Below are 55,050 nucleotides of genomic sequence, written 5' to 3'. Positions count from 1 at the left end.
GTGGCTGCCGGCATGCTCGAGCACAGCATTGGACGTCGCGACATCGAACGCATTGTCGTCAAACGGCAGCCGTGTATTCGGTTCGATCTGCACGTAACGGCAAAGCGGAAAAGCCGCCTTGAACCCGGCTCCTTCGCCGAGCCCGCAGGCCGTGATCTTGTGCTGATGTGGATAGCTTCTTTCCAGCACGTTTGCGCCGTCGTTGATCACGTCGGAAACACCGACGTCCAGGATCTCGTCCGACGCAGACGGCTGCATCTGGGCGATGAAATCTCGGAATATGCGGTCGCGCGCCGCGATCAGCAGCTTTTCCGCCGTGCTCCCGGACGCCACCTCCCGGTAATATTGCTGATCGACCGGCACTGCCCTACCTTCATGTGAGCTTCGAAGCGATGGCGCGTCGGGTTGGCGTCTTGCTCCAGTCAGGACCGACCGGCCCCGATACATCTTCGAACGCGCTCTCGACGAGCTCGACGACGAGGAGCCGGCTGTAATCGACCGGGCCCGGCATGGTGACGCGCCCCTTCGGCACCGGCTTGAAGCCGACGCGGCTGTAATAGGGCTCGTCGCCGACCAGCAGCACCAGGCGATGCCCCTGCGCCTTGGCGTCCTTCAGCGCGCGCTCGAGCAGCAGCCGGCCAACGCCGCGGCCGCGGAACGGAGGCTCGACCGTCAGGGGCCCGAGCAGCAGTGCAGGCGTGTCGCCGACGCAAACCGGCAATTGCCGTACGGATCCGACCAGCAACGTACCGACGCGCGCGGTGAAGGATAGATCGAGCACGTGATCCACATGCTCGCGAATGCGGTACGCGCTGAGCACAAAGCGGCCGGGTCCGAAGGTGCGTTCGTGCAGCCGCTCGATCGCCTGAGCATCGCCGGCGGCTTCCGACCGGATGGTGAGGGAGAGATCGTTCATCGCGTCACGGCATCTTCAGGCGGGAGTCATCGGTTCGCGTCGGAAAAACGCGTCAGGCGGCGTCGGCGGGATATCACCTTGGAGGGCAACGGTCCATGGGATTGCGCCCGCCCCCGGAGGTTTTCAGTTCCTCCCGAGCGGTGGTTGGGACAGGTAGGCGAGCATCTTCATTTCCCGCCGGCCGCGCGTCACGGTGTCGAGCACGAGCCCCGACGAAGCCGAAAGCAGCGCCATGATCATCAGGCCCATGGAGAGCACGGCGGTCGGCAGGCGCGGTACGAGACCGGTCTCGAGGAAGGTGATCACGACGGGCACTCCGAAAGCGATCGACAGCAGCGCGAGGACGATGCCGATCGCCGAAAAGAAGCGCAGCGGCCGCTCCGACCGGTTGAGCTTCAGCATTGTGTTGAAGATGCGCAACCCATCCTGCCAGGTATTGAGCTTGGAGAAGGAGCCTTCCGGGCGCGCATAATAGGGCGTCTCGACCTCGGCAACCGGCAGCGACAATTCCAGCGCATAGACCGCAAACTCGGTCTCGATCTCGAAACCGCCGGACAGGACGGGAAAGGATTTGACGAAGCGGCGCGAGAACACGCGGTATCCGGACAGGATGTCCGTGAAGGCGTGGCCGAAGGTCGAAGCCAGGAAACCGGTGAACAGCCGGTTGCCGATGCGATGACCGCGCCGGTAGGCCGCCTGCGATTGATCGACACGCAGACCCACAACCATATCCAGATGATCATCGAGGAGCTGGTCGATCATGCGCGACGCGCTCGGCGCGTCGTAGGTCGCATCGCCATCGACGAGCACGTAGATGTCGGCCTCAATGTCCGCGAACATGCGGCGCACGACATGGCCTTTGCCCTGGCGCCGTTCGCTGCGCACGATTGCTCCGGCCTCGCGCGCGATCGCCGCGGTGCGGTCGGTCGAGTTGTTGTCGTACACGTAGACCTCGGCCGCAGGCAGTGCCTTGCGGAAATCGGCGACGACCGTCGCGACGGCGGCTTCCTCATTGTAGCAGGGAACCAGCACGGCGACCCGGAATGGCCATGACCTCGTCGATTCAGACAATCTTCATCCCTCGTCCATGCGCCGAGACCGCAGGCGCGGTTTACTAGCACAGGCAGCCATCATCGCCACGTCGCAATCCGCGGCCTGTCGTGAAGGACTTCCGCGATCCGCAGCCGCGTGCCGGGCGTGGTCCCCTCGGGCAGCGCCGTGACAGCGAAGAACCCGCATTCGGCGATCTCGCGGTTGGGCTGCGGCAGGCGATCCTGCTTGAACTGCCTGACAACGTAGACCGCGACATGATCGCGGCGGGAGACGTGGCTGTTGAGGAAGATGCCGTGCAGCACGGCGGCGCCGGTGAGATCGATATCCCCCTCTTCCTTGAGCTCGCGCCGCATCGCCTGCTCCATGGTCTCGCCGAGATCGACGCCGCCGCCGGGCAGATACCAGCCCATGACGTAGCTGTGCCTGACCAGGAACACCCTGCTCTCGGCATCCAGCACCACGGCGCGAACGCCGAGCGTCATGCCGCGGACGAGCAGGAAATAGGCGTGGAAGATTCGCCGCAGCAGCGGCTCGAATGTCCGTCGGACGCTATTGAGACGATCTCCCATCAGGCTCCCGTGGCGCCCCGTTCAGGCTTCGCTTGCGCGTTGCCTGCGACCTTGCCATTACAGCGGACGAATAGCGAGGCAATCGCGCTCCATGGCCCCCTTCACGCTCGCCCATCTGTCCGACCCGCATCTGCCGCAGTTGCCGAAGCCGCGGTTGATCGAGCTCGCCGGCAAGCGCGCGCTCGGCTATATCAACTGGACGCGCAACCGTCACAAATACCAGCGCCGCGAGGTGCTCGACGCACTCGTCGCCGACGTGAAGGCGCAAGGTCCCGACCACATCGCGGTCACAGGCGATCTCGTCAATCTCGCGCTGGAAGCCGAATTCGCGCCGGCGCGCGCCTGGCTCGACGGCGTCGGCCCGCCCGACCGCGTCACCACGATTCCCGGCAATCACGACGCTTATGTCCGCGCCACCTCGCATCGTTTCGGCGAGACCTTCGCGCCCTATCTTGCGGGCGACGACGGCCGTATCGGCTTTCCTTCCGTGCGCCGGCGCGGGCCGCTCGCGCTGATCAGCCTGTCCACGGCGGTGCCGACTCTTCCGCTGATGGCGACGGGCACGCTCGGACGCGATCAGCTCGCGGCCCTCGAAGAGGGGCTCGAACGGCTTGCAGCCGAGGATGTCTTTCGCGTGCTGCTGGTGCATCATCCGTTGAAGTCCGGCGCGTACCACAAGCGGATGACTGACTCCGCCGGGCTGCTGACGCTTTTGAAACGCCACGGCGTCGAGCTGATCTTGCACGGACACGACCACGTTCATTCGACGATGTGGTTCGAGGGGCCCAACGGCAACATTCCCGCGATCGGCGCGCCGTCGGCCTCCGCGCTCGCGCACGGGCACACCCCGGCCGCGGCCTATAATCTGTTCACGATCGAGAAGGACAATGCCGGCTGGCGTTGCGAGCAGGCGGTGCGGAGCCTGGGGGCTGGGCTTCAGATCGTGCAGATCAAGCATGTCAGGTTGATTTGAGGCCACGCCGTCATTGCGACGGAGGAGAAATTCACAAGTTTCGCAGGGCCGCCAACACGGCAACCCCGAACAGCGCGGCGGCGCCGAGCACAAATCCGAACACGAACGGCCAGACGCGCGACCGGCGCGGCGGCGGCGCGACCTCGGGCTTCGGCTCAGGCGGGACCACCATCGCATGCTCGCGCTCGATCATGCGGCGGGCGACGTAATCAGTCACGGCCTCGACGATGGCAGTGGTGTCGTGGGCTTCGGCGAGCACGATGCGGCCGAAGCGGGTGTCCTGCACGAAGCGGTATATCCGCTTGTCGCGGCCCATCACGATGTGCGCGACGACGTCGATCCAGAGTCTCGGCGTATCGCCCTGGCTGATGCCGCGGTCGAACAGGTCGATCCGCTCGGGCACCTGCGCGAACAGGGGATCGAGCGCGTCGTTGAGGATCTCGAGCCGCGCCACTTCGGCATCGCGCAAATCGACGACGACGCCGGTCCGGTCGGCGGCCTCGATCCGCGCCCGCAACAGCGCATCGCGCAGCCGCACCGGGCGTGGCTGGCCGGGGTGGATCCCGCTGGTTTCGGGCTCTGACATTGTCGGCCTCGTCCTGACTTCCTTCCATTAACCTATCAGCAACCAATGTGTCCGCAAAGGCCCCACAATTCCAGTTACTTACAGCGCCCACAGGCCGTTCACCTGTGCCAAAAACAAACGATCCCACCCGGCTTGCGCCGGATGGGACCATCCGTCCTTGGACGTCTTCTTATCAGTTCAGATTGTCAGGCCGAGACCCGCGACGGCTCTTCCACGATCGAGAAGCGAACTCCGGCCTTGTGGCGGTTCTCTTCCGAGACCGAGCGCCAGGCGTCCTCGGCCTCCTTGCGGGTCTTGAACGGACCCTGCACCTGGGCCGAACCTTCCACCAGTTTGTGGAAGTTCATCGAACCGAACTCGCCGCCGATCACCCAGAAATTGCTGTTGGTCATTGTCAGTCTCCTGTCGAATAGCGTGATGCGTTAGCCGAACTGATTCATCGTGTTGTGGGCACCGCCCGCCTTCAGGGCAGCCTCGCCGGCGAAGTATTCCTTGTGGTCGTCGCCGATGTCGGAGCCGGCCATGTTCTGATGCTTGGCGCAGGCGATACCCTGACGGATCTCGGCGCGCTGGACGTTCTTGACATAGCCGAGCATGCCCTGGTCGCCGAAATACTCCTTCGCCAGATTGTCGGTCGAGAGCGCCGCCGTATGGTAGGTCGGCAACGTGATCAGATGGTGGAAGATGCCGGCGCGCTTGGCCGAATCCGCCTGGAAGGTGCGGATGCACTCGTCGGCTTCCTTCGCCAGCGGCGTATCGTCGTATTCCTGCTTCATCAGCTCGGCACGATTGTACTTGCTGACGTCCTTGCCGGTTTCCTTCATCGCGTCGTAAACCTGCCAACGGAAGTTGAGCGTCCAGTTGAACGACGGCGAGTTGTTGTAGGCCAGCTTGGCGTTCGGAACGACCTTGCGGATCCGATCGACCATCTTGGCGATCTGCTCGATATGCGGCTTCTCGGTCTCGATCCACAGCAGGTCCGCACCATTCTGCAGCGAGGTGATGCTGTCGAGCACGCAGCGGTCTTCGCCGGTGCCCGGGCGGAACTGATAGAAATTGGAGGGCAGCCGCTTCGGACGCATCATCTTGCCGTTGCGGTTGATGATGACGTCGCCGTTGCGGGCGTTCTCCGCCGTTACTTCTTCGCAATCCAGGAAGCTGTTGTACTGGTCGCCGAGGTCGCCGGGCTTGTGGCTGACGGCGATCTGCTGCGTCAGGCCGGCACCGAGCGAGTCGGTGCGGGTCACGACGATACCGTCTTCGACGCCGAGCTCGAGGAAGGCGTGGCGGCAGGCGCGGATCTTCGCCAGGAACACCTCGTGCGGCACGGTGACCTTGCCGTCCTGATGGCCGCACTGCTTCTCGTCCGAGACCTGGTTCTCGATCTGGAGCGCGCAGGCACCCGCCTCGATCATCTTCTTGGCGAGCAGATAGGTCGCCTCCGCATTGCCGAAGCCGGCGTCGATGTCGGCGATGACGGGCACGACATGGGTCTTGAAGTTGTCGATCTTCTCGATCAGCGCCTTTTCCTTCGCCTTGTCGCCTTCCTTGCGGGCGGCATCCAGGCTGCGGAAGATGTCGTTCAGTTCGCGCGAATCGGCCTGACGCAGGAAGGTGTAGAGCTCTTCGATCAGCGCCGGCACCGAGGTCTTCTCGTGCATCGACTGGTCGGGCAGCGGACCGAACTCGGAGCGCAGCGCCGCGATCATCCAGCCGGACAGGTACAAATAGGTGCGATCGGTCTTGCCAAAGTGCTTCTTGACCGAGATCAGCTTCTGCTGGGCGATGAAGCCGTGCCAGCAGCCCAGCGACTGGGTGTACTTGGTCGGGTCGCTGTCATAGGCGGCCATGTCGGCTCGCATCAGCGCCGCGGTGTAGCGGGCAACGTCGAGACCGGTCTTGAAGCGATTCTGCAGGCGCATGCGGGCGACGGCCTCGGCCGACACACCGTTCCAGGTCGGCTGGGTCTCGAGGAGCGACTGGGCCGCCTTGATCTCGCTCTGATACGAGGCCGGGCGCTGGAGGGTGTTGATGCCGCGGGGCTGGTAGTTCATCTGCCTGATCCTTTCGCTGACGACGGCGATGTCTGCCATCGACATTCTTGACATGCATTGCGAGATGCATGTTCAGAAGCTAAACGCGAGAAAGCTCAGGTCGTACAGAGACCTTGTATTTGAATGGTGATGTCATGTAACATCAGAACATGTCATAGATGTTATTTTGTAAGTTTTGTAAACGATATAGGTCAATCAAACTGTCCTTGATGCCTCTGGAGACCTGAAAATGCCCGCCGGTTCCAGCAAGAAGCTCTTCGTCGGCCCGCGCTTTCGGCGGATCCGGCAGCAATTGGGGCTGTCGCAGACCCAGATGGCCGAGGGGCTCGGGATCTCGCCGAGCTATGTCAACCTGATCGAGCGCAACCAGCGTCCAGTGACCGCGCAGATCCTGCTGCGGCTGGCCGAGACCTATGACCTCGACCTGCGCGACCTCGCCACCGCCGACGAGGATCGCTTTTTCGCCGAGCTCAACGAGATCTTCTCCGACCCGCTGTTCCGCCAGATCGACGTTCCCAAGCAGGAACTGCGCGATCTCGCCGAACTCTGCCCCGGCGTCACCCATGCGCTGCAGCGGCTCTACGCCGCCTATACCGAGGCGCGCCAGGGCGAGACCCTGGCCGCGGCGCAAATGGCCGACCGTGACGTCGGCACGCGCTATGAGGCCAATCCGGTCGAACGCGTCCGCGAGCTTATCGAGGCCAACCGCAACTATTTTCCGGAACTCGAGCAAGCCGCGGAAACTCTGCGCGACGAACTGAACGTGCCGGCCGAAGAGCTTTATGCGGCGCTCGCCGCGCGACTGCGCGAGAAGCATTCGATCCAGACCCGCATCATGCCGGTGGACGTGATGCGCGAGACGCTGCGGCGCTTCGACCGCCACCGCCGCCAGCTCCTGATCTCCGAGCTGGTCGACGCGCCCGGCCGCGCGTTCCAGCTCGCCTTCCAGCTCGGCTTGGGCGAATGCGCGCAGCAACTGGAGACCATCATCGGCCGCGCCGGCCCGCTCGACGACACACCGCGGCGCCTGTTCCGCATCACGCTCGGCAACTATTTTGCGGCCGCCGTGATGATGCCCTACCCCGCGTTCCTCGCCGCGGCGGAAGCGCTGAATTACGACATCCATCTGCTGGCGCAGCGCTTCAATTCCGGCTTCGAGCAGGTCTGCCACCGGCTCACCACCCTGCAGCGGCCGAACGCCCGCGGCATTCCCTTCTTCCTGCTGCGTGTCGACAATGCCGGCAACGTCTCGAAGCGCTTCTCGTCCGGCACATTCCCGTTCTCGAAATTCGGCGGCACCTGTCCGCTGTGGAACGTGCACTCGACCTTCGACACCCCGGATCGCCTGCTCAAGCAGGTGATCGAGCTGTCCGACGGTACGCGTTATTTCTCGATCGCGCAGATGGTGCGCCGCCCCGTCGCGCCGCACCCGCTGCCGCAGCCGCGCTTCGCCATCGGCCTCGGCTGCGAGATCCGTCACGCCGCGCGCCTCGTCTACGCCGCCGGCATCGATCTGGAGAAAACAGAGGGCACGCCGATCGGCGTCAACTGCCGCCTCTGCGAGCGCGAAAACTGCGCTCAGCGCGCGGAGCCGCCGATCACGCGCACGCTGATCCTGGACGAGACGACGCGGCGGGTGTCGAGTTTCGCGTTCTCGAATGCGAGGGAGCTGTGAAGCACACCGCTGTCATGCCCCGCGAAGGCGGGGCATCCAGTACGCCGCGGCCTATCGGTTCAATCGCTGCTGTCTCGGAGTACTGGATCGCCCGGTCAAGCCGGGCGATGACAGTTGAATGCGCGGCTGCACCCAAGTCCTACGCCAGCGTATGCACGATCACCGGCCCCGCGGCGGCGCGGGCGTCGCCTGCAAGCAGCGGGCCGAGATCCTTCTCGATCCAGGCGATCGCGCGCCGGTTCGCCTCCTCCGCCTGTTCGAACTTGTCGAAGATCGAGATCGCGGTCACCGTGTCGTCGCCGGCATAGACGACGTAATACGCACGGAAACCGTCGACGTCGCTGATGATCGGAACGGCGCCGTCCTTGATGCGGCGCGCCAGCTCTTCCGCGCTCCCGCTTTTCGCCTTGGCCTGACGGATGGCGGCATACATGGCATCCTCCTACCGGCTGTCTTGATCTACGGACCTGGTGCCCGCACCGCATGCTACGCCGAACCGTGCGGGCGATCCACGCTTGGTTAACCCGACACTAATCCACTTCCGCGATCTGCAACCAACGGTTAAGCACGCCTCAACATCGGTGCCTTAGTCTCGCCCCACTCACTTTTCGCAAACAACGATGGCCTAGTCTGCCGCGTCAAGTGACATCAGGGGGTTTATCATGCGCATTGCGCTGCTGCTGACCGCGACCATTGTCGGCGCGCTCATGGCCAATCCATCCAATGCCGGACCGCTCGATGCGTCCGCCGGCGCGGCGCAAGCGTTGCCGCCGGGATTCCAGAGCTACCGCGGCTACATGTTCGACATCTCGGAGAATTCCGACCGCAAGGATGTCGACAAGCTCACCGAGAATCTGAAGAGCCAGATCGACGTGGTCGAGGGTGCCGGCCTCTCGCCGCGCGTCCTGCGCTTCTTCCGCACCGTCCCGATCATTGCGAGCGAGCTCGCCTGCCTCGACGACGGCGCCGCGACTGCCTGTTACGGCCGGGTCGCCCCGAACGTCGAGCGCCGCGTGCCGCGAACGCTCACTGTTTGGGACCATGCCACGCAGCGCTGGACCAATCCCAATGCCGTCGACCTAGCGGTCGATTCGGGCCTCGGCGTAATCATGCTGCGGCCCGACATGATGCGTTACGAGAAGGAGGCCGTGCTGCTGCACGAACTCCTGCACGCCTATCACGCGCGGCTGTTGCCGGACGGCTACGCCAACAAGGGCGTGATCGGCTATTACGCCTACGCCAAGTCCAAGGACCTCCTGCCCAAGGAAGCCTATGCGATGAAGAATCACATGGAATTCTTTGCGGTGACCGCCAGCATCTTCCTGGCCGGGAAGAGCGAATTCCACGACCCGAAGTCGCGCGAGACGCTCAAGGAGAAGATGCCGGACTATTACAAATATCTGGTCGGCGTGTTCGGCTTCGACCCAGATCCGGCAGCGTCGAGCGGCCCGGTCGCCTCGCTGAAGTAACGCAGAAAGCGCCAAACCAAGCCAAAGAGCCGCGCGAAATGCGCGGCTTTTTTTGTTTTGTAAACCGGAAGCTGCGGATGACTCCCGGCGGGGAATTGCCAAGGCGGGGCCCGATCTGCATAGTCCCGCCCGCATCGATACTGTTTTCGAAGAGGATAGAACAACATGGCGGACGCCGACCTGGATGTCGTGATCCGGCAACTGGCCAGACAGCTGCATACGGGCCTGATGACCCGCGCCAAGGAGCGGCGGGATCGCTTCAATGGCCTTGCGGCCAAGGCCAAGAGCAAGGAGACCGGCGATCGCTTCAAGATAATGGCGAAGGCCACCATGGAGCAGGCCACCACCGCCGCCAAGCGCCTGCAGATGTCCGCCGACAATGTCGCCGACAGCTACGCACGGTCGATGCGGATTGCCGCCAGCACGCCGGTCGCAGTAAAGGTGGAGAAGAAAGCCGCCAAGGAAAAGCCTGTGAAGAAGGCGAAGAAGGCCAAAGCCAGGAAGTCGAAGTAAGCTACTCACCGTCTTGGCGCGGCCACTTCGGTTGGCTCGGCGCTCGCGAGTTCGGCGAGTTTTGCGCGCGCCGCATCGCGAGTGTGGGCATTATCCTTGCCGGCGGGCAGCGCCAGCGTGGCCTCGAAATCGGCGCGCGCCTCATCCGCCCGGCCGCGGGCGAGGAATGCGAGGCCGCGGGCGAGCCGGGCCTGCGCATCCGAGGGGTCGAGGCGGACCGCGGTGTTGTAGCTCAGGATCGCGCGATCGAGATCGCCGGTGGCGGCGAGCGCGAGACCGCGCTGGTGATAGGGCGCGGCGAGCCTCGGATCATGCGCGATCGCCTCGTCGTAATCCTCGATGGCAAGTTCGAAATCGCCGTTCTGCCGGCGCGCCAGAGCGCGGTCGCGATAGAGCGAGGCGCGGTTGGGATTGAGGTGGATGGCCTCGTCGAAATCCGCGATCGCCCGCCGCCAGTCGCCATGGCGCAGCGCGATCCGCCCGCGCCCCTCATAGGCAAAGGCGATCAGCGATCCCCGCAGCGGCGAGAAGCCGATCACCGCCGAGCAGATGTCGGGATCGTCCTCGTCCCCGCAATTGACGACCGTGTGCGTGGACAGGCCAATGAGCACGCCCAGGACGATCAGCAATGGTACTGCAGCTTTGGTCATCTTCGACCGTGGCAGGCAGTGGGCCGGCCACGCATCCCCTTTCGAAGGAACAGTTTCGCGAAGGTGTTAACACCGGCTGGGACCAGCCTGTGTGCGTCAGGTCACAAAGCATGCAAATTCCCAGCCGCGTCCGCATCAGCCCCAAGGGCCGCGTGAAGAGGAGCGACCCCACGGACCCCGCGGCGGATAGTTCTCGTTGGCGCCGATCGACGGCGACGCCTGAGCGCCAAGCTCGGCTGCGAGTTGCTGAAGCGCCGCGATACGATTCTGCGTCGACGGATGGGTGGCGAACAGATTGTCCACGCCGTGGCCCGACAGCGGATTGATGATGAACATATGCGCGGTGGCGGGATTTCGCTCCGCCTCGAGGTTCGGGACCTGATGCGCAGCGTCTTCGATCTTCACCAGCGCCGATGCGAGCCAAATCGGCTGACCGGCGATGCGTGCGCCGAGATTGTCCGCGGCGTATTCGCGCGTACGACTGATCGCCATCTGCACCAGCATGGCCCCGATCGGGGCGAGGATCATCATCAGGATCGAGCCGACGATGCCCGGGCCGTTGTTGTCGCGGTTGCCTCCGAAGAACATGCCGAACTGCGCCAGCATCGAGATCGCACCCGCAATGGTCGCGGTAACAGTCATCAGCAGTGTGTCGTGATGCTTGATATGGGCGAGCTCGTGCGCGATCACGCCGGCGAGCTCCTCGCGGCTGAGCTGCTGCATCAACCCGGTGGTAACCGCAACCGCGGCATTCTCGGGATTGCGTCCGGTGGCAAACGCGTTGGGCTGCGGCTCGTCCATCAGGAACACGCGCGGCATCGGCAAGCCGGCGCGGCGCGCAAGCTCGGCGACGAGCCCGACCAGCTCCGGCGCGCTGCTGCGGTCGACCTCATGAGCCCCGTACATGCTCAGCACCATGCGGTCGGAGTTCCAGTAGGTGAAGAGATTGGTCGCGGCGGCAATGACGAGCGCAATCATGGCGCCGGCGGCACCGCCGATCAGATAGCCGACGCCCATGAACAGGGCGGTGAGGCCTGCGAGCAGCATTGCGGTACGAAGATAGTTCATGGCCGTCTCCCGGGTCCGGCCGCCGCCGCTGGAGGCGTTGCAGGCCGGCAAACATGAGGTAGGGACGACCCCGCCCCACCCGCAAGGTTTCCGGGTGCGTCGCGGAGCCGCGGCACTGGTTTGAAGACAATCATTCCATTAAACTTCGTCAAGAATCCAAGCGTCTCCTCCCCTTGCGGAAACCTCATGCCCCAGACCCGAATTGCGATCGCGGCCACCGCTCTGCTCACACTCGCCTTTCCCGCCTCCGCACAGTTCGCGCCACCGCCCGCAAAGCCAGCGGCCCTCAGGGCCACTGCGCCCTCCCCGCGCGCGGCGTCGTGCCACAATGGCGCGAACTTCGATCGCTTCCTGGCTGACGTGAAACAGCAGGCGGTGGCCGCCGGCGTGTCGCAACAAACGATGGCGCAGGCCTCGCCCTACCTCGTCTACGACCAGGGCATCGTCAATCGCGACCGCGGCCAGCGCGTGTTCGGCCAGCTCTTCACTGAGTTTGCCGGCCGCATGGCCGCGCCCTATCGCATGCAGAACGGCCAGCAGCACATCAAGCGACATGCGGCCGCGTTCGCGCGCGCCGAAAAGGAATACGGCGTGCCGCCGGCGGTGATCGCCGCGTTCTGGGGACTGGAGAGCGATTTCGGCGTCAACATGGGAAATCTGCCGACACTGAAATCGCTGGTGTCGCTGGCCTATGACTGCCGCCGCTCAGAGATGTTCGTGAACGAGACCATCGCCGCGCTGAAGATTATCGACCGCGGTGATCTCACACCCGACGAGATGATCGGCTCCTGGGCCGGCGAACTCGGCCAGACCCAATTCCTGCCAGTGCATTACGTCAACTATGCCGTCGACTATGACGGCGACGGACGGCGCGATCTCCTCCGCAGCGAAGACGACGTGATCGGCTCGACCGCGAACTACATCGCCAACGGGTTGAAGTGGCGGCGCGGCGAGCCGTGGCTGGAGGAGATCAAGGTGCCGCAAAACCTGCCGTGGGATCAGACCGATCTCACCGTGCAGCAGCCGCGCGCGAAATGGGCGCAGCTGGGGGTGACCTATCCCGACGGCAGGCCGCTGCCGAGCGACAATCTCGCGGCCTCCGTGCTGCTACCGATGGGACGCAACGGGCCGGCCTTCATGGCGTATCCGAATTTCGCGGCCTATACCGAGTGGAATAACTCGCTGATCTATTCGACCACCGCGGGCTATCTCGCCTCGCGCATTGCGGGCGCAGCACCGATGCGCAAGCCGACCACACCGGTCGCGCAGCTGCCGTTCAACGAGCTCAAGCAATTGCAGCAGCTTCTGGTCCAGGCCGGCTTCAATGTCGGCAAGGTCGACGGCGTGCTGGGCCAGCAGAGCCGCGCCGCAGTGAAGGCGATGCAGGTCAAATACGGTCTGCCGGCCGATTCCTGGCCGACCTCCGAGCTTTTGGCCCGGATGCGCGGTGGCACGGCACAGGCGCAGCCTGCAGCGATGGCACGGTAGAATTTTCGCACTGCACAAGCCGCTCCCGCGATTGTATTTTTCCATGACGGCCCCATGTGAGTGGCTCAGGTTTCTCCTGAGATTCCCCACCACAAGAGCGAGCATCACATGTCCTTCCACGACGCCGCCGTCCCCGCCTATTTGCAAATGCTGAACAGCCTGACCGGCCTGCTCACGAAAGCCGAGGCGCATTGCGCGGCCAAGAAGGTCGATCCGAGCGTCCTGCTGGGCTCCCGGCTGTTTCCGGACATGCTGCCGCTGTCGAAGCAGATCCAGCTCGTCAGCGATTTCGCCTCCAAGGGCTGCGCCCGGCTGACCCATAGCGAAGTGCCCTCCACAGCAGACACCGAGACCAGCTTTGCCGAATTGAAGCAGCGCCTGGCGAAGACCATCGACTATGTGAAATCGTTCAAGCCCGAGCAGTTCGAGGGCGCCGACACCAAGGACGTCACCTTCCCGGCCGGCCCCGACAAATCCATCACCATGAAGGGCCAGCAATTCCTGAGCGCGTTCTCGCTGCCGAACTTCTATTTCCACGCCGCAACCGCCCACGGCCTTCTGCGCCACGCCGGCGTCGAGATCGGCAAGCGCGATTTCCTCGGCGCGAATTAAGTTATGGCCCGCGGCAGCGGAATTCCGCTGTCGCGGCCGAAACTGCATACGAATTGTGCTACGCGGGCCTTGCTGCGTAGCTCGCCTGCACTTTCCGTATGGCTCCTCCCTTGCGCTGATTGCCGCGATGCACAAGTGTTGCAGACCTTTCACCGCCTGGAAGCATTCCCATGAGCCGTTCGACCAAATTGTTTGACACCTACAAGCTCGGCCCGATCACGCTTGCGAACCGTTTCGTGATGGCACCGCTGACGCGTAACCGCGCCGTTCCCGGCACGTTCGTGCCCGGTGCGCTCGCCGCCGACTATTACGGCCAACGCGCCTCCGCAGGGCTTCTGATCACCGAAGCGAGCCAGGTCTCGCAGCAGGGCCAGGGCTACCAGGACACACCCGGCATCTACTCCAGGGACCAGGCCGCCGGCTGGCGCAAGGTCACCGATCAAGTCCACGAGCGCGGCGGCAAGGTCTTCATCCAGCTCTGGCATGTCGGCCGCATCTCGCATGTCGATCTCCAGGCCAATGGCGCAGCCCCGGTAGCGCCGAGCGCGATCCGCGCCAAGGGCAAGACTTTCGTGAACGGTACCTTCGCCGACGTCTCCGAGCCCCGCGCGCTCGAGCTCGCCGAAATTCCCGGGATCATCGACGATTTCAAGCGCGCCACGAAGAATGCGCTCGAAGCCGGCTTCGACGGCGTCGAGATCCACGGCGCCAACGGCTATCTGCTCGAGCAGTTCGCCAAGGACGGCACCAACAAGCGTACCGACGCCTATGGCGGCTCCATCGAGAACCGCGCGCGGCTGATGCTGGAAGTATCCAAGGCCGTCGTGGCCGAGGCTGGCCCCGAGCGCACCGGCATTCGCGTCTCGCCGGTAACACCGGCCAACGATATCTCGGACTCGAACCCGCAAGCCTTGTACGACCATATCGTCGACGGTCTCAGCGCGCTCAAGCTCGTCTATCTCCACGTCGTCGAAGGCGCCACCGGCGGTCCGCGCGACATCGCGCCGTTCGACTATGCGGGCCTGCGCAAGCGCTTCGCCGGCGCTTACGTCGCCAACAACGGCTATGATTTCGCCCTCGCCGCCAAGGTGCTGGAGGCGAACGCGGCCGATCTCATCGCCTTCGGCAAGCCGTTCATCTCCAATCCCGACCTGGTCGAGCGGCTGAAGCAGGGCGCTCCGCTGAACGACTGGGACAAGAACACGTTCTACGGCGGCGGTGCGAAGGGGTACACGGATTACCCGGCGCTGACGACTGAACCGGCGGAGTAGGGCGTCGTCGTCGCTCCATCCTCCGTCATTGCGAGGAGCAACGCGACGAAGCAATCCAGACTACCTCCGTGGAAAGACTCTGGATTGCTTCGCTTCGCGTAACTGCCCAGGTGGCCGTTTGTATTCTCTTGACTGACCACATGTGTTTGTGAGTCAAGGTATGGGTGACGCCGCCAAATTCCTCATTGTCTGTGGACGCCCTGCTGGCCCTGATTGGGGAGTTGCAGGAGCGCAACCTGATGTTGGAGCAGCAGAACGCATTGCTGACGGTGCGTGTGGCCGATCTGGAGCGTCGGCTTGGTCTGGACAGCTCCAATAGCAGCAAGCCGCCTTCGAGCGATGGACCGGGCCAGGCTTCTCGCCGGACACAGAGCCTGCGTGAGCGAGGGTTGAAGAAGCCCGGCGGCCAGCCCGGCCATGCAGGCAAACACTTGAAGCGGTCCGAACGGGTCGATCATACGATCATGCATCGCCCTGTCAGATGCGGGCGCTGCCGAATGGCGCTGGAGGGTGAACAGCTGGAACTTGTCGGCAGCCGTCAGGTGTTCGATCTGCCGGCGCCGGCGCCGCTGCTCGTCACGGAGCATCAGCTCTATCGTTGCAAATGCAGCGGCTGTGGCGCGGTCACGACAGGATCGTTTCCACCCGAGGTAAGGGCGCCGGCGCAATATGGCGTCCGGTTGGCCGCTGTGGTGACCTATCTGTCGGCGGGACAGTTTCTGCCTGAAGATCGGCTCGGGCAAATCCTCTCCGATCTGTTTGGCGTGACCATCTCGGCCGGCACGATCGGACAAATGATCGCCCGGGCTGCCAGCCGGACGCAGGATTTCGCTGCGGCAGTCTGCGAGCAAATCCGCCGGGCACCGGTCAAGCATTTGGATGAGACCGGGTTCTGGGTGGGCGCCACGCCGCAATGGCTGCATGTCGCGGGCACCGCCGGGATCAATGGGCTGGTGCATTATCGCGTCTCACCCAGGCGCGGCGAGGTGCTGACGCAAGCGGCGCATATCGTTGTGCACGACCATTGGACATCCTATTTTCAGATGTCCGGTGTCACGCATGCGCTGTGCAATGCGCATCACCTGCGCGAGTTGACGGCGCTGGTGGACATCGATGGCGAGGCCTGGGCCCGGCGCATGCGCGGGTTGCTCCGCTGCCTGTGCCACGAGGTCAATCTGGCGTCAGAGCATCCAACCGATCAGACAGGCGCGCTGCGTCCCAACAGAATCCGCGCCGCCGAGCGACTTTATGACCGCATTATCCGCGCCGGTATCGCCTGGCACGAGGCGCTACCCGCGCTGCCTCGCGACATCAAGCGCGGGCGGATCAGACGGCGCACGGGCCATAATCTCCTGTTGCGCCTCAAGTTACATAAAGAGGCGGTGCTGCTGTTTCTGCACAACTCGGCGGTGCCGTTTACCAACAACGAGGCCGAGCGCGATGCTCGGATGATGAAATTGCGGCAGAAGATCTCTGCCGGCTTCCGCACCTCACAAGGCGCAGACAATTTCGCCACGCTTCGCACCCTGATCGGTACCGCTCGAAAGCGCGGATGGAACATGCTCGAAACATTGTCCCGATGCCCCACACAACTCATCCACAAACTCAGCGTCGCCTAACCGAGCAAACGGACCTGGGCAGTTACCGCTTCGCTCGCAATGACGGTGTGGAGCAAAATCCACGACAATAAAAAGAAAAAGGCCGGGATTGCTCCCGGCCTTTCGTCGTTACGTTGATGTGCCTTACTTCGCTTCCGCGCGCTTCGGGGGCTGTGCCGGCCACGACTTGATCAGGGTGTCGTAGTCGACCGTCTCGCCCTTCGGCTTTTCGTTGGCGAGCTTGCGCTGGGGAGCAATCGTGCCGTCCTTCTGGGCCTTGGCGAACCAGTATTCGGCCGTTTCCTTCTTGTGCAGCTTCGGACCGCAGGCGCCCTGCACGCCGGACTTCTCCAGACGCTCCATCACGGAGTCCTGGGCGGCGGCAAGCGAGTCCATCGCGGCTTGCGGCGTCTTCGCACCGGACGACGCATCGCCGATGTTCTGCCACCACAGCTGCGCCAGCTTCGGATAGTCGGGCACGTTGTTGCCGGTCGGGGTCCACTGCACGCGCGCGGGCGAGCGGTAGAACTCGATCAGGCCGCCGAGCTTCGGCGCACGCTCCGTGAACGACTTGTCCCAAATGTCGGATTCACGAATGAACGTGAGACCGACATGGCTCTTCTTCAGCGACACCGTCTTGGAGATGATGAACTGGAGATAGAGCCAGGCTGCCTTGCGGCGATCCGCCGGGGTCGACTTGAGAAGCGTCACGGAGCCGGCGTCCTGATAGCCGAGCTTCATGCCTTCCTTCCAGTACGAACCGTGCGGCGACGGAGCCATACGCCACTTCGGCGTACCGTCCGCGTTCATCACGGCGATGCCCGGCTTCACCATGTCGGCGGTGAAGGCGGTGTACCAGAACATCTGCTGAGCGATGTTGCCCTGCGCCGGCACCGGACCCGACTCGGAGAAGGTCATGCCCTGCGCTTGCGGCGGAGCATACTTCTTCATCCACTCGAGGTACTTGGTGATCGAGTAGACCGCGGCCGGACCGTTGGTGTCGCCACCACGCTCGACCGAGGAGCCCACCGGACGGCAGCCTTCCATGCGGATGCCCCATTCGTCGACCGGCAGACCGTTCGGAATGCCCTTGTCGCCGTTACCGGCCATCGACAGCCAGGCGTCGGTGAACCGCCAACCGAGCGACGGGTCCTTCTTGCCATAGTCCATATGGCCGTAAACCTTGACGCCGTTGATCTCCTTGATGTCGTTCGTGAAGAACTCGGCGATGTCCTCGTAGGCGGACCAGTTCACGGGCACGCCGAGCTCGTAGCCATACTTGGCCTTGAACTTGGCCTTGTAGTCGGCGTTGGTGAACCAGTCGTAGCGGAACCAGTAGAGGTTCGCGAACTGCTGGTCGGGCAGCTGATAGAGCTTGCCATCCGGGGCCGTGCCGAACGACTTGCCGATGAAGTCGTTGACGTCCAGCTGGGGATCGGTGACGTCCTTGCCCTCGCCGGTCATGTAGTCCGACAGCGCGATGGTTTGGCCGTAGCGGAAGTGCGTGCCGATCAGGTCGGAGTCGTTGATCCAGCCGTCGTACACGTTCTTGCCGGACTGCATCTGGGTCTGCAGCTTCTCGACGACGTCACCTTCCTGGATGATGTCGTGCTTGAGCTTGATGCCGGTGAGCTCGGAGAACGCCTTCGCCAGCGTCTGCGACTCGTATTCGTGGGTCGTGATGGTCTCGGAGACGACATTGATCTCCATGCCCTTGAAGGGCTCGGCCGCCTTGACGAACCACTCAAGCTCCTTCTTCTGCTCGTCCTTCGACAGCGTCGAGGGCTGGAATTCCGCGATCCATTTCTGGATTGCGGCATCGTCGGCAGCGCGCACCGGCGCCGAGACGGCCAACGACACCGCGACGATGGCGGCGACGCTGGACATCGTCAGAAAGCTATTCTTGGTCAATGGACGTTCCCTTCTCCTAAACTGCCGCATGTTGTTCCTCCGTTGCAGCGACAAACTTTCTACAGGCCCGGGTTGGTCCCGGATCTGGCCGTCCCTTCGCGGGCTAGACAGTGCGAAAAATGAGCACGGCCATGGCCAGCGAAATTCCTGATGCGAGCCAAAGGCGCGAAACTTCAAGTCCGTCCTCGCCGATCGGCAGCGTGGCGAGTGCGTCGGTGCCGGCGAAGGCGATCCAGAGCAAGTGGATGACAGCCGCCATGATCAGGGAGATGAACAGGCGGTCGCCGCGCGTGGTGGGGATGCGCAGCACGCCGACGCGCTCGGTTTCGGGATAGGCCACCCCGAGCCAGGTCATCACGGCAAGCGTGCAGGCGAGCGCGACAAAGAAGATCGCCGTCGGCAGCGTCCAGGCCATCCATGCAATAGATTCCATTGATGCCTCCTAGACCCGGCCGAGCGCGAAACCGCTCGCGATGTAGTTGCGGACGAACCAGATCACGAGCGCGCCCGGAATGATGGTGAGCACGCCGGCTGCCGCGAGCAGCCCCCAATCCATGCCGGCGGCCGACACTGTGCGCGTCATGATCGCCGCGATCGGCTTGGCCTGCACCGAGGTCAGCGTGCGTGCCAGCAACAGCTCGACCCAGGAGAACATGAAGCAGAAGAAGGCGGCGACGCCGATGCCACTCGCAATCAGCGGCACCAGGATCTTGATGAAGAAGCGCGGGAAAGAATAGCCGTCGAGGAAGGCGGTCTCGTCGATCTCGCGCGGCACGCCGGAGACGAAGCCTTCGAGGATCCAGACCGCCAGCGGAACGTTGAAGATGCAGTGCGCGAGCGCCACCGCCCAGGGAGTATCGAACAGCCCGATCGCCGAGTAAAGATTGAAGAACGGCAGTGCATAGACCGCGGCCGGCGCCATGCGGTTCGACAGCAGCCAGAAGAACAGATGCTTGTCACCGAGAAAACGGTAGCGCGAGAACGCGTAGGCCGCGGGCAACGCCACCGAGATCGAGATGATGGTGTTGAGGACGACATATTCCAGCGAGTTGATGTAGCCGGAATACCAGCTCTCGTCGGTGAAGATGCGCTTGTAGTGCTGGAGCGTCGGGGCGTGCGGCCACAGCGTCATCGTCGAGACGATTTCGGCGTTGGTCTTGAAGCTCATGTTGACGAGCCAGTAGATCGGCAACAGCAGGAAGATCAAAAACAGCGCCATGATGAGGCGACGGCCGGGGATCGAATGCATCACGCGGCTCCTTCCTGCGGCTTCCGCTCGGCGCCGGCATTGGTCATGACCGTGTAGAAGATCCAGCAGACGATCAGGATGATCAGATTGTAGACCAGCGACAGCGCGGCGGCCTTGCCGAGGTCGAACTGGCCGAGCGCGATCTTGACGAGCTCGATCGACACGAAGGTCGTCGAATTGCCGGGCCCGCCGCCGGTAACGACGAATGGCTCGGTGTAGATCATGAACGAGTCCATGAAGCGCAGCAGCACCGCGATCAGCAGCACGCGGTTCATCTTGGGCAGCTGGATCGCCTTGAACACCGCCCAGCGCGAGGCGCCGTCGATTTGAGCTGCCTGGTAATAAGCATCGGGGATCGACTTCAGGCCGGCATAACACAACAACGCGACCAGGCTGGTCCAGTGCCAGACGTCCATCACGATCACGGTGACCCAGGCATCGACGGCATTGGAGACGTAATTGTAGTCGATGCCGATCGCGTTGAGCACATAGCCGAGCAGGCCGATATCGGGGCGGCCAAAGATCTGCCAGATCGTGCCGACCACGTTCCAGGGGATCAACAGCGGCAGCGCGAGGATGACGAGGCAGGCCGCGACGGTCCAACCCTGGCGCGGCATCGACAGCGCAACGACGATGCCGAGCGGCACCTCGATCGCGAGGATCACCATTGAGAAGAACAGATTGCGGCCGAGCGAGGCGAGGAAGCGGCCGCCGAGGTCGGTCGAAGGGTCGAGCAGTTCCTTGAACCAGCCGACACCGTTCCAGAAGAACTGGTTGTTGCCGAAGGTGTCCTGCATCGAATAGTTCACAACCGTCATCAGCGGCAGCACTGCCGAGAAGGCGACGACCAGGAATACCGGCAGCACCAGGAACCAGGCCTTTTGGTTGACGGTCTTGTCCATCAGGCGGCTCCCTCCACCAGAAGGCTGTCGGCATAAACGTGGACGTGCGACGGATCGAATTTCAGGCCGGCCGTGCCGTCCGGGCTGGTGAAGCCGGCCGGCGCCCGCGCCGCGAGTTTTGCATCACCGAGGCGCGCACGCGCAAAGCGGATGCGGCCGAGATCGTCGATGCGTTCGATTTTTGCGCTGAGCAGGCCCGGTGCCGGCGCAACGGTTTCGACGAATTCGGGACGCACGCCGATCTCGATCTTCGCGCTTGCCGGAAGGCTGTCGTAGCTGCGATTGAGCGCGATGACGTGACCGTCGATCTTGGCCTCGCGGCCCCTCACCTCGGCCGGCAGGATGTTCATGCCGGGCGAGCCGATGAAATAGCCGACGAAGGTGTGCGCGGGCTTGTCGAACAGCTCGGCCGGGGTGCCGCTCTGCACCACGCGGCCGTCATGCATAACCACGACGGTGTCTGCAAAGGTCAGCGCCTCGGTCTGGTCGTGGGTGACGTAGATCATCGTAAGGTCGAGCTCGCGATGCAGCGCCTTCAACTTGGAGCGGAGCTGCCATTTCAGCTCGGGATCGATCACGGTGAGCGGCTCATCGAACAGCACGGCGGCGACGTCGGAGCGCACCAGGCCGCGGCCGAGCGATATCTTCTGCTTGGCGTCAGCCGTGAGCCGCGTCGCCTTGCGGTTCAGATAGGGCTCGAGATCGAGCAGGCGGCCGATCTCGGCGACGCGCTTGTCGATCTCGGTCTTTGGCACGCCGCGGTTCTTCAGTGGAAACGCCAGATTCTGCCCCACCGTCATGGTGTCGTAGATCACCGGAAACTGGAACACCTGGGCGATGTTGCGCTTCTGGGTTGACAGCGGTGTGATGTCCACCTCGTCGAACAGGATTTTCCCCCGCGACGGCGTGATGATGCCGGAAATGACGTTGAGCAGCGTGGTCTTGCCGCAGCCGGACGGCCCGAGCAGCGCATAGGCGCCGCCCTGCCGCCAGGTCATGGTGACAGGCTTCAGCGCAAAGCTGTCCTGCGGCGCATCATTGCCGCCGTAGGAGTGCGCGAGATCGACGAGGTCAATGCGGGCCATGTCGCATCTCCCTCAGGTATTGCCGGGTGCGGCGACCAGGCGGCCTGCCGCATCGAAAACGAAGACATCATTGGGATCGAGCACGGCGTCGATGGTCTGGCCGGGCTCGAACTCGTGCACGCCGTGCAACACCGCAACCCATTTCGATCCGTCGCGGGTCAGATGCACGAAACTCTCCGAACCGGTGATTTCGGTCACCGTTACCGTGGCATGGAAGGCGTGGCGATCGGCCTGGCCGTTGGCGAGCGCGAGCTGATGCGCGCGAAAGCCGACCCGGTAGGCGCCGTCCGCCAGCGACGAATACAGACCCGAGGCCGGCGACGCCGCGCCGCCGGCATATTGCACAGAGCCGTTCTTCTTCTCGATGCCGACGAGATTGAGCGGCGGGTCGGAGAATACCTGGGCGACGCGCAAAGTCTGCGGCCGGCGGTAGACGTTGGCGGTCTCGTCGATCTGGAGCGCCTGTCCCTGCCACATGCACACCGTGTTGCCGCCGAGCAGCAACGCCTCGGTTGGCTCGGTGGTGGCATAGACGAAGATCGCGCCGGAAGCCTCGAAGATGCGCGGAAGCTCGGCGCGCAGCTCCTCACGAAGCTTGTAGTCGAGATTGGCGAGCGGCTCGTCGAGCAGCACGAGATCGGCGCCCTTCACCAGCGCGCGCGCGATCGCGGTGCGCTGCTGCTGGCCACCGGAAAGCTGGAGCGGCGTGCGCTTCAGGAACGGCTCGAGCCTGAGCAGCCTTGCCGCTTCCGCCACGCGCGCCTCGATTTCAGCGCGCGGCTTGCCCTGCACACGCAAGGGCGACGCGATGTTCTCATAGACTGTAAGCGAGGGATAATTGATGAACTGCTGGTAGACCATCGCGACCGAACGCTTGCGCACGTCGGCGCCGGTGACGTCCCCCCTTGCCGTTGACCAAGATCTTGCCCGAAGTCGGCTTGTCGAGGCCTGCGAGCAGCCGCATGATCGAGGTCTTGCCCGACAGCGTCGGCCCGAGCAGCACGTTGAGCGTACCGCTCTCGAGCGTCAGCGAGACGTCGCGGATGTGCGGGACGCCGTCGACAGTCCGGGTCACGTGATCGAGTGTCACCGTCATGAGCGTCCTCCGGCTTCCAGCAGGGGACTTTGCTGCACGGCGTGGGTCCTGATCCAGTCGTCAAGCGCCGCGATCTCGTCGGCACTTAGTCGCAGGCCGAGCTTTGAGCGGCGCCAGACGATGTCCTCGGCAGTGACGGCCCATTCGTTGGCCATGAGATAGCGGACCTCGCGCTCGCTCAGCGTCGCGCCGAAGGCCTGGCCGAGATCGGCCGCGGATTTCGCATCCCCGAGCAGCTTGATCGCCTTTGTGCCATAGGCGCGCGCGAGCCGCCGCGCATGCTCGTGGCTGAGGAAGGGATAGCCGCGCTGAAGCTCCGCGATCAGGCCGTCGACATCGGACACGCCCATGTCGCCGCCGGGCAGCGGCCATTTGCCGGTCCAGCCCTCGCGCGCTTTCGCACTGCGAAGATAGGGCGCGAGCCGCTCCAGCGCCTCCTCGGCGAGACGGCGGTAGGTCGTGATCTTGCCGCCATAGATCGACAGCAGCGGCACGCCGCCGGGCGTGTCGAGCTCGAACACGTAGTCGCGCGTTGCGGCCTTGGCTTCGCTGGCGCCGTCGTCATAGAGCGGGCGCACGCCGGAATAGGTCCAGACCACGTCGTCAGGCGTGACAGGCTTGGCCAGATATTCGCTTGCCGCCGTGCAGAGATACTGGATCTCCTCGGCCGTCGCCTTCACCTTGGCGGGATCGCCGTCATAGTCGCGGTCGGTGGTGCCGATCAGCGTGAAATCGTCCTGGTACGGGATCACGAAGATGATGCGGCCGTCGGCGTTCTGGAACATGTAGGCGCGGTCGTGATCGTAGAGTTTTTTCACGACGATGTGCGAGCCCTGCACCAGGCGCACCTTAGCTTTCGCGTTGACGCCGGCGCCACGGCCGAGCACGTCCTCAACCCAGGGCCCGCCGGCATTGACGAGCGCGCGAGCCTGGATCGACGAGCGCGCGCCGGTCAGCGTGTCGATCATGCTGACGGTCCAGATGCCGTCGGACTGCTTGATATCCGTCGCCCGGGTGCGGGTGCGGATCTCGGCGCCCTTGTCGGCGGCGTCGCGCGCGTTGAGCACGACGAGACGGGCGTCATCGACGAAGCAGTCGGAATATTCGAATGCGCGGGTATAGCGGTTCGGGATCAGCGGGCGACCGACCTCGTCACGCCTGAGATCGACCGAGCGGGTCGCCGGCAACAGATGGCGGCCGCCGATATGGTCATAGAGGAAGAGGCCGAGGCGCAACAGCCAGGCCGGTCGCAGGCCTGCATGGTGCGGCAGAACGAAACGTAAGGGGCGAATGATGTGGGGCGCGATGCCCCAGAGGATCTCGCGCTCGATTAGCGCCTCGCGGACCAGGCGAAACTCGTAATATTCGAGATAGCGCAGGCCGCCATGCACCAGCTTGGTCGACCAGGACGACGTCCCGCTCGCCAAATCATTCATTTCGCACAGGAAAACACTGTTGCCGCGGCCCACCGCGTCGCGCGCGATGCCACAGCCGTTAACACCGCCTCCAATGATGGCGAGGTCGAAAATACGCTCCAACAGACGCATCCCCCGGCGAGTCGCTCGTTCCTTCGAGCGCCTACTTTCGCTTTTGATTAGATCACACCGAAAAACGAAAGCAAGACGAAAGAGAAGGGGAAGGAAGTGAAAGCGGACCTTTTTGATGGGCAGGTAGACGCGGAATTGAGCAGCCTGGGCCGGCAATTCCAGCGGCAAAAGCACCCTTTGAATGCTTAGCTTCAGAGAATTATAGTCATAGTAGTCATATTGGTGGATATTCTCATGGCCGACTCCAACACTGCACCCGATGCGCTTCCAACCGATGACATCTGGACGCTTGCCAACGCCAAGGCACGGCTTTCCGAGGTGATCGACCGCGCCCAGTCCGGCCCGCAGGTCATCACCCGTCACGGCAGGCCCAATGCGGTTGTCGTTTCCGCCGAGGAGTGGGCGCGCAAGACGGCGCGCAAAGGCACGCTGGCCGAATTCCTGCTGGCGTCGCCATTACGCGGCGCCGACCTCGATCTTGAACGCATGCACGACACGCCGCGCGACGAGATGCCGTGAACTTGCTGCTCGACACCAACGTGCTCTCGGAGGTTCGGCGGCCGGCGCCTTCCCCGAAAGTTTTGGCGTGGCTCGATACGATCGACGAGGACCGCGCCTTCATCAGCGTCGCTTCGATCGCAGAGCTTCGCCGTGGCATCGCACTGCTGGATGACGGCGGCCGGCGCGCGGCACTGACTGCCTGGCTCACGCATGATCTGCCGGAGCGTTTTGCCGGACGCATCCTGCCGATCGACCATGCGGTCGCCGAGCGCTGGGGCGATCTGATGGCGCAGAGCCGCCGCAGCGGCATCGCTCTGTCCGTGATGGATGGACTCTTCGGCGCGACCGCGCTCGCAAACGACCTCACACTCGCCACACGCAATGTGAAGGATTTTGCGGCATTCGGCGTCGTGCTGCTCAACCCGTGGGACGACGTATAAGACGTCGGCCGACCCAAAACTCAGGGCAGCAGCCCTGCCGCCCTGTAAGCCTCGATCGCCTGATCGTAGACCGCGATGTCGCCTCGCCCGCGCGCGACGAGCTGTGCGCCCTCGACGGCCGCGAAGATCGCGAGCGCCCGCTGCTCAATCGCTCCCGTTGCCGCCTTCTTTCCACGCGACAGCAATTTGACCAGCCACCGGATGTTGACATCGGTGAACCTGTCGACCTCAGCTCTGACTTCGGCCGGCAAGTCATCGTGCTCGGCGGCCATGATCCCGCACAGGCACATCCTGTTGTCGTTCGACAGCGCGGAACGGAAGACGTCCGTATACATCCTCAGGCAGGCCCCGACGTCCTGCGAGGCTTCGAGGAACCCGTCGAAGATCTCGATCGCCTCGTCGGCATAGCGACGCGCAAGCGCGGCGCCAAGATCGCCCTTGGTCGGAAAATGATAGTGGACGCTGGCGCTCTTGACGCCCACCTCCTTCGCCAGGTCGCGAAAGCTCAGGCCGTTGTAGCCGCGCGCCTGCACCATCGCGCGAGCCGCATCCATGATCACCTGCTTGGTATCGGCCGTCATCGTCGCCCCCAACTATCTATCGATAGATAGCCCTTGACCCCGCCAATGCAAAGGTCTCATATCGGCTGCCTATCTATCGATAGATAAAGGAATGTTCTCATGAAAATCTACGACCGGCCCGGATTTCCCAATTCCTCGCGCATTCGCATCGTCCTTTCCGAAAAGGGACTCGACGACCGGGTCGAGTTCGTCAGCGTCGATTTGATCGGGGCAGAGCACAAGCAGGCGCCGTTTCTCGCGATCAACCCCTCGGGGAAAATCCCGGTGCTCGAACTCGATGACGGCACCTTGATCTCGGAGTCGACGGCCATCACCGAATATCTGGACCATCTCGATGGCCATCCGGTCCTCACCGGCAGGACACCGCGCGAGAAGGCGGTGATCCACATGATGCAGAATCGCGCCGAGGCCGAGCTCATGGGCGCGGTCGACGGCTACTTTCACTATGCCACGTCGGGCCTCGGGCCTGCGATGCAGCCCTATGTGGCTCCGGAATGGGCCGGCAGGAAGGAATGGGGTGAGCGACAGCGCGCCAGGGTCATCCGCGGCATGAATTATTTCGACGGCGTCCTGAAGAACACACCGTTCGTTGCCGGCGACGCCTTCTCGATGGCGGATATCACGGTCTTTGCGAGCCTGGACTTCGCTGGCACAGCGGGGATATCGATTCCCGATGCGTGCAAATCCCTCATCGCCTGGCGGGAAAGAGTATCAAATCTGCCAAGCGTCAAGAACCGGACAGGTCGAGATTTCCTGCCGGAGGACCTGAAGCGTTTTGGTCTGTGAACTGCAGCGTGATGTCAGCTCCGGATCGATCGCAGCCATCTAACGCAACCGAAGGACCGGCGCGGCCTCTTGCGCCGGTTCGGCCGCCTCATCGATATCCGCCCCCTTCGGCATCGCTGCCATCACCTCGATGCCCTTGGCATGGCAAATCGTGGCGAGGCGCTCGGGGAGTTCCTGATCGGTCACGAAGGTCTGGATCTGGCTGATATGGGCGATGCGGACCGGCGCGCTGCGGCGAAGTTTTGTGGAATCCGCGACCAGCATGACGCTGCGGGCGTTGGCGATGATGGCTTGCGCCACCTGGACCTCGCGATAGTCGAAGTCGAGCAGCGCGCCTTCCTCGTCGATCGCGGACGCACCGATGATGGCGTAGTCGACCTTGAACTGGCCGATCAGCTGCGTCGCGGTCGAGCCGACCACCGCACCGTCGGCGCGCCGCACCGTGCCGCCGGCAACCACCACCTCGATGCGGGGATGGCGGTAGAGCAGCATGGCGACGTTGAGATTGTTGGTGATGACGAGGAGGTCCTCGTGCGAGGTCAGCGCGCTCGCGACCTCCTCGGTCGTGGTGCCGATGTTGATGAACAGCGAGCAGCCGTTCGGGATCAGCGATGCGGCCGCGGCTCCAATCGCCTTCTTTTCGTCGGCGGCGACGAAGCGCCGCGCCTCATAGGCGAGGTTTTCGACGCCGGAGGCGATGATAGCGCCGCCATGGATACGGGTCAGCGAGCGGCGCTCGCAGAGATCGTTGAGATCCTTGCGGATGGTCTGGGCCGAGACCTCGAACCGGCGCGCCAGCTCCTCGACCATGACGCGGCCCGAAGCCCGCGCGATGTTGAGGATTTCGGCTTGGCGATGAGTCAGTCCGGTCACGACAATAGCCTCAAGTCAGGAAGCCGCATGGTGCGGCGGTTCGCACGTTCGGTCAATGCGCGTGCCGATCACGGTTAACGGACCAACGTCCTCACCACGCCATCGTGGCGGCGAGGCGCGCCAGCAGTGTCGGATCGTCGTAAGCGCTGGCGGAAGCGACCGCGCCGGCGGCAACAAGGTCGGCGTGGCCGAGAGTGGTGCGCATCCCGATGGTCGGAATGCCGGCGGCCGCGGCCGATTGCACGCCGGAGCGGGAATCCTCGAACGCGATCGAGGCCGCCGCGCTGGCGCCGGCGAAGCGCAGCCCTTCCTGATAGGGCAGCGGATGCGGCTTGCCGTGCGGCAGCTCGTCGCCGATCACGATCGCCTTGAAGCGGTCCGTAATGCCGAGGCCCGACAGCAGCAGTTCGGCGTTGAGACGCGGCGCGTTGGTCACGGCCACCATGGGAATGCCGGCGCTATCGGCACGGTCGAGCAGCGCCATCAGGCCCGGAAGCGGCACGATCTGTCCAGCCACCAGGTCACGAAAGATCGCCTCCTTCTCGCCGAGGATTGCAACGCGACGTTCCGGCGATTCGTCCGGCAGAAATCGCTCCCCGATCGACACATTGGAAAAACCCTGGAGCTCGCGCTTGAAGCGCTCCTCATCCACAATATGGCCGCGCGGGGCGAACACGCGATGGAACGCCTCGCGATGAAGGAAATCCGTGTCGGCCAACGTGCCGTCGATGTCGAACAGCAGCGCCCTGCCCATCGCGTCGATCATGTCCGTACTTTCCCAAATGCGCAGCGCATTGATGCGAAAGACGTATCAATACACCCTCGATCGCGCAATGACACATCCACATGACGGAGATGCGCCACTCGACAAAGTCGCGCGCGGCTGCAACACTGGCTGCAAGATCAAAAAGGAGGAAACGATGACGATCAACCGACGCGATCTGGCTCTCTCGACTCTTGCCGTCTCGGCGCTTGCTGTCTCAGCTGTCACGACACCGGCGCTGGCGGCATCGGCGGACGAGGAAGCCGTGGCGAAGAAGGTCGAGGCCTTCCGTCTCGCCCAGATCGCCGCCGATCCCAAGGCGCTCGGTGCGCTGTGCTGGGACGATGTCAGCTACAGCCATTCCAGCGGCAAGGTCGAGGACAAGGCAACCTTCGTCACCAACGCCACCGACGGCAAGTCGAAATTCCTGTCGATCGAGTACAAGGACCCGACCATCAAGGTCGTCGGCCCCGCCGCGATCGTGCGCTTCCATTGGGTGGCGGAACAGGAGATGGCGGCAGATGGGAAAAAAGTGCCGACCAACCTTCACATCCTGATGAACTGGCAGAAGCAGGGCGACGACTGGAAGCTGCTCTCAAGGTCGGCGACGAAGTTGTGAACAACGGCTCTTCCCTCTCCCCCTTGTGGGAGAGGGTGGGGCTTCGCGAAGCGAAGTCGGGTGAGGGGTTTCTCTCCGAGAACGAATCTCTCGCTTCTGAATCTGCTGAAACGTCCCCTCGTCCGGCGCTTCGCGCCACCTTCTCCCATAAAGGGGAGAAGGGAAGGCAGAGTTCGCGGCAAAAGATTCCTACCTCTCGCGCTACGCGCGACCCGAAATGACCAGCGGGACTACTACGCCGCTTCCTTCACATCACCGTTAACCAGCTTGCGCGCGGCGCGCTCGGCTTCGCGGGCGTTGCGGAAGAGCTGGCCTTCAAGGCGGTTGAAGCGGTCGGATGAGGCGAAGAAGCAGTAGCCCCCTTGAGAACGAACGACGATACCTGCGGTCTGCGAATTGACTTCGATGATGTAGCTGTCCGGCATGGCCCTTAGATTCCTCAGTGCGGGCAAATAACGGCATCGGTGCCCAAAGGTTCCTTGAGCAAATCAGCCAGTTTCCACCCGAATCGACGGGAAATTGAGTACGCCGGGACCTCATCCATTTTATGACTTGTTCTTGGCGAAGACGCGACGATGGCAGGCGCAACGCCGCGCGGTCATGCGTCGCGCGCGGTTACGTCGCGATTGGTGGATCGTTTCTCTGGATCGTTTGCGGACGGCCGTCGTCGTCGATCGAGACGTAAGTGAAATTGCCGGTCGGTCACCAGGATCGGCTGGAGCTCCCTGCGCCGCAGCGCCCAGGCTTCGAGATGCACGGTCATCGAGGTACGGCCCACGCGAACGAGATTGGCATAGACCGAAACCAGATCGCCGACATAGACCGCTTTGCGAAAATTCATCGCTTCGATTGCGACGGTCACCGTGCGCGACTTCGCGGCTTTTGACGCAAACACGCCGCCGCCGACATCCATCTGGCTGAGCAGCCAGCCGCCGAAGATGTCGCCGTTTGCATTGGTGTCGGCGGGCATCGCCAGCGTGCGGATGCAGAGATCGCCGCTCGGCCCGGTATTGGCTTGTTCGTTCATGCCTCTCTCACTTGAAATTTGCTCACTTGAAATATGCTCATTTGAAATTGTCCCAGCCCGGATCCGGCGCAAAGCGCTCGCCGAATCTCCCGGCCAGCGCGCGCAAGGTGGATACGACATTCTCCACGCCGCGCGTGCGCGCATAGTTCAACGGACCACCACGGAACGGTGCATAACCGGTGCCGAAGATCATGGCGCCGTCGACCATGTCGGCATCGTCGACGATACCCTCGCGAAGCGCCGCGACGCAGACGTTGGACATCGGCAGCACCAGCCGGTCGATCATCTGCTCGGTGACGCGGGGGCCGGTTTCCGGCAACGGCGCCTTCTCCGCCTTGCCGTCCTTCCAGGTGTAGAAACCCTTGCCGGTCTTGCGGCCGAGTTCGCCCTTGGCGACCTTCTCGCGCAGCCAGGCCGGCGTCGGCGGCAGCAGATCGCCGAACTTGGTGCGCAGCATGTCGCCGACATCAATGCAGATGTCGAGCCCGACCTGGTCGGCCAATTCGATCGGCCCCATCGGCATGCCGAACTGCTCGGCTGCGGCATCGATCAGGCGCTGGTCGGTCTTCTCGTCCAGCATCACCATCGCTTCCAGCATGTAGGGCGTCAGCGCGCGGTTGACGAGGAAGCCGGGCGAGCTTTTCACCGACAGCGGCAGTCGGTCGATGGCGCCGACGAAGGCGAGCGCTTCCTTGAGCACCTGCCCATCGTTGCCGCCATGGCTGACGATTTCGACCAGTTGCAGCCGCGACACCGGATTGAAGAAATGCAGGCCGACGAGGCGTTCCGGCCGCGCCAGCGTCGTGCGCAGGTCCTGGAGCGGAATGCTCGAGGTGTTGGTCGCAAGGATCGCGCCCGGCTTCATCTTCGGCTCGATACTCGCATAGACCTTCTGCTTGAGCTCCAGCTTTTCCGGCACCGCTTCGATGATGAGATCGGCGTTGCGGACACCCTCGCCGTCCAGATCGGGGATAAGGCGATCGAGCGCGTCGCGGACATCGGTGGACTTCCGGATGATCTTGCCAAAAAGATCGGCGGCGCGCTTGACCGCGCCCGCGATCGGCTCCGCCTTCATGTCGGCAAGCGAGACGCGCAGCCCCTGCCCTGCACACCAGGCCGCGATGTCCCCGCCCATGGCGCCAGCGCCGATGACGTGAACCTGCTTGACCGTGTTGCCGGGGCCTGCCGCCTTCTTCATCTGCTCGCGCAGGAAGAACACGCGGACCAAATTCTGCGCGGTCGGCGTCACCATCAGCTTGGCGAATGAGGCCTGCTCTGCCCTGAGCATCGCGGCTTTGCTGCCGCCATGGGTCTCCCAGAGATCGATCAGCGCGTAAGGCGCGGGATAGTGCTCGCGGGACGCAGCCTTCGCAGCTTCGCTGCGCATGCGCCTGGCAAGGAGCCCCCGCACCGGTCCGAAATTGGCGGCGCGGGTGAGAATACCCGGGCGCGCCCGCTTCAACCGGCCAAACAGCGCATCCTTCACCGCATTGCTGACATGGCGCTCCTGCGTCACGGTGTCGACGAGGCCGAGCGATTTGGCGCGGCGCGCGTCGATGGTGCGGCCCGTCAGCATCAACGCCATCGACTGGGCCGAATTGACCAGCGCGGTGAAACGCGCTGTGCCGCCGAGACCAGGATGAAGGCCGAGCATCACCTCCGGAAAGCCGAAGCGCGCGCCGTCGATGGCGATACGCGATTGGCAGGCGAGCGCGACCTCGAGCCCGCCGCCGAGACAGAAACCATGGATGACCGCGACGGTCGGCAGCCTCAGCGCCTCCAGATGATCGACCACCGCATGCGCGGCGCGGATCCGTATCTCCACCATTGCGGGATCGCCGGCGCCGCGGAATTCGTTGACGTCGGCGCCGGCAATGAAGCCGGACGATTTTGCGGAGCGGATCACGAGCCCGGCAGGACGCTCGGTCTCGATCGCCGCGAGCACGGTGTCGAACTCCTCCATCACATCCGAGGACAGCGTGTTGGCGCTGGCATCGGCGCGGTCGAACAGCAGCCAGGCGACACCGTCGGCATCGCGCGTCAGCTTGAAGTTCTTGTAGGGACTGTCTGACGCCGGCTTCGGCCCGAGCGTGAGGACGCGATCGCCGAGCGCGGTCATGATCCTGGAATCCATGGTCACACCGCCTCGATCAGCATGGCCCCGCCGAGTCCGCCGCCGATGCACTCAGTAGCAACGCCACGCCGCGTGCCGAGCCGCTTCATCGCATTGACCAGATGCAGCACGATGCGGTTGCCGGAGGTGCCGACGGGATGCCCGAGCGAGATGGCGCCGCCGTCGACATTGAGCTTTTCGCGGTCGATCTCGCCGGCCGCGCCGTCGAGCCCCAAAATCTCGCGGCAGAATTTGTCGTCATTCCAGGCGGCAAGGCAGCCGAGCACTTGCGTGGCGAAGGCCTCGTTCAATTCCCAGGTCTCGACATCCTTGATGGTGAGGTTGTTGCGCTTCAGTAGCGGCGTCGCCGACATCACGGGACCGAGCCCCATGATAGCAGGATCGAGCGCGGCCCAGTTGCTGTCGACGATAACCGCCTTCGGCGTCAGCTTGTATTTGGCGACCGCTTCGTCGGAAGCCAGGATCACCCAGGACGCACCGTCGGTGATCTGCGAGGAGTTGCCGGCGGTGACCTGGCCCCAGGGACGCTCGAACACCGGTCTCAGTTTTGACAGCGTCTCGGCCGACGAATCCGGACGCACGCCATCGTCATGGTCGAAGAATTTGCCGTCACGGGCGAATGCGATCTCGACCTCGCCCCTCAGAAAACCCGACGTCTGCGCATGCGCAAGCCGGCGATGGCTCTCGGCGGCGTAAGCGTCGGACTGGGCGCGGGTGATACCGAAGAGATGGCCGACGACTTCGGCGGTCTGGCCCATGTTCAGGTCGGTGATGGGATCGGTGAGACCACGCTCGAGCCCGATGATCGGCTTGAGATAGCGCGGCCGCAATTTGAAAGCAGCGGCAAGCTTCGCGGCCACGCCCTTGGCGGCGGCAAGGCCGGCGAACCAGCGCACGCCGGAATTCGGCCAGACCAGCGGCGCATGACTCAAGGCCTCGGTGCCGCCGGCGAGGATCATGTTGGCATGACCTTCGCGGATGTAGCGGTAGGCGGTGTCGATCGACTGCATGCCGGAGCCGCAATTGATCTGCACGGTGAAGGCGACCATGTCCTCGCCCATGCCGAGCCGAAGCGCGGCGACGCGGGCCGGGTTCATCTCGTCCGCGATCACGTTGACGCAGCCGAGGATGACCTGGTCGAAGGTATCAGGCGAAAACGGCTGGCGCGCCAACAGCGGCCGGCCGCATTGCACGGCGAGATCGACCGGCGTGAACGGACCCGGCCCCGAACGCGCTTTCAGAAACGGCGTTCGGCTGCCGTCGACGATGAATACCGGTCGTGCCATCAGCTCGCCGCCCTTTGGTCACCGAGTTCCTGGAAGAACTGATGCACGTCGCCGGTTTTCTTGTAAATCGGCGATAGCGCCTCCGGCGCAAAATCGTCGACCTCGATCACTTTTGCGGCGGCTTCGCGAGCCGCGGCGAGCTGCTCGCCCTCGGCCTGCGTGATCACGCCCTTGGCGACCGCATCCTTCCAGTCGCTCATATGCGCCGCGCGCATGCGCTTGGCGATGGCGTCCGTGCCTGCGACCAGCTTGAACGCGCGCTCCAGCCGGGCAAAGCCGCCGTCGTCGTCGACATGGGCAAGATCCGGCGTAAGGCGCTCGCGCGCCGCCGAGGGCTCCAGCACCAGGCTTGCACATTGGTGCACGACGCGATCGGAGGGACCCAGCACCCGTGCGCCGAACGGCTGGACCACCAGCTTGAGAAAACCGGCGACAAAGCGGTTCGGCAAATTGGCGAGTATCTCCGCGAGCCGGTTCTCGATGGTCTTGAAGCCCGTCGCCATGCACCATTCGAGCGCGGCAAAATCCTCCTTCTGCCGGCCCTCGTCCTGCCAACGTTTGAGCGCGGCAGAGAGCAGATACAGCTCGGACAGGATGTCGCCGAAGCGCGCCGACAGCATCTCCTTGCGCTTGAGCGCGCCGCCGAGCGTCAACAGCGCCATGTCGGCGCAGAGTGCAAACGCCGCCGAATAGCGCGAGAGCTGGCGATAGAATGGCGTGGCGTCGCCGGCATCGGGCGCTGGCGCGAAAGGCACCGAAGGTCCAGCTCCGGCCGAAGGCGCGCAACAGCGTCTCGAAACTATGGCCGACATGCTTCCAGAACGCCTTGTCGAAGGCGGTGAGCCCGCGTTCACGGTCGGTATCGGCAAGCGCATTCATCTCGTCGAGCAGATAAGGATGCGCGCGGATGGCGCCCTGCCCGAACACGATGAGATTGCGGGTGAGGATATTGGCACCCTCGACGGTGATGCCGACCGGGACAGCGCGGTGGAGATTGCCGAGATAGTTTTGCGGACCGTCGATCACGGCCTTGCCGCCATGGATGTCCATGGCGTCGTCGACCGCGGTGCGCATCCGCTCGGTCGCGTGCAGCTTCATGATGCCGGAGATGACGGCGGGATGGACGCCAGCGTTCAGCGCGGCGCAAGTGAGCCGCCGTGCCGCGTCGAGCTGATAGGCGGTGCCGACGATGCGGGCGAGCGGCTCCTCGACGCCCTCGAACTTGGAGATGGAGATGCCGAACTGCTCGCGGATGCGGGCATAGGCGCCGGTGGTGCGGGCGGCATAGGCGGCGCCGGCCGCGGACAGCGATGGCAGCGAGATGCCGCGGCCGGCGGCGAGCGCCGTCATCAGCATCTTCCAGCCCTGCCCCAACCGCTCTTGGCCGCCGATGACATAGTCGAGCGGGATGAAGACGTCGTGGCCCCGGTTCGGGCCGTTCTGGAACACCTGCATCGACGGCAGATGGCGATGGCCGATTTCGACGCCGGGCAGATCGGTCGGGATCAGCGCCACGCTGATGCCGAGCTGTTCCTGATCGCCGACGAGATGATCGGGGTCATGGGCTTTGAAGGCGAGGCCCAAGAGCGTCGCGACAGGCCCGAGCGTGATGTAACGCTTGTGCCAGTTGAGCCTGAGGCCGATGACCTCGCGGCCCTCGAAATCGCCCTTGCAGATGATGCCGGTGTCGATCATCGAGGCCGCATCGGATCCGGCTTCCGGGCTGGTGAGACCGAAGCAGGGAATGTCGTGGCCGTCGGCAAGACGCGGCAGCCAGCGCTGCTGCTGCTCCTTGGTGCCGAAGTGCATCAGGAGCTCGCCGGGGCCCAGCGAGTTCGGGACCATCACCGTCACCGCGGCGGCGATCGACCGGGTCGAGATCTTGCGCACCACTTCCGAATGCGCATAGGGCGAAAAGCCGAGGCCGCCAAACTCTTTCGGAATGATCATGCCGAAGAATTTTTCGCGCTTGATGAAGGCCCACACGTCCTGCGGCAGGTCGCGCAATTCCCAAAATATCTTCCACTCGTCGAGCATGGCGCAGAGCTCGTCGACGGGGCCGTTGAGAAAGGCCCGCTCCTGTTCGGTTAGCGTTGCCTGCGGGACCTTCAGCAGCTTCGACCAATCAGGGTTACCGGTGAAGAGATCGGCGTCCCACCAGACGTCGCCGGCCTCCAGCGCCTCCCGCTCGGTGTCCGACATCGCCGGCAGCACGCCGCGCGCCCAGGAGAAGATCGGCTTTGTGATGGTATCGCGGCGGAAGCTCATAGCGGACCTCGTGCATCGGCGCGGTTGTCGGGCATTTTAGCGAAAAGTGGCCGGCGGAGGTGAACACTTCGCCTGCGAAAATACGCGAATTGACGCGGCCGGGCGGCCGCCCAGAGGCTATAACGGCCGGGGCGTGGTGGCAGTTCCGGGAGGGGGCTAGGCGACGAGGTCGGCCGGGCTAATCCGGCCGCACCATCTCGAACATATTTTCCGGCTTGATCTCGAAATAATCACCGCTGCGGCCGGCGCGGACAATCGGGCGGGCGGCGGCGGTCTGGTAGACGCCGTCCTTGATCATGGCCTTGTCGATGTGGACGGCGACGACTTCGCCGAGCGTCAGCCAGGCATTGGCTTCCTTGCCGTCAGCGCCCTTGAGGCGGACGATATCCGCCACCTTGCATTCGAAGGCGACGGGGCTTTCGCCGACGCGCGGCACGTTGACGAGCTTGCCGGGCACGGCGGTCAGGCCTGCAATCTTGAACTCGTCGACCTCAGGCCCGACGTGGGCGGCGGTCGCGTTCATGTGCCTGGCCAGGTCCATCGTGGCGAGATTCCAGACGAACTCGCCGGTCTGCTGGATGTTCGCGACGGTGTCCTTCCAGTTGGTGGAGGAGAAGCCGATGATCGGCGGCACATAGCAGAACGCGTTGAAGAAGCTGTAGGGCGCGAGATTGACGTGGCCGTTGGTGTCGCGCGACGAAATCCAGCCGATCGGCCGCGGCGCGACGATGGCGTTGAAGGGATCGTGCTTGAGGCCGTGGCCCTTGGCGGGCTCGTAGAAGTGCAGGTCTTTGTCGGTCACGCTGGCTTTTCCCCGGTCCTTGTGCCCGGATTGCGCTTCGCTCCATCCGGACTACGTCGGCCTGCTTATAGGAGGAAATCCGCCGCCGCGTCAGTGCCGCGGGGACAATCCCGCGATGACGAAATCGATCATCTGGTCGATGGTCGGACCCGGCTTGGTGGCGCACTGGGCGATCATCTGGGGGTGGAAGAAGCGCATCATCGCGGTGCAGGCGCAGAGCGCGGCCAGTTTCAGGTCCGGGGCCTCGAACTCGCCGGAGGCCGCGCCTTGCGCGATCATCTGGCCGATGACCCCGGCAATGCACTCCATGTGGTTGACGCAGACGTCCCAGTCCTCCTGCATCGCGATCTCGACCATCTCGTGCAACTTGGAATCGCCGACATAGCGCTCGGTGTTCATGCGATGGATGGTGGAGAGCAACTCGCGGAAGCGCGGGAGTACCGGACCCGGCCTCGCCACGATCCGCTGCGCTTCCAGTTCGACCTCGCACATCAGCGAGCGGGCCACCGCCTGATGAATCGCCTTCTTCGATTCGAAGAAGCGATAGACGTTGGCGGGGCTCATCTTGAGCTCCTTGGCGATGTCCCCGACCGTGGTCTTGAGATAGCCGATCTGGCGGAACAGCCGTTCGGCCACCTCGAGAATACGATCCCGGGTGTCGCCTTCGATATGTTCCGAAACCAGTGTCATCTGTCAGGACTCGTCAATCAGCAGTTCATCTTCACTTATTCAGCCGCCTCAGCAAGCGGAATTGCGTGCTCGTCATCGCTCCCATGCTGCGGTGCGGCGGGCTGCTCGGGGGTGCCTGCCTCATCCAGGCTCTTGCGGAACCAGAGGGCGTAGAGGCCCGGCAGGTACAGCAGCGTCAGGAAGGTCGCAACGAACAGTCCGCCCATGATGGTGATCGCCATCGGGCCCCAGAACGCCGAGCGCGACAGCGGGATCATGGCGAGGATGGCGGCGAGCGCCGTCAGCACCACCGGCCGGGCACGGCGGACGGTGGCCTCTACGATCGCCTCGCGACGGGTCAAGCCATGAGAAACGTCGGTCTCGATCTGGTCGACCAGGATCACCGCGTTGCGCATGATCATGCCGGCGAGCGCGATCAGGCCGAGCAGCGCCACGAAGCCGAACGGAGCGTTGGCGATGTTGAGCCCGAGGGAGGCGCCGACGATACCGGAGGGGTGCGGTTAAAAACACCAGGATCAAGCGGGAGAAGCTCTGAAGCTGGAACATCAGCAGCGTCAGCATCACCATGACCATCAGCGGGAAGAGAACGAAGATCGAGGCGTTACCCTTGGCGGATTCCTCGAACGCGCCGCCCGCCTCGATGCGGTAGGCCGGCTCGAGGTTGTCCGTGATCGCCTTCAGCTTCGGCGTGATCTGGCCGGTGACGTCAGGCGCCTGCACGCCGTCGACGACGTCGGAGCGCACAGTGATCGCCATGTCGCGATTGCGCCGCCACATGATCGGCTCCTCGTGGCCGTATTCGATCTTGGCGATCTGCTGGAGCGGCACGGCAACGCCGTTACGCGAGGTGATGGTGAGATCACCGACGCCGCCGAGGTCGAGGCGTTCGGACGGGATCGCACGGGCGACCACGGCCACCTTCTCGATACCGTCGCGCACGGTCGTCACCTGTGAGCCCGAGATCAGCATCGACAGTGCCTGCGACACGTCCTGCGGCGTCAGGCCCATGGCGCGGGCGCGATCCTGGTCGACGACGAGCTTGAGGTAAGGTGACTGCTCGTTCCAGTCGAGCTGGACGTCCTTGACGCTCTTGTTCTGCCGCATGACGTCGCGGACCTGGTAGGCGATCTCGCGCACCTTGTTGGCGTCGGGGCCGATCACGCGGAACTGCACGGGAAAGCCGACCGGGGGACCGAAATTGAAGCGGTCGACGCGCACGCGGGCCTCGTTGAGCGCGCCGTCGGCGACGGCGTTTTCAAGCTTGGCCTTGATACGCTCGCGCGCCTCGACGCCCTTTGCGACGATGACGATTTCGGCAAAAGCCTCGTTCGGAAGCTGCGGATTGAGGCCGAGCCAGAAACGCGGCGAGCCCTGCCCGACATAGGCCGTATAGGTCTCGATGTCCTTGTCGTCCTTGAGCAGCGTCTCGGCCTTCTTCACCGCCTTTTCCGTGACGTTGAAGGCGGTGCCCTCGGGCAGGCGAAGCTGGAGGAACAGCTCGGGGCGCTCGGACAGCGGGAAGAACTGCTGCTGGACGTGGCCGAATCCGACGATCGAGGCGATGAAAACGCCGACGGTCGCGACCACCACGGTGATGCGGTGGTTGACGCACCATTGCACGATGGCGCGCAGGCCCCGATACATGCGGGTCTCGTAGACCGCGTGCGGATCGTGATTATGGTGCACCTTGATGTTGGGCAGCAGCATGACGCCGATATAGGGCGTGAAGATCACCGCCACGAACCAGGACGCGACCAGCGCAATCGCCACGATCCAGAAGATGCTGCCGGCATATTCGCCGACCGCGGAATTGGCAAAGCCGATGGGGAGGAAGCCAGCGGCCGTGACCAGTGTTCCCGTGAGCATCGGAAACGCAGTGGATTCCCAGGCAAAAGACGCCGCACGCATGCGGTCCCAACCCTGCTCCATCTTCACCACCATCATCTCGACCGCGATGATGGCGTCATCGACGAGCAGGCCGAGCGCGATGATCAGCGCTCCCAGCGTGATGCGGTGCAGGTCGAGCGACATCGTGTTCATGACGACGAAGACGATGCCGAGCACCAAGGGCACCGACAGCGCGACCACGATTCCGGTGCGCCAGCCGAGCGCCAGGAACGACACGAACAGCACGATGACGAGGGCTTCCATGAAGGAGTGCACGAATTCGCCGACGGCGTGCTCGACCACCTTGGGCTGGTCGGCGATCAGCTTGACATCGACGCCCTGCGGCACCGCCTTCATGAATTCAGCCGTCGCCTTCTCGACCTCCTTGCCGAGATCGAGGATGTTGGCGCCCTTGGCGGTGACGACGCCGATGCCGATCGCGGCCTTGCCTTCCTGGCGCACGATGAAACTCGGCGGGTCGACATAGCCATGGGTGACGGTGGCGATGTCGCCGAGACGGAACACGCGGCCATTGCTCTCGACCGGGGTTTCGGCCACGGCCTTGGCGCCGTCGAGCGCACCGGTGACGCGCAGCGGCACGCGCTGCGACGAGGTCTCGACCGTGCCGGCCGGGGTCACGTTGTTCTGCTTGGCGAGCGAATCGAACAGCGCCTGCGGCGTGATGCCGAGGGTGGCGAGCTTGGCGTGCGAGAACTCGACGAAGATGCGCTCATCCTGGTTGCCGTAGACGTCGACCTTGGTCACGCCGGGCACCTTCAGGAGGCGCTGCCGAAAACCCTCCGAGACCTTCTTGAGCTGCGCATAATCGGCACCGTCGCCGGTCATCATGTAGAGGATCGAATCGACGTCGGAGAACTCGTCGTTGACGACGGGGCCCAGGATCCCTGCGGGCAGTTGGGCCTGCACGTCGACCAGCTTCTTGCGCAGCAGATAAAAGAGATACGGCACATCCTTCGGCGGCGTGGAATCGCGGAAGGTCACCTGGAGCGCGGTGAAGCCGGGCTTGGAATAGGTCTGCACCTTCTCGAAGTAGGGCAGCTCCTGGATCTTCTTCTCGATGGGATCGGCGACCTGGGCCTGCAGTTTCCTGCGCGGTCGCGCCCGGCCAGATCACGGAGACGTTGACCACCTTCACCGTAAAGAACGGATCCTCGGCACGGCCGAGCTTCTGATAGGAGAAGAACCCGGCGATGCCAAGTATGACCATCAGGAACAGGACCAGGGTCGGATGGCTGACGGCCCAGGCCGAAAGATTGAAGCGCTTCATCGCACTCTCCAAAGATGATCCGGTTGCAAAAAAAGGCAGCTACTCTGTTCAACGCGTCGTCGCGAGGCAGCGAAGCAATCCAGGGGGCTGGGCAGGTTCTGGATCGCTTCGCCGCTTCAGCCCCAGCATTTGCGCTTAGGCCGAAACTCACCTCACACGACGTAACTCGTAAACGAGACTTAAAAGGACAGTGACGATACGATCCGCACCCTCTGGCCCGGATCGAGCTTCTGAACGCCGAGGGCGACGATCTTGGCGCCCTCTTCGACACCGCCGCTGATGACGACGTCGTTGCTCTCGTAGGACTTCACCGCGCAGACCGGCTTCAGCGTGACCGCGCCGTTGTCGTCGACGACGAAGAAGGACGGCTTGCCGCCTTCGTTGAACAGCGCCGACAGCGGCAACCGCGCGACGCGCTCGGTCGCGGCATCCGACAGCGTCAGTGTCGCGGTCATGCCGAGCGAAACCTTGTCGTCGGCCTCGGGCAGCGAGAATTTTGCGAGATAGGTGCGCGTGGCGGAATCCGCGGTCGGCGCGATCTCGCGCAGCTTGGCCGTATATTTCTTGCCCGGCTCCGACCAAAGAGTGACGCTGGCGGCGCCCGACTTGGCACGTCCGACCAGCGTCTCAGGGATCGCGACGACCGCTTCCTTTTCGGCAAAGCGGGCGACACGGATCGAGGTCTGGCCTGCGGCAACCACCTGGCCTGGCTCGATCAGCGTTGCGGTGACGACGCCACGGGCGTCGGCGTTGAGCGTCGCGTAGGAAAGGGAATTATTGGTCAGCTCGACCGAGCGCTCGGCCCGATTCAGGCGCGCACGCGCCTCGTCGGCGGAAGCGCGGCTCTGGTCGAGCTGAGCGTCGGTGGTCCAGCCCTTGGCCTTCAAATCCTTGGCGCGCTGCTCGGCGGCGGCGGCCTGTGCCAGCACGCCGGTCGCAGCGGTCTGCTCGGCGACCGCTTGCTCAGCCTGGAGCTTCAGGTCGATCTCATCGAGGGTCGCGAGCGGCTGGCCGATCTCGACGGTCTGGCCGACCTCGACCAGGCGCTTGGCAACCTTGCCGGCGACGCGAAAACCGAGATCGCTCTCGATCCGCGGCCTGACGGTGCCGACGAAGCTGCGCTCCGGCGTTTCGGCATCATAATGGGCGGTTGCGACCAGAACCGGCCGCGGCGGCTCGGCCTTTTCAGCAACGGTGTCATTGCACCCGCCCAGGGCGACAGCCATCAACGCCAGCGACACACCCGCCAACAGCTTGGAATAGCTCGACAAAACTGACCGGACGAACATCGGAGAACACTCCTGCGGCTGCAATGAGAGGAATGTCGACTAATCACTGATGAAAGTCAATAATCGTCAGTCATCAGGAAAGCGTGATCGTTAAAGGATGATAAGATTCCGTGGATTGGCGGAACTCTCTTCGCCTGATATGGTTACATGTAACCAAACGGAGAGAACTATGCCGTCCTCTTCTAAGCCGAAGTCGTCGCGAGCGAAGGTCCGCAAGCATCGAGAGCGGCTGCGCGCGCAGGGGCTCCGTCCGATCCAGATCTGGGTTCCGGATGTACGTTCAGCCTCTTTCAAGGCGGAAGCCCATCGCCAATCATTGGCGGTCGCATCGAACCCGCATGAGGATGAGGATCAGGCTTTCGTCGATGCGATCTCCGATTGGCCTGGCGAGACAGAATAACCTGTGAACAGCGCAGGGAATCTCGTCGGCAGGGCCTCAGGCCCGAAACAGTTTCGCAGCAGGCTTTGGCCCAAACTCGCTCCCACTGAAATTCATCTGCGCGCGGACGAAGGTCCAGCAACTGAGCGTGCCCAGCATGGCGGTTCACGAACCCAATGAAGAGAGGCGAAGTTTGGACAGCAGCAGGCGCAAAGGACTACGGAGGGAAACCGCGTCCGGTCATCGTCGTGCAAGACGACGATTTTGACGCAACGGAATCGATCACGGTTTGCCCAATAACAACGTTCGAAACTGAGGCACCACTCTTCAGATTGCAGGTCGAACCGAACGATCGCAACGGCCTCCGAGTGGCATGCCGCCTGATGGTCGACAAGATCACCACGGTACCGAAATCCAAGATGGGCATGCTGATCGGGCGGCTCGACGACGGGGATCTGTTGCGCCTCAATCGCGCCATGCTGGTGTTTCTCGGGCTGGCTGGCTCACAAAAATCCCGCGGCACAGGTTAGCGATCCGTGCGCCGGAGCAGCTTCGCCCTTCCAGGACGGTCCGAAGGACCACCCCGGAATATCAGCCCCCTCGCCGCCCCTGTTCGGCGAACTCGTGCTTGCTGTCGTGGCCGCCGATGAACACCAGGATGCCGGCGAGCAGAGGCAAGACCGCCAGCACCAACAAGCCGGTCGAGGTCTGGCCGGTGGCTTCCTTGACCCAGCCGATAAGGTAGGGACCGCCGAAGCCGGCGAGGTTGCCGATCGAGTTGATCAGGGCGATGCCGCCGGCCGCCGCCGTGCCGGAGAGCCAGGCGGTCGGCAGGGTCCAGAACACGCCGAAGCAGCAGAACACCCCGATCGCGGCGACAGTCAGCACCACCATCGTCATGGTGGGATCGGTGAGATAGGAGGAGACGGCAAGCGCAGCGGCGGTAAGCAGCAGCGGCGCGCCGACATGCATCACGCGCTCGCGCGTGGCGTCCGAGTGCCGCGCCCACAGGATCATCGCGATGGTGCCGAACAGATATGGGATCGCGGTGACGAAGCCGGTCTGCGCATTTGTGAGGCCGAACGCCTTGACGATCTGCGGCAGCCAGAACTGCATGCCGTAGAGCGCGCCGACGAAGCCGAAATAGACCAGGCTGAGCGCGATCACCTTCGGCGACGACAAGGCCTCGCCGAGCGACAGATGCTTCACCGCCTGCTTGGCCACGACTTCCGAATTGAGCCTGGACTTGAGCCAGGCCTTCTGCTCGGCAGAGAGCCAGTCCGCCTTTTCCGGCCTGTCGGTGAGATAGAACCAGGTGACGATGCCGAGCAGCACGGAAGGAATGCCCTCGATGATGAACAGCCACTGCCAGCCCTTCAGCCCCATCGCACCGTCGAGTCCGAGCAGCAGGCCCGAGACCGGCGCGCCGATCACGGTCGAGACCGGAACGGCGATGGCGAAGGCCGCGAGGAAGCGGGCGCGATATTCGGCCGGATACCAATAGGTGAGATAGAGGATGATGCCGGGGAAGAAGCCGGCTTCGGCGACGCCGAGCAGGAAGCGCAGCACGTAGAAGCTCGTGACACCGCTCGTGAGCGCCATCAGCCCCGAGATGATGCCCCAGGTCACCATGATGCGGGCGATCCAGCGGCTGGCGCCGAATTTCTCCAGTGCCAGATTGCTCGGCACCTCGAAGATGAAATAGCCGATGAAGAAGATGCCGGCGCCCCAGGAGAAGATCAGCGGCGTGAACTTCAGCTCGGCGTTCATGGTCAGCGCAGCGAAGCCGAGATTGACGCGGTCGAGATAGGAGAAGAAGTAGGCCAGCACCAGGAACGGAATCAGGCGCCAGGAGATAGCGCGAATCGTCGAGGTCTCGATTTCGCTCTTGGCGCCGCCGGTCGAACCGGCATAGGTCGTGGTCTGGCTCATGGCTTCCCCCGGGGTTGTTGCTTTTATTGGCTGAGAGCGGTTTTGAGCATCATCGGCCAAGAGTCAATGGAGCGAGCAATGCAAGGGGCGCAGCCGGATAAACCTGTTGCGCCGTTACGGACATCCCTGATCCGCGCCGGGCTGGCGCTGGCGGTGATCGTCTGCGGGCTGTCCTTGCGCTGGTACGGTTTTCCGCTCGGCCTGCCCGCCTTCGTGGGTGAAGTACGGCGGCTCGCTGCTGTGGGCAACGATGGTGTTTCTGCTGGCGGGCGTTTTGCTGCCCCGGCTGCCACGAGCGCAGATCGCGGCCATCGCGATGGTGATCGCGGTCGTCGTCAAGTTTTCCCGGCAGGTGCATACGCCGTGGCTCGATACGTTCAGGCTGACCACAGCCGGGGCGCTGCTCTTGGGGCGCATCTTCTCGCTGTGGAATTTGCTGGCGTACGGTGTCGGGATTGCGTTCGGCGTTTGGATTGATCGATTCGTCGCGATGCGTAGGGTAGGTCAGCCGAAGGCGTAACCCACCACCTTCGCTTCCGCGGAAATAGACAGTGGTGGATTACGCTGCGCCAATCCGGCTTACGACGACATCCTCACTCCGCCAGCTGAAATTTCTCGAACCGATCGAGCTCCTCCTCGATCTTCTGCTTCAGCTCCTTGCGCGCCGCCGTCTTCTTGCCCTGCCCGACCCAGGTCCATTTCTGCATCAGCAGCTTCTTCGCCTGCCGGTCGGTCTTCAGATCGAGCGCGGCGACGATTTCGTCGCCGACCAGCACGGGGAGCGCGAAATAGCCGAGCTTGCGGCTCGCCTTGGGCACATAGGCCTCGAACAGATGGTTGTAGCCGAAGAAGAGATTGGTGCGCTTGCGCTGGATGATCAGCGGATCGAACGGCGAGAGGATGTGGACGAGATCGGAGGACGCGCGCTCGCCCGGCTCGATCGCTGCCGGCTGTGCCCAGTGCTCCTGCTTGCCGGCACCGTCGATCGTCACGGGCACGAGTTCGCCACGGCGGGCGCGCGAGGCGATCAGGCCCGCCACCGCCGCCTTGCGCGGCGCGTCGAGATGGCAGATCGAATCGAGGCTCACCACGCCCTGCGACCGTAGCGCGCGGTCGAGCAGATAGGCCGTGATGTCCTTGGTCGAGGCCGGCTTCGGCAGCTTGTCCCAGCCGAAATGGCGCGTCATCAGCTCATAGGTCTTGAGCATGCCCTGGCGCTCGCTGATGGTCACGGCCCCCGTATAGAAGGCGAGTTGCAACGCCCGCTTCGAGGGTTTTCGGCTCTGCCAGAGATGCTCCTTCTCGGTGAGCACGTCGTCCTCGATGTCGCGGATCGTCAGCGGGCCGGCGCGCACCAGCCGCATCACCTTGCGCATGTCGGCAGGCATCACCGAGGCGAACCATTTGTGCCCCTCGCGGCGGTGCTCGCGCATGGCCGGCAGGAAGAAGCGGAAGTCGCCGGCCGGCACGTAAGAGAGCGCATGCGTCCAATATTCAAAGACGCTTCTGTCCACGCTCTGGGCGTGGCGCAGATCGGCGCGGCGGTAGGACGGGATGCGGCTGAACAGGATGTGGTGATGGCAGCGCTCGATCACGTTGATGGTGTCGATCTGTACATAGCCGAGATGGGCGACTGCGTCGGCGACGGCCTGCGCCCCGCCTCCGAACGGCGCGCGCTCATCCAGCCGCTGGGCATGAAGCCAGATCTGCCGGGCCTGTGTCGTGGTGAGTGGAATCGGTTTGGGCGCGCGGGACATTGCGGGAAGGAATGTAGCGGAATTCGCGCCGGGAGAAAGGAGACGGCAAAGCATCGGCCAAAGAAAAAACGCGCTGCCAACTGCTGACAGCGCGGTCGATGGGCGCGCCTCGCGCCTATTTCATCGTCATCGCCTTCTGCGACTTCATGTAGTGCATGCAGGCGCTCTTCATCTTGCCATTGCTCATGTCGGTGTTAGCCATGGCCATTTCCTTGTTGGCCGCCACCTTGGCCGGCGTGTCGGCGGTGCGAAGGTGGAGGCTCAGCGGTCATCTTTCGGGGCTTTGGACCGGTCGCCGACGCTGCCCGTGGCGACGTCCGGCTCGCACGCGGCTCTGCCGCGCCCCTCCGCCTGGCAGCGATAGACACTGCCGGTGAGACGATCGACCAGCCACATGTTCTCGTCGGTCGACCCTTCAAGCCCGACATAGCGGGCGGTCATCCCTGTGATCAGCGTCGATAGAAGGATCGCCACCGCGATCATGGCCGCGCCGATATAGACGGGCATTGAGCTCAGGGGCACTGTCCGTTCCGTCGGGCCACTGCGATAGGTCTGGTAGTCACTTGGCCTCGGCACTGGATGGAACTCGGCTCCCTCGCTCGTGATTGTCGGTTGAAGGGGCTAGGCGCGCATCTGGCCGACATCTTGTCCGCGAGCTGACCATGCCGCGACGGCTTTGCGACGATCGATGTCCACGCCGCAAAATGCGTTAGGATCACTCCGGGAGCGGCTATAGCCACCGTGACCAAGATCACATTAGGTGCTTTGAACCTTCCCTATGCTCGCAGCATCAAATCGCCATCAGGCGTAACAGCGAGGATACGACAATGACCCGTTTTGTTAATTTTTTTGGACTGAAGGCGATTACTCTCTCGGCAGCGCTGTCGATGACGGCGGGCCTCGCCCTGGCCGGCGACAACAACGTCTCCACAGGCCAGATCCTGGATGCACTGAAGCCGAAGCCGGCGACCCGCGGCCTCTCCGCCGGTCCGCAGGCCGATCCAGCGGTGCAGGCCAAGGAATCGACCTTCCTGAATACGGTGCGCAACCGCTCGACCCGGTCGCTCTCGACCGGCGAGCGCGACCAGATCGCCGAGCTCGCGGCGACCAAGCCTAACATCGATCTGGAAATCCAGTTCGACTACAACTCGGCCAACATCGCCAAGACCTCGGTATCGTCGGTGCAGGCGCTCGGCAAGGCCCTGTCCGATCCGTCGCTCAAGGGCTCGACCTTCGTGGTCGCCGGCCACACCGATGCGGTCGGCGGCGAAGAATACAATCAGGGCCTCTCCGAACGTCGCGCCGACACCATCAAGAAGTACCTGGTGCAGAACTACGGCCTCACCGGCACCGATCTCGTCACCGTCGGCTACGGCAAGACCAAGCTGAAGGATACCGCCAACGGGGCCGACCCCATCAACCGCCGCGTCCAGGTCGTGAACATGGATACCAAGACCGCGTCGAAGTAATTCCCGGTCATCGCCAATGAAGACGCCGCCTGCCGTTCCCCCGGCAAGCGGCGATGTCATATCCAGCTCTGGAACAGCATCAGCCGGCCGAAGGTTTGCATCGACGCGCCGACAAACGCCGCGGAGATCGGCAGCATGACCGCAAAACCGATCGCTGCGATGCCGACATAGGCCCACAGCATCCAGCGGGGCAGACCGTCCCGGCGCAGCACGTAGACCAGCGCGAGCGACGCCACGGTCGCAGCCGGCAGATAATAGTAGATGAAGCCGAGCGTGCGCGGCAGCAACGCCCAGGCGAGCCAGGACCCGAAGTAGAAGGCCGCAATCAGGAACGCATCCCAGCGACGCGCGACGACGAAATCGCGCAGCACGACCGCGAGCGCGAGCAACGCGGGCCACAGCACCAGCGGATTTCCGAGGAAGACGATTGCGGAGACGTTGTCCTCCGTGGTCTTGTCGAACAGGAACCATACCGGTCGCGCGAGCAACGGCCAGGATGGCCACGCGCTCATATAGGTGTGGCCGGCGATCGCGGTCGTGGTGTTGTCGGCGAAGATCCGGCGCTGCGCCTCGATCAGATCCGATAGCGACAATCCATAGAGCGGAACGAACGCGGCGAGATACGTCAGCGCCGGCAGCACGGCAAAGCACAGCGCGGCATGCTGCATCCGAAAATCGGGCCACAGATCGGGCCGATACCAGTCACTCGGCTTCGCGTCGGCAAACAGCGTGCGCCAGCCCTGCATCAGGCGGATCGCCGCGACGATGACGATGCAGATTCCGAGCGGAAACAGGCCGCTCCATTTGCAGGCCGCAGCACAGCCGAACAGGCTGCCCGCGAGCGCGAACAACGCATGCGGGCGATCCCTTCGAAAACCGTGCATGAAGGCGGCCATCGCGAGCAGGCCGAAGCCCAACGCAAAAATGTCGAGCATCGCAATGCGCGCCTGCACGTACAGCATCTGGTTGCAGCCGGCGATCAGCGCGCAGGCGATCGCAGGTCCTTGCGCGGCGAACAGCGCGAGGCCGCACAGATAGGTCGCGACGATCGCGAGCGCCCCGAACAATGTCGCGGGATAGCGCCAGCCCAGCGCGTGGTCGCCGAAGCCCGCGATCGAGACCGCGATCAGCTCCTTGGCCAGCGGCGGATGCATCGGATTGAGCATCGGTTGCGACATCGCCGGTGCCAGCATCTGCCGCGCAGCCGGCACGTAGTGCACCTCGTCGAAGACGAACTTCTCCGGCGTCGTGAGGCCGATCAGCAGCGCGAGATGCGCGACCAGGAAAATCACGACAGCAATCACTGCGCTCCGCGACACCTTCGGAACTGCGGGCAAGTCGAGCGGCATTTGTGGGGAAGTTTTGCGTGGCAAATTTGCGTCACCGCGGACAAAAACAAAGATCGCGCTTTTCATTGAACGCATTCTGCCGCAACTGTCACTAAGCATAACGCAGGTCCCGCGCCGCTTGTGATAATTTCGCCACATCGCAAGCGCGCGCGATCCGGTACGATCAGGGACAAATCGATCGATTGCGAATGAATTTGCGTTTCTGGCTTTTCTCCACGCTGTTGTCGGCCGCCTTGTGCGCAGCGCCTTGCGCGCAAGCGCAGACGCGCGTCGGTGAAGCCGTCGTGATCCAGAACGAGGTCGTGCGCGTGGCCGCGACCACGACGCCGATCAGTGTCGGTGATGGCATGCTGCGCGACGAGACCGTGCGCACCGGCTCCGACAGCGCAGCGCGCTTCGTGATGGCCGACAGCACCAATCTGTCACTCGGCCCGAGCGCGACGCTCAAGCTCGACCGCACCGTCTTCAACGACGAGCACAGCTATCGCGACGTCGCGATCCGCATGACCACCGGCGCATTCCGTTTCGTTACGGGACATTCCGCGAAGACCGCCTACAAGATCACGACGCCGCTCGCGACCATCGGCGTGCGCGGCACCACGCTCGATATCCTGTCCCAGCGCGGCCGCTCGGTCGTCGTGCTGCAGGACGGCGCCGCCAGCGTGTGCACGACGAGCTTGCAGTGCGTGCAGCTCACGCAGCCCGGCGACACCGCGATCATCACCTCGACCGGCGGCAAGGTCTCTATCAGTAAGACCAATACGCCGCCCTGGACCTTTGCCGCGACCTGCGCCGCGAGCGCCGGGCTGTGCGCGGTCAACCAATATGCGGAGGCGTCGCCGACCATCACGCCCGCCGTCCATGACGACGGCATGCTGTGCGGGCGCTGACAATGGAGGTATTCAACGTCAGGCGCTTCATCCTCGTGCTGACCGCCGCGGCTGCGGTTGCGTTTGTCGCGGTCGATGCCCGTCCGGCGGCAGCCGCCACGAATTGCGCGTCCGAGTGCGGAGGGCCGACGCCCACCCCGGCGCCGAGCTATTCATCCTCGCCGACGCCGACCTACAGCCCCTCGCCCTCGAGCCCCTACCCGTCATCGTCGCCGAGCCCTTATCCGTCCTCCTCGCCGAGCCCGACGCCGACGCCGACCGGCGCGGATTCCAGCGGCAACTCGATCGGCGGCCTTGCCAATCAGCGCTTCAACCAGATGATCACCAACCGGGTGCTCGGCACGGTGCTGCTCGGCGTCAACGAGCAGGTCAATTGTAGCAACTGCATCAGCGCGTTCGGCTCCGCGGGCTCGTTTTCGGCGGGCATCCACGGCCGCAAGGAGCTGACCAACAATCTGTCACTGCTCGCCGGCATCGCCTACACGCAGTACAGCGAGGGCGGCTACAACATCACCAGCGCGCCGATCGGCGCTTTCGCGCTGCGCTATGACTTCACCGACTGGGGCTCGTCGCGCCCGTTCTTCGACATCGGCACGATCCTGACGCCATGGGAGAAGGCGCGCTACACCCGCAGCTACAACACCAACCTCGGCCCGGTGAGCGTCACGAGTTCGACCAACGCCTCGAACTACGCCGTCTACGGCCGCGCCGGCTGGATGAGCCGTGTGTCGCCCCGCGACGAGGTCGCCGCCTCGATCGAGGTCTGGCAACTCTGGCAGCGCGTCTCGGGCTATACCGACAGCGCGGTGGCGTTCAATCCGTTCGACGCCAGCATCGCGACCGGCACCGACCGCACCAACCTGGTCAAGATCGGCGGCCAGTGGACACATCTCTACGGCAGCAATATCGAGGTTAACATCAATGGCGGCTGGGTGCAGTCGTTCGCCAGCCATAGCGGCATCGTCGCCACCGTGACCGGCGACGGCACGGTGGTGCCGACCATGGGCAACCAGGGCTGGTTCGAATATGGCGGCCGGCTCGGCTTCCGCGTGCAGAAGGGCTGGATCGTGGACCTGTTCGCCAACGGCACGCTGGGTCCGCAGCCGGTGGGTAACACCATCCATGGCGGCGTGGGGCTGCGGATCAATTATTAATTCCTCATGGTGAGGAGGCGCGCGCGCGCCGTCTCGAACCATGCAGGCCCCGCTTTAGCAGCTCGGCCTTTCATCCTTCGAGACGCTTGCTGCGCAAGCTCCTCAGGATGAGGAGTCCGGTCTTAGGCCGAACCGCCACCGCCTCACGCCGCCGACTTGCCCTCGAACGCGCGGCGCAGCACATCCTCATCCAGCTTGACCATCTTCATCATGGCCTGCATCGCGCGTGCGGCGGCGGCCTTGTCGGGGCTCGAGAGGAATTCAAACATCACCTTCGGCACCACCTGCCAGGACACGCCGTAGCGGTCATGCAGCCAGCCGCATTGCTCTTCCTTGCCGCCATGGGCCAGGAAGGCATTCCAGACGCTGTCGACCTGGGCCTGATCGTCGCAATGGATCATGAGCGAGAGCGCGTGGGTGTATTCCATCTTCATGCCGCCGTTGAGCGCGACCAGAGGCTGTCCGGCGACCGTGAACTCGACCACCAGCACGGAGCCTTCCTTGCCGGACGGGTTGTCCGAAACGTTGCGCTGAACGTGCATGATCTCCGAATTCGGAACGAGCGAGACGTAGAATTTCGCGGCTTCCTCGGCATCGCCGTTGAACCACATGCAGGGCACGACCTTTGACATCTTGAATGCTCCTCTTCAGTTTCGTGGTGTCGTGGCTTGGATCAGGCGTTCGACATGTCGGACTGCGCGGCAAAGGCTGCCATGTCCATCCAGTTCACACCCCACATGTGGCCGTCCGGATCCTCGAAGCTGCGGCCGTACATGAAACTGTATTCGTCCTTCGGGCCGGGATCGGCCGCCCCGCCCGCCGCCGCGGCCCTACCGACGATATCGTCGACCTCGTTGCGGCTGTCCGCGGACAGGCAGAATAGCGCCTGGTTCGAGGTCTTGGCATCCGAGATCGGCTTCGGTGTGAACTGGCGGAATTTGTCGTGGGTCAGCAGCATGGCGAAGATGGTCTCTGAAAAGACCATGCAACTCGCCGTATCGTCGCTGAATTGCGGGTTCCTGACCGCGCCGACCGCCTCGTAAAAGGCGGTGGCGCGCTTGAGGTCAGTCACCGGAAGATTGACGAAAATCATTTTGGGCATCGAAAGCTCCTTGGGCGGGGTTCTACCCAAGGACGGATGGCTGGGCAGCCATCCGACATCGCTTCCGGATATTTTTCGCTCCCTAACCTGCGGGGTTCTGTCGCATCGCCCCCCGCGCGGTTTTGGGCAGCCTTACTTCTTCTCGTTCGGATCGCGGTGAATGGGATCGACCCACAGCACGGTCTCGGGCTTCTCGACCGGCTCGATGTCGAGGTTGATCGCGACCGCCTCGCCGTCACTGCGCACCAGCACGCATTCCAGCACTTCGTCGCGGCTGGCATTGATCTCCTGATGCGGCACGTAGGGCGGGACGAAAATGAAGTCGCCGGGGCCGGCCTCCGCGGTGAATTGCAGGCTCTCGCCCCAACGCATCCGCGCCTTGCCCTTCACCACGTAGATGACGCTTTCGAGATGGCCGTGGTGATGCGCGCCGGTCTTGGCGTCGGGCTTGATGCTGACCGTGCCCGCCCACAATTTCTGCGCACCGACGCGCGCGATAAATTGATCGCGGCCGCGCGGTCCATGCCCGCTGTCGACGGCACGTTGGTATCGAGCTGGTTGCCGGGAATGACGCGCACGCCGTCATGTTTCCAGCGATCGTCATGATCGTGGTCATGGTGGGAATGCGAATGGTCATGGCCGGTCATGGGACTTGCTTTCTGTTGGTTCCGTGCGCGGCAAATTAACCCAAAGCCGCGTCCGCAAGCCATACCAAAATCGGAACCCTCATAGCCGTCGGGCGTTGTCTCAGTAAGCAAACCGCAAGGAGAGTTTCATGGGTAGCACGACCGACAAGATCAAGGGCACCGCCAACGAGGCAATGGGCAAGGCCAAGCAGGGCATCGGCGAAGCCACCGGCTCCGACCGCATGAAGGGCGAAGGCGCAGTCCAGGAAGTGAAGGGCAAGGGCCAGCGGGCCATGGGTGACGCCAAGGACGCCGCAAAAGACGCGGTCGATCGCGCTGCGGCTGCGGCCAAGCGCGGAACGCAATAATACGTTCCAGCATTGAGACAAACAAGACTGAAAGCGAAAGACCGGCCGAGAGGCCGGTCTTTTGTTTGCGGGCTTACTTCACCCCGAGCAATTCCACGTCGAACATCAGCGTTGCATTCGGCGGGATCGCGCCGCCTGCGCCGCGGGCGCCATACCCGAGCTGCGGCGGAATGATCAGCGTACGCTTGCCGCCGACCTTCATGGAGGCAACGCCCTCGTCCCAGCCGCCGATGACACGGCCCTTGCCGATCGGGAATTCGAACGGTTCGTTGCGATCGACCGACGAGTCGAATTTCTTGCCCTTCTGGCCGTTCTCGTAAAGCCAGCCGGTATAGTGCATCACGCAAATCTGTCCGGGCTTCGGCGAAGCGCCGGTGCCGACGACGCTATCGGTGATCTGCAATCCTGAAGCTGTGGTCATGGTCTTTCCTGCGGTCTGGGCCGAGGCCGTTGTGGAAACGAACGTCGACACACTGCCGATCACGGTGATCGCAAGTGCCGACATGATGGCGAGGAGCACGCGCTGTAAACGCTGCATAAGACACCTTCCGTTTGAGGCGGAAGGTGTCTAGCGCAACGAGCATGCGGTTTCCACCCCTCAGACCTCGATATTTTCCAGCCGCACGGGCAGCTTGCGGATACGCTGGCCCGTGGCGTGGTAGATCGCATTGCAGATCGCCGCATTGGTGCCGACATTGGCAAGCTCGCCGAGGCCCTTCACGCCTGCCGGGTTGATGTGATCGTCCTGCTCGGAGAGCAGTATCACCTCGACACCGGGCACGTCGGCATTCACAGGCACGAGATAGTCGGCAAGATTGTCATTGACGTAGCGCGCATTGCGCTCGTCGATCTCGGTGGCCTCCAGCAACGCTGAGGACATGCCCCAGATCAGGCCGCCCATGAGCTGGCTGCGCGCCGTGCGCGGATTCATGATACGGCCCGCCGCGAAGGCTCCCACCAGCCGCGGCGCACGGATTTCATGGGTAAAGCGGTTGACGCGGACCTCGACGAACTCGGCACCGAAGGCATAGGCAATCTTTTCCTTCATCGAGTGACCACCGACGAGGCGCGCGTGCCCGCTGTGCATGGCTGTGAAGGAGTCCAGCGGCGCGCCTTCCGGCTTCCACTCGCCGTATTCCTCGACGACGCCGACACCGAGCGCGTCGAAGGCCTTGTCCAGATCGAGCGGACGATCGCTCTTCGCCGCCTGCGTGCTTGGCGTCTGGCTGATGCCAACAGTCTCCTTGGCCTTGTCGGCGAGGCTGTCGCCCGGCATCACGGCCTTGAACAGCCTTTGGCGGATTTGATCGCACACCATCATCACCGCCGAGCAGGTGCTGGCGGTCGAGTTCGAACCGCCGGCAACCGGCGCCGGCGGCAGGTCGCTGTCACCCACGAAGACCGCGACCTTTTCCAGGGGCACGCCGAGCCGCTCGGACGCTGTCTGGGCGATGACGGTGTATGCACCGGTACCGATCTCGTGACCGGCAATCTCGACCCGGGTACGGCCGTCGCGCTGGAGACGGACGCGCGCGGCGGACGGCGCCATCTGCGTCGGATAGCAGGTGGCGGCACAGCCATAGCCAACCAGCCAGTCGCCGTCCGACATCGATTTCGGCTGCGGCGAACGCTGCGACCAGCCGAACGCCTTGGCGGCCTCATCGAAGCACGCCATCAATGACCGGGACGTATAGGGCTTGCCGCCGATCGGCTCAACGGTGGTGTCGTTGATGCGGCGGAGCTCGACCGGATCCATGTTCAGCTTCGCCGCGAGTTCGTCCATCGCGCTCTCCAGCGCGAAGAGATATGGCACCTCCGGCGGTGAGCGCATGAAGCCCGGCGTGTTGCGGTCGGCGCGCACAATCGACACCAGACTGCTGACGTTCGGGCAGGCATAGAGCCGCGTCGTCGTCTTGGTGCCGCCGACGCAATAGGCATCCGGACGCGACGAAACCTCGGAGCCCTCGTGCCTCAAAGCCGCCAGCTTGCCGTCCCGGCCAGCACCAAGCCTGATCTCATGGCGCGTCTCGGCGCGGTAGGTCGCGATGGTGAAACCCTGGTCGCGGGTCGGCACCAGCTTGATCGGCCGGTTCAGGCGCTTGGCGATGCCGGCGATAATGGCGGTTCGCGGCGTCATCGAGCCGCGCGAACCAAAGCCGCCGCCAACATAGGGATTGACGACACGGACCTTGTCGGCGTCGATGCCGAGCTGCTCGGCGACGCCGTTCTTCAGGCCATAGACATATTGGCTGCCCTCATAGATGACGAGGTTATCGCCCATCCAGGCGCAGCTCGTCGTAAACAGCTCCATCGGGTTGTGGTGCTGGGTCGGCGTGTCATAGGAGGCGGTGAGCTTGACCTCAGCCTGGTCGAACGCCTTGGCGAAATCGCCGACCTCCGGGTCTTCCTTGAACTGCGAGTTTTGCCCTTTCGCCGCAGCCGTGGTCGTTCCCGGCGAGTCGAAGCTCGCACTCGGCGCTACGGCCGTGTAGCTGACCTTGACGC

At 63.7% G+C, this 55,050-nt stretch carries 52 protein-coding genes and 6 pseudogenes (1 of these 58 only partly in view); 19 read left to right on the top strand and 39 right to left on the bottom strand.

Annotated features, from left to right (window positions below; translation table 11 throughout):
- The 4 genes from ACVWW3_RS01835 to ACVWW3_RS01820 form a co-directional block, all read right to left on the bottom strand.
- Positions 1–363: the 5' portion of a methyltransferase domain-containing protein gene (locus tag ACVWW3_RS01835; RefSeq protein WP_456651074.1), read on the bottom strand. It extends 339 nt beyond the left edge of the window; 363 of the gene's 702 nt are visible here — the first part of the coding sequence; it begins with the start codon at positions 361–363; its stop codon lies beyond the left edge, outside the window.
- A 10-nt stretch (positions 364–373) separates the two neighbouring features.
- Positions 374–916 carry a GNAT family N-acetyltransferase gene (locus ACVWW3_RS01830; RefSeq protein WP_456651075.1) on the bottom strand — a complete coding sequence of 181 codons (543 nt, stop codon included), beginning with the start codon at positions 914–916 and terminating at the stop codon, positions 374–376.
- A gap of 123 nt (positions 917–1,039) precedes the next feature.
- Positions 1,040–1,987, bottom strand: coding sequence for a glycosyltransferase family 2 protein (locus tag ACVWW3_RS01825; RefSeq protein ID WP_247340425.1), 948 nt, complete (start codon positions 1,985–1,987; stop codon positions 1,040–1,042).
- A 59-nt stretch (positions 1,988–2,046) separates the two neighbouring features.
- Complete coding sequence (locus ACVWW3_RS01820) at positions 2,047–2,538, bottom strand: NUDIX domain-containing protein (protein WP_456651076.1); 492 nt, start codon at positions 2,536–2,538, stop codon at positions 2,047–2,049.
- Between the two features lie 91 nt (positions 2,539–2,629).
- On the opposite strand from ACVWW3_RS01820, the gene ACVWW3_RS01815 reads away from it, so the two are divergent.
- The gene (locus tag ACVWW3_RS01815) at positions 2,630–3,511 is read left to right on the top strand and encodes a metallophosphoesterase family protein (protein WP_456651077.1); all 882 of its coding nucleotides are present in this window, start codon (positions 2,630–2,632) and stop codon (positions 3,509–3,511) included.
- Between the two features lie 31 nt (positions 3,512–3,542).
- Here the strand turns inward: ACVWW3_RS01815 and ACVWW3_RS01810 are convergent, their stop codons facing one another.
- The 3 genes from ACVWW3_RS01810 to ACVWW3_RS01800 form a co-directional block, all read right to left on the bottom strand.
- Positions 3,543–4,097 (bottom strand): hypothetical protein, encoded by a 555-nt coding sequence (locus ACVWW3_RS01810; protein ID WP_456651078.1) that lies wholly within the window; start codon positions 4,095–4,097, stop codon positions 3,543–3,545.
- A 185-nt stretch (positions 4,098–4,282) separates the two neighbouring features.
- Entirely contained in the window at positions 4,283–4,489 is a 207-nt protein-coding gene (locus ACVWW3_RS01805) for a DUF4170 domain-containing protein (protein WP_007595122.1), read from the bottom strand.
- 30 nt (positions 4,490–4,519) lie between these two features.
- Entirely contained in the window at positions 4,520–6,151 is a 1,632-nt protein-coding gene (locus ACVWW3_RS01800) for an isocitrate lyase (protein WP_456652080.1), read from the bottom strand.
- 229 nt (positions 6,152–6,380) lie between these two features.
- Between ACVWW3_RS01800 and ACVWW3_RS01795 the strand changes: the two genes are divergently transcribed.
- Positions 6,381–7,826, top strand: coding sequence for a helix-turn-helix domain-containing protein (locus tag ACVWW3_RS01795; protein ID WP_354105242.1), 1,446 nt, complete (start codon positions 6,381–6,383; stop codon positions 7,824–7,826).
- 139 nt (positions 7,827–7,965) lie between these two features.
- On the opposite strand, the gene ACVWW3_RS01790 is transcribed toward ACVWW3_RS01795, so the two are convergent.
- Entirely contained in the window at positions 7,966–8,259 is a 294-nt protein-coding gene (locus tag ACVWW3_RS01790) for an antibiotic biosynthesis monooxygenase (RefSeq protein WP_027543691.1), read from the bottom strand.
- A gap of 229 nt (positions 8,260–8,488) precedes the next feature.
- Between ACVWW3_RS01790 and ACVWW3_RS01785 the strand changes: the two genes are divergently transcribed.
- Both ACVWW3_RS01785 and ACVWW3_RS01780 read left to right on the top strand, forming a co-directional pair.
- Positions 8,489–9,295, top strand: a complete 807-nt coding sequence (locus tag ACVWW3_RS01785) for a hypothetical protein (protein WP_247440749.1) — start codon at positions 8,489–8,491, stop codon at positions 9,293–9,295.
- Between the two features lie 165 nt (positions 9,296–9,460).
- A complete protein-coding gene (locus ACVWW3_RS01780; protein ID WP_247340437.1) occupies positions 9,461–9,808 on the top strand; it encodes a hypothetical protein in 348 nt (115 codons plus the stop codon).
- A 5-nt stretch (positions 9,809–9,813) separates the two neighbouring features.
- Here the strand turns inward: ACVWW3_RS01780 and ACVWW3_RS01775 are convergent, their stop codons facing one another.
- Entirely contained in the window at positions 9,814–10,458 is a 645-nt protein-coding gene (locus ACVWW3_RS01775; RefSeq protein ID WP_456651079.1) for a tetratricopeptide repeat protein, read from the bottom strand.
- 135 nt (positions 10,459–10,593) lie between these two features.
- Entirely contained in the window at positions 10,594–11,526 is a 933-nt protein-coding gene (htpX, locus tag ACVWW3_RS01770; RefSeq protein ID WP_456651080.1) for a zinc metalloprotease HtpX, read from the bottom strand.
- Positions 11,527–11,712: 186 nt separating this feature from the next.
- Between htpX and ACVWW3_RS01765 the strand changes: the two genes are divergently transcribed.
- From ACVWW3_RS01765 to tnpC, 4 genes are all read left to right on the top strand, one after another.
- Entirely contained in the window at positions 11,713–13,014 is a 1,302-nt protein-coding gene (locus ACVWW3_RS01765) for a lytic murein transglycosylase (RefSeq protein WP_456651081.1), read from the top strand.
- Positions 13,015–13,122: 108 nt separating this feature from the next.
- Complete coding sequence (locus ACVWW3_RS01760) at positions 13,123–13,626, top strand: DUF1993 domain-containing protein (protein ID WP_456651082.1); 504 nt, start codon at positions 13,123–13,125, stop codon at positions 13,624–13,626.
- 170 nt (positions 13,627–13,796) lie between these two features.
- A complete protein-coding gene (locus ACVWW3_RS01755) occupies positions 13,797–14,897 on the top strand; it encodes an alkene reductase (protein WP_247340445.1) in 1,101 nt (366 codons plus the stop codon).
- A gap of 164 nt (positions 14,898–15,061) precedes the next feature.
- Entirely contained in the window at positions 15,062–16,516 is a 1,455-nt protein-coding gene (gene tnpC / locus ACVWW3_RS01750; RefSeq protein WP_456647658.1) for an IS66 family transposase, read from the top strand.
- 123 nt (positions 16,517–16,639) lie between these two features.
- Here the strand turns inward: tnpC and ACVWW3_RS01745 are convergent, their stop codons facing one another.
- From ACVWW3_RS01745 to glpD, 7 genes and pseudogenes are all read right to left on the bottom strand, one after another.
- Positions 16,640–18,382 carry an ABC transporter substrate-binding protein gene (locus ACVWW3_RS01745; RefSeq protein ID WP_247440916.1) on the bottom strand — a complete coding sequence of 581 codons (1,743 nt, stop codon included), beginning with the start codon at positions 18,380–18,382 and terminating at the stop codon, positions 16,640–16,642.
- Positions 18,383–18,509: 127 nt separating this feature from the next.
- Entirely contained in the window at positions 18,510–18,839 is a 330-nt protein-coding gene (locus ACVWW3_RS01740) for a DUF2160 domain-containing protein (protein WP_456651083.1), read from the bottom strand.
- Between the two features lie 9 nt (positions 18,840–18,848).
- Positions 18,849–19,655 (bottom strand): carbohydrate ABC transporter permease, encoded by an 807-nt coding sequence (locus ACVWW3_RS01735; RefSeq protein WP_007606994.1) that lies wholly within the window; start codon positions 19,653–19,655, stop codon positions 18,849–18,851.
- Positions 19,655–20,557: a carbohydrate ABC transporter permease gene (locus ACVWW3_RS01730; protein ID WP_247340449.1), complete on the bottom strand. Its 903-nt coding sequence runs from the start codon at positions 20,555–20,557 to the stop codon at positions 19,655–19,657. The genes ACVWW3_RS01735 and ACVWW3_RS01730 overlap by 1 nt, the downstream gene beginning before the upstream one ends.
- Positions 20,557–21,642: an ABC transporter ATP-binding protein gene (locus ACVWW3_RS01725; protein ID WP_354105237.1), complete on the bottom strand. Its 1,086-nt coding sequence runs from the start codon at positions 21,640–21,642 to the stop codon at positions 20,557–20,559. The genes ACVWW3_RS01730 and ACVWW3_RS01725 overlap by 1 nt, the downstream gene beginning before the upstream one ends.
- Before the next feature lie 12 nt (positions 21,643–21,654).
- A pseudogene (locus ACVWW3_RS01720) lies at positions 21,655–22,738 on the bottom strand (ABC transporter ATP-binding protein).
- A complete protein-coding gene (glpD, locus tag ACVWW3_RS01715; RefSeq protein ID WP_456651084.1) occupies positions 22,735–24,285 on the bottom strand; it encodes a glycerol-3-phosphate dehydrogenase in 1,551 nt (516 codons plus the stop codon). The pseudogene ACVWW3_RS01720 and the gene glpD overlap by 4 nt, the downstream one beginning before the upstream one ends.
- Before the next feature lie 234 nt (positions 24,286–24,519).
- Here glpD and ACVWW3_RS01710 point away from each other — a divergent pair, with 234 nt between their 5' ends.
- Together ACVWW3_RS01710 and ACVWW3_RS01705 are read left to right on the top strand one after the other, a co-directional pair.
- The gene (locus tag ACVWW3_RS01710) at positions 24,520–24,804 is read left to right on the top strand and encodes a type II toxin-antitoxin system Phd/YefM family antitoxin (protein ID WP_456651085.1); all 285 of its coding nucleotides are present in this window, start codon (positions 24,520–24,522) and stop codon (positions 24,802–24,804) included.
- Entirely contained in the window at positions 24,801–25,226 is a 426-nt protein-coding gene (locus ACVWW3_RS01705) for a PIN domain-containing protein (protein WP_456651086.1), read from the top strand. Before ACVWW3_RS01710 ends, ACVWW3_RS01705 begins: the two co-directional genes overlap by 4 nt.
- A gap of 20 nt (positions 25,227–25,246) precedes the next feature.
- Here the strand turns inward: ACVWW3_RS01705 and ACVWW3_RS01700 are convergent, their stop codons facing one another.
- Positions 25,247–25,762 (bottom strand): TetR/AcrR family transcriptional regulator, encoded by a 516-nt coding sequence (locus ACVWW3_RS01700; RefSeq protein ID WP_456651087.1) that lies wholly within the window; start codon positions 25,760–25,762, stop codon positions 25,247–25,249.
- Between the two features lie 144 nt (positions 25,763–25,906).
- Here ACVWW3_RS01700 and ACVWW3_RS01695 point away from each other — a divergent pair, with 144 nt between their 5' ends.
- Positions 25,907–26,593, top strand: a complete 687-nt coding sequence (locus ACVWW3_RS01695; RefSeq protein WP_456651088.1) for a glutathione S-transferase family protein — start codon at positions 25,907–25,909, stop codon at positions 26,591–26,593.
- Between the two features lie 39 nt (positions 26,594–26,632).
- Here the strand turns inward: ACVWW3_RS01695 and ACVWW3_RS01690 are convergent, their stop codons facing one another.
- Both ACVWW3_RS01690 and ACVWW3_RS01685 read right to left on the bottom strand, forming a co-directional pair.
- On the bottom strand, positions 26,633–27,466 hold the full coding sequence (locus tag ACVWW3_RS01690; RefSeq protein ID WP_456651089.1) for a DeoR/GlpR family DNA-binding transcription regulator: 834 nt from the start codon (positions 27,464–27,466) through the stop codon (positions 26,633–26,635).
- Positions 27,467–27,557: 91 nt separating this feature from the next.
- Entirely contained in the window at positions 27,558–28,232 is a 675-nt protein-coding gene (locus ACVWW3_RS01685) for an HAD family hydrolase (protein ID WP_456651090.1), read from the bottom strand.
- Between the two features lie 154 nt (positions 28,233–28,386).
- Between ACVWW3_RS01685 and ACVWW3_RS01680 the strand changes: the two genes are divergently transcribed.
- On the top strand, positions 28,387–28,848 hold the full coding sequence (locus tag ACVWW3_RS01680) for a nuclear transport factor 2 family protein (RefSeq protein WP_247340470.1): 462 nt from the start codon (positions 28,387–28,389) through the stop codon (positions 28,846–28,848).
- Between the two features lie 233 nt (positions 28,849–29,081).
- Here ACVWW3_RS01680 and ACVWW3_RS01675 read toward each other — a convergent pair whose 3' ends face one another.
- From ACVWW3_RS01675 to ACVWW3_RS01630, 10 genes and pseudogenes are all read right to left on the bottom strand, one after another.
- Entirely contained in the window at positions 29,082–29,273 is a 192-nt protein-coding gene (locus ACVWW3_RS01675; RefSeq protein WP_247440723.1) for a hypothetical protein, read from the bottom strand.
- Positions 29,274–29,463: 190 nt separating this feature from the next.
- Positions 29,464–29,875, bottom strand: a pseudogene (locus ACVWW3_RS01670) (acyl-CoA thioesterase).
- A 37-nt stretch (positions 29,876–29,912) separates the two neighbouring features.
- On the bottom strand, positions 29,913–32,009 hold the full coding sequence (locus ACVWW3_RS01665) for a 3-hydroxyacyl-CoA dehydrogenase NAD-binding domain-containing protein (RefSeq protein ID WP_456651091.1): 2,097 nt from the start codon (positions 32,007–32,009) through the stop codon (positions 29,913–29,915).
- Positions 32,010–32,011: 2 nt separating this feature from the next.
- The gene (locus ACVWW3_RS01660; protein ID WP_456671830.1) at positions 32,012–33,295 is read right to left on the bottom strand and encodes an acetyl-CoA C-acetyltransferase; all 1,284 of its coding nucleotides are present in this window, start codon (positions 33,293–33,295) and stop codon (positions 32,012–32,014) included.
- On the bottom strand, positions 33,295–34,107 hold the full coding sequence (locus ACVWW3_RS01655; RefSeq protein ID WP_456671829.1) for a DUF1974 domain-containing protein: 813 nt from the start codon (positions 34,105–34,107) through the stop codon (positions 33,295–33,297). Before ACVWW3_RS01655 ends, ACVWW3_RS01660 begins: the two co-directional genes overlap by 1 nt.
- A pseudogene (locus ACVWW3_RS01650) lies at positions 34,031–35,563 on the bottom strand (acyl-CoA dehydrogenase); the annotation flags it as partial. The pseudogene ACVWW3_RS01650 and the gene ACVWW3_RS01655, both read right to left, overlap by 77 nt.
- A 178-nt stretch (positions 35,564–35,741) precedes the next feature.
- Positions 35,742–36,365, bottom strand: coding sequence for a flavin reductase family protein (locus tag ACVWW3_RS01645; protein ID WP_247340480.1), 624 nt, complete (start codon positions 36,363–36,365; stop codon positions 35,742–35,744).
- Positions 36,366–36,455: 90 nt separating this feature from the next.
- A complete protein-coding gene (locus ACVWW3_RS01640) occupies positions 36,456–37,055 on the bottom strand; it encodes a TetR/AcrR family transcriptional regulator (RefSeq protein WP_247340482.1) in 600 nt (199 codons plus the stop codon).
- A 35-nt stretch (positions 37,056–37,090) separates the two neighbouring features.
- Positions 37,091–40,230 (bottom strand): annotated as a pseudogene (locus ACVWW3_RS01635) (efflux RND transporter permease subunit).
- A gap of 179 nt (positions 40,231–40,409) precedes the next feature.
- Positions 40,410–41,519, bottom strand: a complete 1,110-nt coding sequence (locus tag ACVWW3_RS01630) for an efflux RND transporter periplasmic adaptor subunit (protein ID WP_456671828.1) — start codon at positions 41,517–41,519, stop codon at positions 40,410–40,412.
- Positions 41,520–41,616: 97 nt separating this feature from the next.
- Between ACVWW3_RS01630 and ACVWW3_RS01625 the strand changes: the two genes are divergently transcribed.
- Both ACVWW3_RS01625 and ACVWW3_RS01620 read left to right on the top strand, forming a co-directional pair.
- Positions 41,617–41,919 carry an antitoxin MazE family protein gene (locus ACVWW3_RS01625; protein WP_456671827.1) on the top strand — a complete coding sequence of 101 codons (303 nt, stop codon included), beginning with the start codon at positions 41,617–41,619 and terminating at the stop codon, positions 41,917–41,919.
- A gap of 155 nt (positions 41,920–42,074) precedes the next feature.
- Positions 42,075–42,428, top strand: a complete 354-nt coding sequence (locus ACVWW3_RS01620) for a type II toxin-antitoxin system PemK/MazF family toxin (RefSeq protein WP_456651095.1) — start codon at positions 42,075–42,077, stop codon at positions 42,426–42,428.
- Between the two features lie 61 nt (positions 42,429–42,489).
- Here ACVWW3_RS01620 and ACVWW3_RS01615 read toward each other — a convergent pair whose 3' ends face one another.
- Positions 42,490–43,830, bottom strand: coding sequence for an MFS transporter (locus ACVWW3_RS01615; protein WP_456651096.1), 1,341 nt, complete (start codon positions 43,828–43,830; stop codon positions 42,490–42,492).
- A 78-nt stretch (positions 43,831–43,908) separates the two neighbouring features.
- On the opposite strand from ACVWW3_RS01615, the pseudogene ACVWW3_RS01610 reads away from it, so the two are divergent.
- Positions 43,909–44,350 (top strand): annotated as a pseudogene (locus ACVWW3_RS01610) (ribosomal maturation YjgA family protein).
- A 73-nt stretch (positions 44,351–44,423) separates the two neighbouring features.
- On the opposite strand, the gene ACVWW3_RS01605 reads toward ACVWW3_RS01610, so the two are convergent.
- Complete coding sequence (locus tag ACVWW3_RS01605; protein WP_456651097.1) at positions 44,424–45,587, bottom strand: winged helix-turn-helix domain-containing protein; 1,164 nt, start codon at positions 45,585–45,587, stop codon at positions 44,424–44,426.
- 261 nt (positions 45,588–45,848) lie between these two features.
- Entirely contained in the window at positions 45,849–46,094 is a 246-nt protein-coding gene (locus ACVWW3_RS01600; protein ID WP_354045706.1) for a hypothetical protein, read from the bottom strand.
- A 320-nt stretch (positions 46,095–46,414) separates the two neighbouring features.
- On the opposite strand from ACVWW3_RS01600, the gene ACVWW3_RS01595 reads away from it, so the two are divergent.
- Positions 46,415–47,056 carry an OmpA family protein gene (locus tag ACVWW3_RS01595; RefSeq protein ID WP_456651098.1) on the top strand — a complete coding sequence of 214 codons (642 nt, stop codon included), beginning with the start codon at positions 46,415–46,417 and terminating at the stop codon, positions 47,054–47,056.
- A gap of 56 nt (positions 47,057–47,112) precedes the next feature.
- Here the strand turns inward: ACVWW3_RS01595 and ACVWW3_RS01590 are convergent, their stop codons facing one another.
- Positions 47,113–48,543 carry a phospholipid carrier-dependent glycosyltransferase gene (locus ACVWW3_RS01590; RefSeq protein ID WP_456651099.1) on the bottom strand — a complete coding sequence of 477 codons (1,431 nt, stop codon included), beginning with the start codon at positions 48,541–48,543 and terminating at the stop codon, positions 47,113–47,115.
- A gap of 50 nt (positions 48,544–48,593) precedes the next feature.
- Here ACVWW3_RS01590 and ACVWW3_RS01585 point away from each other — a divergent pair, with 50 nt between their 5' ends.
- Together ACVWW3_RS01585 and ACVWW3_RS01580 are read left to right on the top strand one after the other, a co-directional pair.
- Positions 48,594–49,295, top strand: coding sequence for a FecR family protein (locus tag ACVWW3_RS01585; RefSeq protein ID WP_456651100.1), 702 nt, complete (start codon positions 48,594–48,596; stop codon positions 49,293–49,295).
- Positions 49,296–49,297: 2 nt separating this feature from the next.
- The gene (locus tag ACVWW3_RS01580; protein WP_456651101.1) at positions 49,298–50,449 is read left to right on the top strand and encodes a hypothetical protein; all 1,152 of its coding nucleotides are present in this window, start codon (positions 49,298–49,300) and stop codon (positions 50,447–50,449) included.
- A 143-nt stretch (positions 50,450–50,592) separates the two neighbouring features.
- Here the strand turns inward: ACVWW3_RS01580 and ACVWW3_RS01575 are convergent, their stop codons facing one another.
- From ACVWW3_RS01575 to ACVWW3_RS01565, 3 genes and pseudogenes are all read right to left on the bottom strand, one after another.
- Positions 50,593–51,081: a VOC family protein gene (locus tag ACVWW3_RS01575; RefSeq protein ID WP_456651102.1), complete on the bottom strand. Its 489-nt coding sequence runs from the start codon at positions 51,079–51,081 to the stop codon at positions 50,593–50,595.
- A 41-nt stretch (positions 51,082–51,122) separates the two neighbouring features.
- A complete protein-coding gene (locus tag ACVWW3_RS01570; protein WP_247440690.1) occupies positions 51,123–51,551 on the bottom strand; it encodes a VOC family protein in 429 nt (142 codons plus the stop codon).
- A gap of 132 nt (positions 51,552–51,683) precedes the next feature.
- Positions 51,684–52,198: pseudogene (locus tag ACVWW3_RS01565) on the bottom strand (cupin domain-containing protein).
- Between the two features lie 128 nt (positions 52,199–52,326).
- Between ACVWW3_RS01565 and ACVWW3_RS01560 the strand changes: the two are divergent.
- Complete coding sequence (locus ACVWW3_RS01560) at positions 52,327–52,545, top strand: CsbD family protein (protein ID WP_456651103.1); 219 nt, start codon at positions 52,327–52,329, stop codon at positions 52,543–52,545.
- A gap of 73 nt (positions 52,546–52,618) precedes the next feature.
- On the opposite strand, the gene ACVWW3_RS01555 is transcribed toward ACVWW3_RS01560, so the two are convergent.
- Both ACVWW3_RS01555 and ACVWW3_RS01550 read right to left on the bottom strand, forming a co-directional pair.
- On the bottom strand, positions 52,619–53,083 hold the full coding sequence (locus ACVWW3_RS01555; protein WP_456651104.1) for an FKBP-type peptidyl-prolyl cis-trans isomerase: 465 nt from the start codon (positions 53,081–53,083) through the stop codon (positions 52,619–52,621).
- Between the two features lie 60 nt (positions 53,084–53,143).
- Positions 53,144–55,050, bottom strand: a 1,907-nt coding sequence (locus tag ACVWW3_RS01550) for a xanthine dehydrogenase family protein molybdopterin-binding subunit (RefSeq protein ID WP_456671826.1), incomplete at its 5' end; no start/stop codon positions are given.

Source organism: Bradyrhizobium sp. LM2.9 (assembly GCF_054056555.1).
Note: the sequence above shows the minus strand (reverse complement) of the source record. Positions and strands in the feature narration are given on the sequence as shown.

What these genes read in the sequence shown, in the direction of transcription:
- ACVWW3_RS01830 (WP_456651075.1), bottom strand. Translation starts at nt 916, where the DNA reads ATGAACGATCTCTCCCTCACCATCCGGTCGGAAGCCGCCGGCGATGCT.
- ACVWW3_RS01820 (WP_456651076.1), bottom strand. Translation starts at nt 2,538, where the DNA reads ATGGGAGATCGTCTCAATAGCGTCCGACGGACATTCGAGCCGCTGCTG.
- ACVWW3_RS01815 (WP_456651077.1), top strand. Translation starts at nt 2,630, where the DNA reads ATGGCCCCCTTCACGCTCGCCCATCTGTCCGACCCGCATCTGCCGCAG.
- ACVWW3_RS01810 (WP_456651078.1), bottom strand. Translation starts at nt 4,097, where the DNA reads ATGTCAGAGCCCGAAACCAGCGGGATCCACCCCGGCCAGCCACGCCCG.
- ACVWW3_RS01805 (WP_007595122.1), bottom strand. Translation starts at nt 4,489, where the DNA reads ATGACCAACAGCAATTTCTGGGTGATCGGCGGCGAGTTCGGTTCGATG.
- ACVWW3_RS01800 (WP_456652080.1), bottom strand. Translation starts at nt 6,151, where the DNA reads ATGAACTACCAGCCCCGCGGCATCAACACCCTCCAGCGCCCGGCCTCG.
- ACVWW3_RS01795 (WP_354105242.1), top strand. Translation starts at nt 6,381, where the DNA reads ATGCCCGCCGGTTCCAGCAAGAAGCTCTTCGTCGGCCCGCGCTTTCGG.
- ACVWW3_RS01790 (WP_027543691.1), bottom strand. Translation starts at nt 8,259, where the DNA reads ATGTATGCCGCCATCCGTCAGGCCAAGGCGAAAAGCGGGAGCGCGGAA.
- ACVWW3_RS01785 (WP_247440749.1), top strand. Translation starts at nt 8,489, where the DNA reads ATGCGCATTGCGCTGCTGCTGACCGCGACCATTGTCGGCGCGCTCATG.
- ACVWW3_RS01780 (WP_247340437.1), top strand. Translation starts at nt 9,461, where the DNA reads ATGGCGGACGCCGACCTGGATGTCGTGATCCGGCAACTGGCCAGACAG.
- ACVWW3_RS01775 (WP_456651079.1), bottom strand. Translation starts at nt 10,458, where the DNA reads ATGACCAAAGCTGCAGTACCATTGCTGATCGTCCTGGGCGTGCTCATT.
- htpX (WP_456651080.1), bottom strand. Translation starts at nt 11,526, where the DNA reads ATGAACTATCTTCGTACCGCAATGCTGCTCGCAGGCCTCACCGCCCTG.
- ACVWW3_RS01765 (WP_456651081.1), top strand. Translation starts at nt 11,713, where the DNA reads ATGCCCCAGACCCGAATTGCGATCGCGGCCACCGCTCTGCTCACACTC.
- ACVWW3_RS01760 (WP_456651082.1), top strand. Translation starts at nt 13,123, where the DNA reads ATGTCCTTCCACGACGCCGCCGTCCCCGCCTATTTGCAAATGCTGAAC.
- ACVWW3_RS01755 (WP_247340445.1), top strand. Translation starts at nt 13,797, where the DNA reads ATGAGCCGTTCGACCAAATTGTTTGACACCTACAAGCTCGGCCCGATC.
- ACVWW3_RS01745 (WP_247440916.1), bottom strand. Translation starts at nt 18,382, where the DNA reads ATGTCCAGCGTCGCCGCCATCGTCGCGGTGTCGTTGGCCGTCTCGGCG.
- ACVWW3_RS01740 (WP_456651083.1), bottom strand. Translation starts at nt 18,839, where the DNA reads ATGGAATCTATTGCATGGATGGCCTGGACGCTGCCGACGGCGATCTTC.
- ACVWW3_RS01735 (WP_007606994.1), bottom strand. Translation starts at nt 19,655, where the DNA reads ATGCATTCGATCCCCGGCCGTCGCCTCATCATGGCGCTGTTTTTGATC.
- ACVWW3_RS01730 (WP_247340449.1), bottom strand. Translation starts at nt 20,557, where the DNA reads ATGGACAAGACCGTCAACCAAAAGGCCTGGTTCCTGGTGCTGCCGGTA.
- ACVWW3_RS01725 (WP_354105237.1), bottom strand. Translation starts at nt 21,642, where the DNA reads ATGGCCCGCATTGACCTCGTCGATCTCGCGCACTCCTACGGCGGCAAT.
- glpD (WP_456651084.1), bottom strand. Translation starts at nt 24,285, where the DNA reads ATGCGTCTGTTGGAGCGTATTTTCGACCTCGCCATCATTGGAGGCGGT.
- ACVWW3_RS01710 (WP_456651085.1), top strand. Translation starts at nt 24,520, where the DNA reads ATGGCCGACTCCAACACTGCACCCGATGCGCTTCCAACCGATGACATC.
- ACVWW3_RS01700 (WP_456651087.1), bottom strand. Translation starts at nt 25,762, where the DNA reads ATGGTGCAGGCGCGCGGCTACAACGGCCTGAGCTTTCGCGACCTGGCG.
- ACVWW3_RS01695 (WP_456651088.1), top strand. Translation starts at nt 25,907, where the DNA reads ATGAAAATCTACGACCGGCCCGGATTTCCCAATTCCTCGCGCATTCGC.
- ACVWW3_RS01685 (WP_456651090.1), bottom strand. Translation starts at nt 28,232, where the DNA reads ATGATCGACGCGATGGGCAGGGCGCTGCTGTTCGACATCGACGGCACG.
- ACVWW3_RS01680 (WP_247340470.1), top strand. Translation starts at nt 28,387, where the DNA reads ATGACGATCAACCGACGCGATCTGGCTCTCTCGACTCTTGCCGTCTCG.
- ACVWW3_RS01675 (WP_247440723.1), bottom strand. Translation starts at nt 29,273, where the DNA reads ATGCCGGACAGCTACATCATCGAAGTCAATTCGCAGACCGCAGGTATC.
- ACVWW3_RS01665 (WP_456651091.1), bottom strand. Translation starts at nt 32,009, where the DNA reads ATGGATTCCAGGATCATGACCGCGCTCGGCGATCGCGTCCTCACGCTC.
- ACVWW3_RS01660 (WP_456671830.1), bottom strand. Translation starts at nt 33,295, where the DNA reads ATGGCACGACCGGTATTCATCGTCGACGGCAGCCGAACGCCGTTTCTG.
- ACVWW3_RS01655 (WP_456671829.1), bottom strand. Translation starts at nt 34,107, where the DNA reads ATGTCGGCCATAGTTTCGAGACGCTGTTGCGCGCCTTCGGCCGGAGCT.
- ACVWW3_RS01640 (WP_247340482.1), bottom strand. Translation starts at nt 37,055, where the DNA reads ATGACACTGGTTTCGGAACATATCGAAGGCGACACCCGGGATCGTATT.
- ACVWW3_RS01630 (WP_456671828.1), bottom strand. Translation starts at nt 41,519, where the DNA reads ATGTTCGTCCGGTCAGTTTTGTCGAGCTATTCCAAGCTGTTGGCGGGT.
- ACVWW3_RS01625 (WP_456671827.1), top strand. Translation starts at nt 41,617, where the DNA reads ATGATAAGATTCCGTGGATTGGCGGAACTCTCTTCGCCTGATATGGTT.
- ACVWW3_RS01620 (WP_456651095.1), top strand. Translation starts at nt 42,075, where the DNA reads ATGAAGAGAGGCGAAGTTTGGACAGCAGCAGGCGCAAAGGACTACGGA.
- ACVWW3_RS01615 (WP_456651096.1), bottom strand. Translation starts at nt 43,830, where the DNA reads ATGAGCCAGACCACGACCTATGCCGGTTCGACCGGCGGCGCCAAGAGC.
- ACVWW3_RS01605 (WP_456651097.1), bottom strand. Translation starts at nt 45,587, where the DNA reads ATGTCCCGCGCGCCCAAACCGATTCCACTCACCACGACACAGGCCCGG.
- ACVWW3_RS01600 (WP_354045706.1), bottom strand. Translation starts at nt 46,094, where the DNA reads ATGCCCGTCTATATCGGCGCGGCCATGATCGCGGTGGCGATCCTTCTA.
- ACVWW3_RS01595 (WP_456651098.1), top strand. Translation starts at nt 46,415, where the DNA reads ATGACCCGTTTTGTTAATTTTTTTGGACTGAAGGCGATTACTCTCTCG.
- ACVWW3_RS01590 (WP_456651099.1), bottom strand. Translation starts at nt 48,543, where the DNA reads ATGTGGCGAAATTATCACAAGCGGCGCGGGACCTGCGTTATGCTTAGT.
- ACVWW3_RS01585 (WP_456651100.1), top strand. Translation starts at nt 48,594, where the DNA reads ATGAATTTGCGTTTCTGGCTTTTCTCCACGCTGTTGTCGGCCGCCTTG.
- ACVWW3_RS01580 (WP_456651101.1), top strand. Translation starts at nt 49,298, where the DNA reads ATGGAGGTATTCAACGTCAGGCGCTTCATCCTCGTGCTGACCGCCGCG.
- ACVWW3_RS01575 (WP_456651102.1), bottom strand. Translation starts at nt 51,081, where the DNA reads ATGTCAAAGGTCGTGCCCTGCATGTGGTTCAACGGCGATGCCGAGGAA.
- ACVWW3_RS01570 (WP_247440690.1), bottom strand. Translation starts at nt 51,551, where the DNA reads ATGCCCAAAATGATTTTCGTCAATCTTCCGGTGACTGACCTCAAGCGC.
- ACVWW3_RS01560 (WP_456651103.1), top strand. Translation starts at nt 52,327, where the DNA reads ATGGGTAGCACGACCGACAAGATCAAGGGCACCGCCAACGAGGCAATG.
- ACVWW3_RS01555 (WP_456651104.1), bottom strand. Translation starts at nt 53,083, where the DNA reads ATGCAGCGTTTACAGCGCGTGCTCCTCGCCATCATGTCGGCACTTGCG.